The sequence below is a fragment of the Kribbella sp. NPDC049227 genome (assembly GCF_043197265.1).
Taxonomy (GTDB): Bacteria; Actinomycetota; Actinomycetes; order Propionibacteriales; family Kribbellaceae; genus Kribbella.
Genome location: NZ_JBICST010000002.1, coordinates 618,269 through 674,589, shown reverse-complemented (window position 1 = coordinate 674,589; position 56,321 = coordinate 618,269). Strand labels below are relative to the sequence as shown.

Genomic DNA, 56,321 nt, shown 5'->3' with positions numbered 1-56,321 from the left:
GGTACGCACGGCCGACCAGACACGCGTCGGCGCCCAGAGCGATCGCCGCCACGATGTCAGCGCCCGACATGATGCCGGTGTCGAGGTAGACCTCGGCGTCACTGCCCACCGCCTTCCGGACGTCCGGGAGGATGCGCAGCGGCGTCGGAGCCCGGTCGAGCTGGCGGCCGCCGTGGTTGGACAGCACGATCGCGTCCGCACCGGCATCGACCACCCGGCGGGCGTCGTCGACGGTCTGGATGCCCTTGACGATCAGAGGACCGTCCCAGATCGAGCGCAGCCAGTTGAGGTCGTCGATGGTCATCGTGGGGTCGAACAGCTTGTCCAGTAGCTCGGCGACCGTGCCGTCCCAGGTGGACAGCGACGCGAACGTCAGCGGCCGCGTGGTCAGCAGGTTGGCCCACCACGCCGGGTGCAGCGACGCGTCCAGCACAGTCTTGGCCGTCAGCTGCGGCGGGATGGTGAAGCCGTTGCGTACGTCGCGCAGCCGCGCACCGGCGACCGGTACGTCGACCGTCAGCATCAAGGCCTCGTAGCCCGCGGCGGCCGACCGCTTCACCAGGTCCTCACCGGCGTCGCGGTCCTTCCACACGTACAGCTGGAACCACTTCCGCGCGGCCGGCGCCGCCGCGGCGACGTCCTCGATCGAGGTGGTCCCCATCGTCGACAGCGCGTACGGGATGCCGATCTCCTCGGCGACCTTCACGACCGCGCTCTCGCCCTCGTGGTTCATCATCCGGGTGAACCCGGTCGGCGCGAACGCGAACGGCAGCTCGGACCGCCCGCCCAGGATCGATGTCCCGAGGTCGATGTCGGACACGTCGCGCAGGATCGACGGCTGCAACTCCATCTCCGCGAACAGCCGGCGCGCGCGGCGCAGGCTGATCTCCGCCTCGGCCGCGCCGTCGGTGTAGTCGAACACCGACCGCGGCGTCCGCCGCTTGGCGATCGCCCGCAGGTCCGCGATGGTGAGCGCCTTCTCCAGCCGGCGGTCGGTCGCGTTCACCGTGATCGGCTTCGGCCGCAGCAGCGGCTTCAGCTCGGACCATTTGGGCAGCTGTCGATCGGTCATCAGAACTCCGGAACGGCCGGTTCGGCGGACGACCAGGCGCACCTGATCGTGTGGTCGGACCACAGCATAGCGTGTGGTCCGACCACACAGGTAGAGTCGCCCACAACCGAGGCGGGGGTTGTCGCGTGAAGAACTACGAACTGGTCCTGCACCGGGTCGAGGCCGATCTGGCCGCGGGGCGGTTGCGGATCGGCGGGCGGCTGCCCGGTGAGCGGACGCTGGCCGAGCAACTCGGCATCAGCCGGCCGTCGGTGCGCGAGGCCGTCCGGGTGCTCGAGGCGATGGGCGTGGTGCGGACGGCGACCGGGTCCGGTCCGGAGGCCGGCGCGGTGATCGTCGCGGAGCCGGTGTCACCGCTGACCGCCGTACTGCGGTTGCACCTGGCAACCAATCACCTGCCGATGAGCGACGTCGTGCAGACCCGGATCCTGTTGGAGTCGTGGTCCGCCCGGGAGGCCGCCGGGCGTGCACCGGGGCTGGACGCAGCCGAGTTGAAGGTCGCCGATGACCTGCTGGACCGGATGGACGCCGACGGGTTGTCCCCGGAGGAGTTCCATCTGCTCGATGCGGAGTTCCATGTGGCGTTGTCCGGGTTGGCGGGCAACGTGCTGATCGCCGCGGTGATGGCGTCGTTGCGATCCGCGATTCATGGGTACGTGCTGGCCGCCGTACCCAATCTGCCGGATTGGGAGGCGATGGCCGTCACCCTGCGAGGCGAGCATCGCGCGATCGTGGCGGCGATTCGTGCGGGCGAGCCGGAAGGCGCGGCCGAGTTGGTGACCGCGCATATCCGGGGCTTCTACCAGGCGGCTCAGTTGCAGGCTCCCTAGCAGCGTTGCCGGGCTGTCAGAGCGGTACGACGCAGGCCAAGGATGACAGCTGCGCCGACCACAAGGTGGAGTGAGGCGAGGCCGAGCTTCGCGCCGGCATCGATGCCGTTCAGGAGCGGACTTGCGAGCGACAGGACGCAGGCGATCACTGCGACGACGGTCCAGACGTTCCGGGCGTTGAAGGTACTGCGTTCCAGGATCGCGAGCAGTCCCCAGCCCGCGAAGGCCATCGCGGCCGAGGCGAAGAAGACCTGAGCTGCGCCGATGTGCATCGTCGTGCCCTGCTGAGCCTCCAGGGTGATGCCTGCGAGCGGAGCCAGGATCGCCCACAGGATCAGGGCGGCCGCAGCGGTCACGCCGACGACGGCGAGGCGGCTCCGGCCCGGGACCCGGGTCGGCCGGGTGACGCCGACTGACTCAGGTTGGACGAGCGGGGGTGCGGTGTGGGCGGTCGAGTCCGGGGTGGTGGGGTTGGGTGCCATCGTGGTGCCTCCGTGGTTGGTGGTGGGTTCACGGTGGCTGAGGGCGAGGTGTCGCGGCATCGGCCGCGGGGCTCGGGTGGGGTGGTCCGAAGTCGGGAAGGGATCGACTTTGGTCGGTGGTGAGGAACCGGAGCCCGCCCCTAGGGTCAACGGCATGGAGGTTTGTGCGCCGGTGAGGCGGAGTCGTTGGGCGTTCTTGGTCGGCGTGGCCATCGTCGGTGTCCTGTCGGCCGCCAGCATCTACGGCCGGGTGGCCAGCACCGGCGACACACAATGGCTACCGCTCGACATCATCGTCGGGATCGTCTCGACCGGACTCCTCCTCGTGCTGCCCCGCCGGCCCGTTTCCACCGCGCTCGGCCTGGCCGTCCTCGCAGCCCTCTCCCCCGCCGCCACTCCCCCGTCGACCGTCGGCACGCTCACCGTTGCCCAACGGTTCCCGCTGCGTACGGCGGCCCTGGTCGCGCTGGCCGGCACCGCCGGCCACCTCGTCCAGGGACTCTGGCGCTCCTTCGACAACCTCAGCTATCTGTGGTTCGTCATCCTCGACTTCGCCGTCCACGCGGCACTCCTCGGCTGGGGGCAGTGGACGCAGGCCCGTCAGCAACTCCTGGACTCCCTGCGCGAGCGCGCCGAGCGCGCCGAGGCCGAGCAGGGCCGCCGGGTCGCCGAGGCGCGCACTCTGGAGCGGACCCAGATGGCCCGCGAGATGCACGACGTTCTCGCCCACCGGTTGTCGCTGCTGGCGACGTACGCGGGCGCCCTCGAGTATCGGCCGGACTCGTCGCCGGAGAAGCTCGCCAAGGCCGCCGGGGTCATCCGCTCCGGCGTCCACCAGGCGCTCGACGAGCTGCGGGAGGTGATCAGCGTGCTGCGCGACACCGAGATCGACGAGATGCCCGGTGGGCGGCCGCAGCCGACGTTCGGCGATCTCCCCGCGCTGGTGGCCGAGTCCCGCGAGGCGGGTACGACGGTCTCGTACGACGATCGTGTCGCCAACGCGGCGACGTTGCCTCCGGCAACCGGACGGACGGCGTACCGGGTCGTGCAGGAAGGGCTCACGAACGCACGCAAGCACGCGGCCGGGCATCCGGTCCGGCTGACCGTGGCCGGCGGGCCGGGCGACGGCCTGCGGATCGAGCTGGTCAACCCGGCATCGAACGGAACGCCGCTCACCCCGGGCAGCGGGACCGGCCTGGTCGGCCTGACCGAACGCGTCCACCTGGCCGGCGGCACGCTCGATCACGGAAAGGCGCCCGGCGGCGGGTTCCGGCTCGAAGCCTCGCTACCGTGGCCTGCATGACCGGGAACGAGAACGCAACCATCCGCGTGCTGGTGGTGGACGACGACGCGCTCGTCCGGGCCAGCCTGGAGATGATGCTCGACGGGACGAACGGGATCGCGGTGGTCGGCCAGGCGGCCGACGGCGACGAGGTCCCGGCCGCGGTCGACGCGCACTTCCCGGACATCGTGCTGATGGATCTGCGGATGCCCCGGGTGGATGGCATCGTCGCGACCCGCCGGCTCCGGGCCCGGACCAATCCCCCGGAGGTCGTCGTCCTGACGACGTTCGACACCGACGAGAACGTGCTGCACGCGCTCCGCGCCGGCGCGAGCGGGTTCCTGTTGAAGGACACCCCGCCGGCGCAGATCGTCGACGCCGTACGACGGGTGGCCGCGGGCGACCCGATCCTGTCGCCGGCGATCACCCGGCGGCTGATGGACCGGGCCGCCACGCAGGCGGACGCGCACACGACGGCACAGCAGGCGCTCGAGCGGCTGTCACCACGGGAGTACGACGTGATGCTCGCGGTCGCGCAGGGGAAGGCGAACGCGCAGATCGCCACCGAGCTGTACATGAGCCTGGCGACGGTGAAGGCGCACATCTCGCACATCCTGACCAAGCTGGAGCTCGGCAACCGGACCCAGATCGCCCTCCTCGCCCATGACGCCGGACTCGCCTGACGCAGTGGGTGGCCTGACGCAGTGGCCGGCCTGACGCAGTGGCTTGGCCTGACGCATGCTCTAGCGTGAGCGCATGATCAGGGTGCTGCTGGCGGATGACCAAGCGTTGGTGCGGGCCGGGTTCCGGTCGTTGCTGAACGCCGAGGACGACATCACGGTGATCGGTGAGGTGTCCGACGGGGCCGAGGCGTTCGCGGTGGCGCAGGCGGAGAAGCCCGACGTCGTGCTGATGGACATCCGCATGCCCGGCACCGACGGGCTGGAGGCGACCCGGCTGATCGGTGCCGACGAGGCGCTGGCCGACGTCCATGTGGTGATCCTGACGACGTTCGACCTGGACGAGTACGTGTTCGAGGCGCTGCGGGTCGGGGCCAGCGGTTTCCTGGTGAAGGACACGGAGCCGGTCGAACTGCTGCAGGCGGTGCGGGTGGTGGCGCGCGGCGATGCGCTCCTCTCCCCCGGCGTGACCCGGCGACTGGTCGCCGAGTTCGCGACGCGCAGCCGGCAGCCCCACGCCAGCAAGGAGCTCGACGTCCTGACCGAACGCGAGAAGGAGATCGTCGCCCTGGTCGGCGAGGGCCTGTCGAACGACGAGATCGCCGAACGCCTCGTGCTCAGCCCCGCCACCGCGAAGACCCACGTCAGCCGCGCCATGATCAAACTCGGCGTCCGCGACCGCGCCCAGCTCGTCGTCGTCGCCTACCAGACCGGCCTTGTCCGCCCGGGGTGGCTCGGCTGACCCCTGGAGTACTCCGGCTGCGGTAGGAGCGGTCACTCCCTCCGGCCGACGCGGCGCCAGGCACTCGACCGGCAGTCTCGTTGCTATGAACGAGACAGCTGCTCCGCTGGTCGAGGTGACCGGGTTGACGAAGAGGTACGGCGACACCCTGGCGGTCGACGGTGTCGATCTGACGGTGCTGCCCGGGGAGGTCTACGGGTTCCTCGGGCCGAACGGCGCCGGGAAGACGACGACGTTGCGGATCCTGACCGGGCTGATCGCGCCGACGAGCGGCAGTGTCCGCGTGCTCGGTGGCGCACCCGGGCAGGCCGACGTACTCGGGCGAACCGGGTCGATGATCGAGTCGCCGGCGTTCTATCCGTACCTCTCCGGTCTGGACAACCTGCGGCTGCTGGCCGAGTACGCCGCGGTGCCGCGGGGGCGGATCGACGAGGTGCTGGACCTGGTCGATCTCACCGATCGGGCCAAGGACCGGTTCTCGACGTACTCCCTGGGGATGAAGCAACGGCTCGGGGTCGCGGCCGCGCTGCTGAAGGACCCGGAGCTGGTGATCCTGGACGAGCCGACCAACGGGCTCGACCCGGCCGGGATGCGGGACATGCGCCGGCTGATCCGGGAGCTCGGTTCGGACGGACGGACGGTGCTGCTGTCCAGCCATCTGCTCGGCGAGGTGCAGCAGATCTGCGACCGGGTCGGGATCATCAACTCCGGCCGGATGGTTGCCGAGCACAACGTCGAGGATCTGCGCGGCGAGCAGGAACTGGTGGTCCGGGCCGCACCGCGGGAGACCGCGCAGTCGGTCCTCACCGACTTCCTCGGCACCGGCACGGTCCACCTGTACGACGACACGCTGCGGGTCAAGGTGGCCCCGGACCGGGCCGCCGACGTGAACCGGGTCCTGGTCGAGGCCGGGATCGCGGTGTCGGAGTTGCACAGCACGGAACGGGCTCTGGAGGACATCTTCTTCGAGCTCACCAGCAGCGAGGAGAAGGCTGATGTCGGGTAGTTACCGCGCGGAGTTGCTGAAGCTCCGCAAGCGATCGGCGGTGTGGGTGCTGTTCGGCGCCGGTCTGGTGCTGAGCCTGATCTTCGGCTATCTGCTGCCGTACCTCGGCTACGCCACCGGCGACGACAATCCGGGGACCGACGGCGTACCGAGGGCGCAGGTCCTCGAGGGCATGCTGCCGAGTCACGTGCTGGACAACACAATCGGCGGCTATCCGATCTTCGCCGGTGCGCTCGCCCTGGTGCTCGGCGCGATCGTGATCGGCGGCGAGTACACCTGGGGCACGCTGAAGACGATCCTCACCCAGCGACCCGGTCGCGCCTCCGTACTGACCGCACAGTTCCTCGCCCTCGGCACCATGATCGTGGTCTGGGTGCTCGGCATCTTCGTCGCCTCCGCGCTGTGCAGTGTCGGGATCGCGGCGGCCGAGAACGGCTCGACGAGCTGGCCGGGACCGCTCGACCTGCTGCGCGGTCTCGCCGGCGGCTGGTTGGTGCTGATGATGTGGTGTCTGGCCGGTGCGGTCCTGGCGGTCGCCTTCCGCAACGTCGCGCTGCCGATCGGGCTGGGCGTCGTGTGGATCCTGGGGATCGAGACCCTGCTGGCCGGCGTCGTGAGCAGCCTGCTGCCGGACCTCGACGTGGTGTCCAACGCGTTGCCGGGCACCAACGCCGGCTCGCTGGTGTTCGCCGTCACCGGCATCACCGCGGCCGACGCACCTCCTGGGGTGCGGGATGCGGTCAGCGGCGGCCGTGCCCTCCTGACCCTGCTCGTCTACTGCGCGGTCTTCGCCGGGCTGGCCGCCTGGACGACCCGGCGGCGGGACGTCACCTGATCCCGGCGTGGACCAGCGCGAGCTCGCAGAACATCGCGTTCGCCCAGGAGAACCACTCGCGGGTGAAGTTGGCCGGATCCTCGACGTGGAACGACTCGTGCATCTGGCCGGTACCGCCCGTGGTGTCTCGGAGGAGCTCCAGCAACCGCTGGCGCTCCTCCGCCGACGTGCTCGTCAATCCCTGCACAGCAAGGGCGATCGGCCACACCTGGTCCGGCGGCGTGTGCGGGCTTCCGATACCGGCGGCGTGCGTTCCGCTGTAGTAGAAGGGATTCTCGGCGCTCAACAGGAGCCGGCGCGTGGCGACGTACGTCGGATCGTCCGCCGCTGCGTACCCGCTCAGTGGCATCGACAGCAGGCTCGGCATGTTGGCGTCGTCCATCAGCAGGGTCGCACCGGCGCCGTCCACCTCGTACGCGTAGATCCGGCCGTGTTCCGGGTGGTCGACCATGCCGTGCCGCGCGATGCCGTCGTCGATGTCGGCCTTGAGCTCCTTGGCCCGCGCGGCGAGTGACTCGTCCGCGAACACCTCGGCCGCCATCTCCTGCAGGTAGCCGAGCACCACGGACGCGAACATGTTGCCGGGCACGTTGAACCCGAGCTCGGTGGCATCGTCACTCGGCCGGAAAGCACTCCATGACATCCCCGTCGGCCGGGTCAGCCGGCCGCGCCCCTCGCGGGCCAGGGTGTCCGACGGCAGCATGTCCGGTTCGTCCCGCTGGAACCGGTACGGCGACCTCGCCTCGTGGTCCTGCTCCACGGTCCACAGGTCGATGATCGCGTCGGCCGCGGCCCGCAGGCGCTCGTCGATCACATCCGCCCGTCCGGTGATCCGCCACATCCGGTACGCCAGGTCGAGCGGGAAACACAGCGAGTCGATCTCGTACTTGCGTTCCCACACCCACGGCGACATCTCGGTCTCGTCGTCGGTGTGGCCCTCGCCGTTGGGCTCGCGGTTGAACGCGTTCGCGTACGGGTCCAGGACGACGTACTCGAGCTGGCGGTGCAGGACGCCGATCAGCACGTCCTGCAGGGCGGGATCGTCCTTGCACAGCAGCAGATACGGCCGGAGCTGGGCGGCGGAGTCGCGCAGCCACATCGCCGGGATGTCGCCGGTGAGCACGAACGTCGTGCCGTCCGGCAGCCGTTCGGCCACCGCGGGCAGGTTCTCGGCCATCGACCGCCGGAACATCTCCGCGATCACCTCGTCGCCGGTCGCCCGGCGAACCGCCTCGGTGGCGCGGGACAGAACCTCGGGATCGATCATCGACACATCACCTTTCACCAACGAGTTCACGGTCGGGCAGCAGCACCGAGGGATTGGGCGAGAACGTCTGGTCGAGCACCAGGCTGGCCGCGCCGATCGCGCCGACGTCGACGCCGAGCGCCGTACCGGCGACCTCGAACGGGTGCACCGAGCGGACCAGGAAGCGTTCCTCGAGGGCGACTCGGACCGCGTCGCCGAGCAGTGGCGCGAGCTGCTCCCAGTGCGGGCCGCCGAACACCACGCGTTCGAGGTCGAGCAGGTTCGCGATGTCCTCGACCACCTTGGCGATCCGCTGGGCCAGCACCGCGACGATCTCGCGCGCGAGCCCCGGACCGTCCTCGGCCTCCGAGCAGAGCCGGGCGAACGCCGCGTCGACCGCGCCGCGATCGTCCAGGTCGATGCCCTGGGCAAGTACTCCGGCCTGCATCGCCTGCTGGACCAGGTAGCGCGGCTGGCTGGTCTCGCCGACGCAGCCGCGGCGTCCGCAGTAGCAGACCGGGCCGTCCGGGTCGACGATCACGTGACCGATCTCGCCGACGTTGCTGGACGATCCGCGGACCACCTCGTCGCCGATCACCAGCCCGGCGCCGACGCCGGTGCCGAGGTAGAAGAAGACGAAGCTGCCGCCTCCGCCGGCCCACTTCTCGGCCGACGCCGCCGCCGTCACGTCCTTGTCCAGGAGCACCGGCAGGCCGATCCGCTCGCGCAGTTCGTCTCGTAGCGGGACCAGATGCCAGGCGGACAGGTTGGGCGGGTCGACGACGACGCCGCGTTCGACGTCGATCGGTCCGGGTGCGGCGATCCCGACACCGGTCACGCGATCGCGCGGTGCACCGGCCTCGGTGATCACGTCCTCGATCGTGGCCGCGATCCCGTCGATCAGGACCTCCGGGTCGTCGGCGTGCGGCGTACCCACACTGCGACGGGCGATCACTTCGCCGGTGAGGTCGAGTACGACGACGGTCACGACCGCGGGGTCGAGGTGAACGCCGACGGCGTACTGGCCGGCGGGTTCGAGCTCGAGCAGTGTGCGCGGCTTGCCCAGGCCGGTGCTCTTCTGCCGACCGGCTTCACGAAGCAGTCCCGCTTCGAGCAGTCGGCGAGTGATGTTGGAGATCGCCTGGCCGGACAGACCCGTGACCTCGGCAAGCTCCACCCGGCTCAACCGGGCACTGCGGCGGATCGTGTCGAGGACCACCGCATCGTTGAACCCGCCGACGCGATCGAGGTTCGTGCCCCGGCGAACGCTCACAACTCCCCCATCAGCCGGACACCGGGTCCGCACCCCACGGACGTGACCAGTCGTAGTGGATGGTCCCGCTCCCCGTCCGCCACGCGGTGGGTGTGGTGTTCACAAGCCAGTCCATCGGCTCGATCCCGGACGCGTCTCCGCCACTGAGCGCCAACCGTATACCGTCACTCAACGCGCGGTCCGTCTGCTCCGTCCGGGCCGCCGGATCGACCGACACGAACAGCGCGGTCCCCGATCGGGCGACCAGATCCAGGAACCGCTGGTTCAGTTCCCACGGCGTCTCCGGCGTACACGGGACGCAGTCCGCGTCGACGGTGAAGAACCGGTTGTGCTGCGGCAGCCGGAACGCGAGTGTGTTCACGCCCATCTTCCGCGTCCGCTCCCAGTCCCGGCCGGACGTGTCGTCACCGATGCGCTGCACGTCGACCAGCCCCGCCGCGAGATGCCCGACGGTGTTGCATCCGATCAGTACGACGTCCTCGGCCGCGGATCGGATCTCGCGGTAGAACGCCAGCACGATCTCGGCCGTCGTCCGCTCCGGATCGTGGAGCTGCCAACCGCTGTCCGTCAGCCGCGACCCCATCGCCGGCCCGAACCGGCCGAAGACGTCGTACGTGCTGAAGTCGTGCTTGACCAGCTCGAAACCCCAGCCCTTGAACCGCTGCAGATCCGCGCGGACAAGGTCCAGGACCTCGGGGTACGACGGGTCGAGCGCGCGGCCGTTGCCGGGTCCCGGGCGACTCCACGGACCGGCCTCGCGGACCAGGAGCGGGCGAAACCACAGGCCCGGCCGGGCTCCGAGCTCCTTGATCGCGGCCGCGGTACCGGCCATGTCGTCGAACACACCGGGCTTGCCGAGGTCCCACGGGCCGCCGGACGCGATGCCGCCCGGGTACCAGCCGTCGTCGACCACGCTGAACGGCTTGACCGGGTGACCGTCGGCCAGCTCGACGATCGTGGCGGCGTCCTTGAGCACCGCCTTCTCGTCGAAGTTCTGGCCGTACGCGTAGTACCAGTTGTTGGCCCCGACTACCGGCGCGGGCTCAGGTCGTGCCGGTAGCCGGGAGCTCATGGTGGCGACCGCCGCTTCCACGGTCTGCCAGGGGGTGCCGGCGTCGTCGAAACCCCGGACGATCGCGGCGGTCAGGGTCCGGCCGTTCAGCTGGGTCGGGCCGCCACCGTTGCGAAGGTCTAGCCACAGAGTGAACCCATCCGCGTCGACCGTCCACGCACAGAACGCATTCGGCTGGACCTCCACGCCGGCGCCCGTCGTGCTGCCGGTCCGCGGATCGTGGGTGAGGAAGTACCACGGGAGCAGCCGCTCGGGTTGGAGATGCCGCCATTGCAGGTCGCCGTACGAGCGCTCCCAGGCGTCGCCGAGCACGAGAGCTTCGGCGGGCAAGTCTCCGGCCCAGCGGAGGGCGACTCGCGAGACGGAGGCGGCGGTCACGTCGACGGCGCCGTCGGACCAGTCCACATCGACTCCGGCGGCCGACCAGGTCGTGCCGTTCCGGACCGCCGTGGTCAGGGCGTCCGCAGAACCGACCTGGACGAAGACCGCGCTCGGTTCTCTCACCCAACCCCCTCGAACGAATTTCCCCACAGACTTTAGATAGTCGCCTGATTAATCGTCAAGACGGGCGATCGCGTCCACGAGACGGTCCACATCGGACTGGTCTGTGTACGGCGCGAGGCCCACGCGGACTCCACCAGTCGGGCCCAGACCGAGGTGGCGGGCGGGTTCGTAGGCGTAGAACGAGCCGGCCGGAGCGTTGACACCGGCCTCCGCCAGTCGCGCGGCCACCGCCGACGGCTCCCAGCCTTCCACGGTGAACAGCAGCGTCGGCGTACGGCGGGATGCGTGGCCGTGGAGCGTGATCCCGGCGATGGCGGCCAGCCGGGATTCGAGGTCCTCCCGGAGGTTGTCCTCGTGCTCCTCGACCAGCCGCAGCGAGTCGAGCAGACGCTCACGACGGGTGCTTCCAGTCCCACCGAGTCCGGCGATGAAGTCGACCGCCGCGGTGGTCCCGGCCAGCAGCTCGTACGGCAGCGTGCCGAACTCGAAGCGCTCCGGTACGACGTCCGCCGACGGCAGCAACTTGTCCGGCCGCAACGTCTCGAGCAACTCGGGCGCTGCCGTCAGCACACCGAGATGCGGCCCGAAGAACTTGTACGGCGAGCAGGCGTAGAAGTCGGCGTACGTCGCGTCGACCGGGGCGTGTGCGGTGAGGTGGACACCGTCGACGTAGATCAGCGCCCCCGCCTGGTGGACCTGATCGGCGATGTGGGCGACATCGGGTCGGGTGCCGAGCAGGTTGGACGCGCCGGTGACGGCGACCAGGCGGGTGCGGTCGGTCAGCAGCGGCGCGATGTCGTCCAGTTCGGAAGTCTCGGTGTCGAAGCCCAGCCAGCGGACGGTCGCGCCGGCGGCCTCGGCGGCCTGGACCCACGGGCGGACGTTCGCGTCGTGGTCGAGGCGCGAAACGATCACCTCGTCGCCGGGTCCCCACGACTTGGCGAGGGTGCGGGAGAAGTCGTAGGTCAACTGGGTCATGCTGCGGCCGTAGACGATGCCGCGCGGATCCGTGCCCAGCAGGTCGGCCATCGCCGCGCGGGCGGCGACGACGATCTCGTCGGCCCGTCGCTCGGCCGCGGTGAGGTGACCACGATTCGCCATCGCCGAGACCATCGTGGCCGCGACGGCGTCCGCGACCACGCGCGGCGTCTGCGAGCCGCCCGGACCGTCGAAGTGTGCGGCGCCCTCGTCGAGCGCGGGGAACTGCTTGCGGACCGAGACCACGTCGAAGGCACCCATGGCCGTCATCCTCCCCCGCCGGAGCACGCCTCAGCCATCGGTTGTCCATTTCCCACGATCATTGCCCGATGCCGGGCAGATATGTACGAACTGTCCGTCAGATAGTGCAGGATGTCAGGAGTGAGCACCCAAACGACTACTGACCAGGTCCCGCTGCAGGCCTGGCTCCCGACGATGCTCGCCCTGGCGGCCATCTGGGGTTGCAGCTTCCTGTTCATCTCCGTCGGCGTGCGCGAACTGCATCCGCTCTACCTCGCGCTCGGGCGGGTGATCGCCGGCGCCGCGGTGCTGCTCGTGATCCTGGCGATCAAGCGCGAACCGCTCCCCCGCGACCCGAAGCTGTGGGCGCATTCGTTCGTCGTCGGCGCGGCCGGCTCGGCGATCCCGTGGACCCTGTTCGGGTTCGGCGAGGAGCGGATTCCGTCTCTGCTGGCAGGGATCTGGAACGGCATCACGCCGCTGATCGTGCTGCCGATGGCGGTGCTCGTCTTCCGGACCGAGACGTTCTCGACGCAGCGGGTCGCCGGACTGGTGATCGGGTTCGGCGGGATGCTCGTCGTCCTCGGCGCGTGGCATGTCGACGGTGGTGCGGACCTCCTCGGGCAGGTGTTCTGCATGCTCGCGGCGGTCAGCTACGGCATCGTGATCCCGTACCAGAAGCGCTTCGTCGCGAGCACCAGTCTGTCCGGGACCGCGTTGTCGGCCAGCATGTTCCTGTGCGCCACGGTCCAGTTGGCGATCCTGGCTCCGATCCTGACGCGAGAAGCGCCGCCGGCGCCCTCGTCACTGTCGATCGAGGTGCTCGGCAGCGTGCTCGCGCTCGGCGCGCTGGGCAGCGGATTGGCGTTCGTCCTCAGCATGCGCAACATCCGGCTGATCGGCGCCAGCCGCGCGTCGATGGTGACGTACTTGATGCCGGTGTTCTCGATCATTGTCGGCGTCCTCGTGTTGCACGAGCACATCGTCTGGTACCAGCCGGTCGGCGGCCTCGTCGTACTGCTCGGCGTCGCGGTCTCGCAGGGACTGTTGGCGTCGCTGCGGCGCAAGCCGGCGGTTGTGGCGCCGGCGACGACGGGTTAGTGGCGGCGGAGGTTCGGCACCGCCGCGATCACGACGGCGGCGAGGGCCAGCACGGTCCCGGCGACGACCGCGGACGTGACCGCCTTGTCGGCGGCCGGGAGGAACAGGTCGATGAACAGGCTCGCGATCAGCTGACCGGCGATGGTGCCGAGGCCGAGCACGAACACGCCGACCACACGGACCACGGCAGCCGCGGCGCTGATGAAGATCACTCCGCAGGTGCCGCCCAGGTACAGCCACGGCTCGCTCGGCAGGTGGTGCGGCAAGCCCTCGAACCCGAGATCGACGAGGAACACCAGCAGCAACGCGGCGAACCCGACCAGGAAGTTGACCACGCCGGCCGCGATCGCGCCGTACGCATCCGGTGAAGCGGTCCGCGCGACGCGTCCGTTGATCGCCTGCTGGACCGCGGCGCCGAACCCGGCCAGTGCGGGCAGGATCGCCAGCAGCAGGCCGTCGGGGTGACCGAGTTGGTCCGAGACCGCCAGTACTACGGCGACCAGCGCGACCAGCGCGCCGACAACACGGACGGTGGTGAACGGCTGGGGGCCGGCGGGACCGAAGCCGAGCCGGTCGACGACGAGGCTGCTGATCGCTTGGCCTGCGACGCCGGCCACGGTGAAGACCGCGACGCCGATCACCGACACGGTGATCGACTGGGTGGCGACGAGGAAGGCACCCGAGAGGCCGCCGAGGCATTGCCACCAGCGCAGGCCGCCGTACCCGCGCATCGGCGTACGGATCGCTCGCCAGACGTTGCCGAGCGAGTGACGGATCTGCGGCACGAGTGCGGCCCCGGCGAGCAGGACGGCGAGTCCGGTGACGAACGAGATCAGGGCGGCCGCGATGCCGTCGGCGAGGACGTCGCCGAGCTCACCGTTCAGCCGGGACTGGACCGCCACCAGCATGCCGATGCCGAAGGCGGCGGTCAGCCCGATCAGGTGATGCTGTCGGGTCGAGCGAGGCGCCGGGGCGATCGTTGTCACCCCTCTATCATGACCGTCGCGCCTCTTGCACCTGACAGCAGGTCCGGGTGGTGGGCCTTTACGTCCGGCGGATGAGCGCCAGGTACATGGCGTCCGTGCCGTGCAGGTGCGGCCACAGCTGGACGTCGGGGCCGTCACCGAGGTCGGGTACGCCGGGGAACAGCGGGCGGGCGTCCTCGAGTTTGGCGTCGTCGCGCTTGGCGAGTACGGCGTCCACTACCGCTCGGGTCTCGTCGGGATGCGGGGAGCAGGTGACGTACGCGACCACGCCGCCCGGGCGGACCGAGGTGAGGGCTGAGTCGAGCAGATCCTCTTGGAGTGGACGCAGTTCGGCGACGTCTTCCGGCGTACGGCGCCAGCGGGCCTCGGGCCGGCGGCGGAGCGCGCCGAGGCCGCTGCACGGGACGTCGGCGAGCACGCGGTCGAATGAACCGACCGGCCAGGTCGGCTTGGTGCCGTCACCGATGAGGACCTTGTGCTCCCCCGGGATCGCGCGCAGGTTCGAGCGGACGAGTTCGGCGCGGTGCTTGAGGGGCTCCACTGCCGTCAGTTGACCGTCGCGCTGATTCACCAGGGCTGCCAGCAACGCGGACTTCCCGCCGGGTCCTGCACACAGATCCAGCCAGCTCGCGTCGTCGCCCTCGATCTCGGCCGTCGCCAACGCGACCGCAACCAGTTGGGACCCTTCGTCCTGAACGCCCGCTCGCCCGGTCGCGACGGCGTCGATCCGGCCGGGATCACCCCCGCCCTCGAGCACAGCCGCGTACGGCGACCACCGCCCTGCAGTAGCACCCGCCGCCACCAACTCGTCGAGATCGGACACCCCGGGCCGAGCCACCAGCGTCACCCGAGGCGGCTCGTTGTCGGCGTCCAGCAACTGCTCCAACCCGCCGCTCCCCGCGTCCGGCTGGACCTCGCCGAGGGCCTGGGCGAAGGCCTCGATGACCCAGCGTGGATGGGCTTTGGCGATCGCCAGGTGGCCGAAGCGGTCCTCCTCGACCGGTGGAGCGACAGTGTCGATCCATTGGGTGAGGGTGCGTTGGCTGACCTTACGGAGGACCGCATTGACCAGGCCGCTGCGTTTCTGGCCGATCTCGGCTCGGGTGAGGGTGACCATCTCGGAGACCGCGGCGTACGAGTCGACGCGCATACGGAGGAGTTGGTGGGTGCCAAGACGGAGGAGGTCGAGCAGCTCGGGGTCGAGATCGGCAAGAGGACGCGACACGCTGCGGGCGAGGAAGGCGTCGTACGTGCCTTGCCAGCGCAGTGTGCCGTGCACGAGCTCGGTGCAGAACGCCGCGTCACGACCGCTGAGTCGCTGCTCGCGGAGTGCCTTGTTGAGCGCGAGGTTCGCGTAGCCACCTTCGGCCGTGACCTGACGGATGACCTGATACGCAACCCCGCGCACCCGGTCCGGCCGACGCTGCGGCCCCCGATTGCGAGGCGACCGGTCACTCACCGGACGGTCCCAGACGGTCCTCGTCGGTCAGTCGGACACCACGGGCCCAGTCGGCCGCGGCCATCGGCTTCTTGCCCTGGGGCTGCACCGTCACCAGCTCGACCGCCTTGCTCCCGGTGCCGACCGTGACGCTCGACTTGGTCGCGCGCAATTCCCCCGGCTTCAGTTCCTCGTCGGTGAGGCGGACCGCGAGCACCTTCAACCGCTCGCCACGGAACATCGTCCACGCGCCCGGCGCCGGGTTGCACCCACGCACCAGCCGATCCACGCGCTGCGCCGGCGCGGCCAGATCCAGCTCCGCGTCCTCGACGGTGATCTTCGGCGCGAGCGTCACGCCGTCGGCCGGCTGCTCCCGCGCCTCCAGTACTCCGGCGTCGATCCCGTCCAGCGTGTCGACCAGGAGCTTCGCGCCCGACTCGGCCAGCCGGGTGAGCAGGTCGCCCGAGGTGTCGTGCGGACCGATCGGCTCGGTCAGTACGCCGTACACCGGACCGGCGTCGAGCGCCTTCACGATGCGGAACGTGCTGGCGCCGGTCACGTCGTCCCCGGCGATGATCGAGTGCTGCACCGGCGCGGCCCCACGCCACGCGGGCAGCACCGAGAAGTGCAGGTTGATCCAGCCGCGCGGCGGGATGTCCAGCGCCGCCTGCGGCAGCAGACCGCCGTACGCAACCACCGGGCAGCAGTCCGGCGCGATCTCGGTCAGCCGGGCCAGGAAGTCCGGGTCCCGCGGCTTGACCGGCTTGAGGATCTCGATGCCCCCGAGCTCCTCGGCGTACTGCGCGACCGGGGAGGCGACCAGCTTGCGGCCGCGGCCGGCGGGCGCATCCGGACGGGTCACGACGCCGACGAGTTCGTGGCGGCTGGCAACGATCGCCTTCAGCGCGGCGACAGCAGGTTCCGGCGTACCGGCGAAGACGAGTCTCACAAACCGAATCCGTTCGTCGGGTGGGGCGAGATTCTGACCTGCGGCGGGCCGCCGAGTCCGGACCATTCGGCCTCGCGGATCGCCTTCATCGCCTGCTTGCGCGTGACGGTGTCGAGCCGGTCGACGAACAGGATGCCGTCCAGGTGGTCGGTTTCGTGCTGGATCGCCCGGGCGAGCATGTCGGAGCCCTCGATCACGACCGGGTCGCCGTACATGTTGAAGCCCTTGGCGATCACGGACAGGGCGCGGCGGCAGTCGAAGGTCAGCCCGGGGATCGACAGGCAGCCCTCGGGGCCGAACTGCTCGTCCGCGGACAGTGTCAGCTCCGGGTTGACCAGGTGCCCGAGTTCGCCCTCGACGTGGTAGGTGAACACCCGCAGGCCGACACCGATCTGCGGCGCGGCCAGGCCGGAGCCGGGCGCGTCCTGCATGGTGTCGGTGAGGTTCGCCACCAGGCGGCGCAGCTCGGCGTCAAAGTCGACGACCGGCTCGGCCTTGGTGGTCAGGACGGGATCGCCGAACAGGCGGATGGGTTGGACCGACACAGACTCTCCACAGCGTTCCACGGACCGGGACCGGCCAAGTCTAGTTGGCGCCGGGAGTGGATTCAGGTGGCAGGGGCCTCTCCACATTGTTGCCCCAAGCACGTACTGTGGTCTCAGGCGTACCCTCAGTCACTGTCGTCACACGCCCAACGGGAGACCCAATGCCCACAGCAGCACGGGGGGCAACTCTGATCCTCCTGGGTGCACTGCTTGCACAGGCACCCCTCACCGCAGCCGCCTACCAACCGCGCGACCCGGAGACCTCCGGACCGCCTCGCACCGTGGTCCCTTCCGCGGAGCCCACGGTGACCCCGACCACCGCCCCGACTACGGCCCCGACTTCCACGCCGCCCAGCGAGCCGGTCGCCGAGCCCGAGGCGGCGCGGTCGTGGAGTGACGTGGTGAAGCAGGTGACGGAGACGTCGCCGAACGATCTGCAGTTGAAGGCGGCGGATACGTCGGCGCAGGCGTCGTCGATCATGCGTTGCTTCACGTTGGAGGAGGAGAACTACTGCCTCGGGCTGGGGTTTGTCGACCGGGTGCCGACTGGGGCTCAGTTGCAGGAGGTGATGAGCCCGCCGGCCGTTCGGGCTGATGGTGAGGTCGGGGTCGAGCAGGACATTCCTACCGGGGATCTGACGCCGGCCGCCTTCGTGGCGGAACGCGCGGCGATGCCGAAGAGCGTCCGGGTCACCACCGAACTGGACGAAATGCAAGCCGCCTGGGACGGACGCGCGAAAGCGCGAGACCTGCGCCTCCTGGCTGAGACCCGTTCGCCGTCGGCGAGCGGGGAGGAAGAGGAGCGGGCAGACGCGACGCCGACTCCTACCCCAACGGTGACGCCTACGCGGACTGCGCCCACTCAGGGCACTCCGGCGCCCGTGACTCCGTCTGTGGTGCCGGTTGTGGCTCCGGGGGCGGCGTACATCATGAAGGGGTTTCAGACTTCGCAGGAGAAGGGGTACTGGTGTGGGCCGGCGACGTTCCAGTCGATCGACTGGGCCGACGACAACCAGAAGGACACCCAGGCGTCCTGGGCCAAGGACCTCGGTGCGACCTCGTCAGGTACGGCGATCTCAGCGATGGTCAAGCAGACCAACCTGAAGACGGCCTGGCCGAAGTCCGCCGGCACCTACATCGTGCAGAACGTGTCCGGCTGGAACTCGAAGACGTTCATGACCGTGCACGAGAAGCATCTGGGCGTCTACAAGGCACCCGTCATCGAGCATGTCCAACTGCTCAAGCGGTACTTCCCCTACCTGGCCTTCAACCACAGCGGCCACTACCAGGTCGGCCGCGGCTACGACCGGGCCAAGAACACGATCGCGATCTTCGAGGTGTTCAACGAACGCCGGTTCAACAGCCGCGGCAACGTGACCGACGGCCCGAAGAACATCCCGGCGTCCGCGCTGTTCAACGCCACCCTGGCCAACTCCTTCAAGAACATCGGACTCTGACCGGATGCGTCGTACCACCGTTGCCGTAGGCACCGTTCTCGTCCTCCTGCTGGCCGGCTGCTCGTCCTCCTCGAAGGACGGGTCGAGCCCTTCACCGTCCAGCACACCCAGCCGGACCCCGACCGGAACGCCGGGCCCGCCGACCGACTCCGGTACGGCGGTCCCGGCCTGGACGAAGGTGATGCGACAACCGGTGGACGGCCTGCACCTGGTCACCCAACAGCGCAAGTACGTCGTCACCCGGGCCAGCGACGAGGCCGGGATCACCACCGTGACCGACCGGAGCAGTCAGAAGGTCGTGATCCGGCACACCCCGGCCGCCGGCTTCGTCGCGCAGTCGCCGGTGGTGATCGACGACCACTGGGCCCTGATCGAGGACATCCGGTCCGACGGTCCGGCGCCGGAGATCAAGGTGTTCCGCTACGACCTGACCACCGGCCGCTCGGCCGAACTGTCCCAGCTCCCCAAGGTCTCCGAGCCCGAGATCGGCGCGTACGACGGCACGTTCGCCTACAGTTCGACCGATGCACGCAACCGGTCGTGCCTGATCGTCGCCGACCTCGCCACGCTGAAGGGACGGACCGTCACCTGTGTCGCCGACCCCGGGTTCGTCGCGGATCCGGTGGTGTCGGTGGACTCGGTGACGTTCAGCGAGATCACCGCACCCGAGACCACCCGCCGCTGCAAGCGTGTCCTGACCGCACCGCTGACCGGCGGCCCGGCCCAACCGGTGGTGGCGGCAACCAAGTGCATCCAGTGGAGCGGCGCATCGGTGCGCGGGGCAACGGTGTGGTCGGAGGTCGGCGCCACCGACCCGGACCAGTACCAGAGCAAGGCGTACGTCCGCGAGACCGCCGACTCCCCCGCCCGTCCGCTCGGCACCGTCGTCACCGACACGATCATTGCCTGCGGCAATTGGATCCTCTGGGAGACCCGCACCGTCACGGGTGGCGAGGACGTCTATCAGATCAACCGCTGGCGCCCCGGTCTCGGCAGTCCCCAGCGCATGTACGCCGGCAAGCCCGGGACCGCGCTCACACCGATGACCTGCCAGGACAACACGGTGTACGTCGAAGCCGCCGACTTGTCCGGCAGCCCGACGTACACCGAGGCGATCTCAGCTGCCGTCGCCTAGCGCCGCGAGTGGCGGATTCGCAGCTTCCCGAACCCCATGGACCCGGAGATCCGGATCGTCGGTCCTGCTGCACCGGTCTGCCGCGGCGGTTGGTACTGCGAGTCCTTCCATCCGGTGCGCAGCCCTTCGAGGTCGACGATCGCATCGCGCGGCACGGTGATCTTGGCCCCGCCGGTGCCGAGTTGCAGCTCGATGTCCACGACCCGATGCCTGATGATCGCCCGGGACAGGTCCAGCTGCAGGCGCCCGAACGCGGAGTGGACCTTCAGCGTCCTGGGCACCAGCCACTCGCCGCGCCGCCGGATGCGCCCGGAGGCAGCGGCGATCGTCGACGTGGTGCCGGCATCCGGCGCGGGAAGCCCGGACAGAGCCGCATCGATGTCGTGCTGGGTCGTAGCGGTGAGCACCTGGTGGAGGCGCTGATCCATGTCCTCGTGCGAGATGAGCCCACTGGTGTAGGCCTCCTGAACACGCTCGACGGCCGTGTCGCGGTCGTCGGACCTGATCAACGATGAGCGGTCGTCCGGAACAGAGGTCACCGTTTCACTGTAGTGCGATCCCCCGGGCACGGAGCTGATCGCGGAGGTCGGCGGCGCCGGTGAACAGCTCCGCGTCGAGGCCGACCGCGCGAGCGCCGTCGACGTTGTACTGCGTGTCGTCGGTGTAGAACGTGCGCGCCGCGTCCAGGTGGAAGCGCTCGAGCAGGATCCGGTAGATCTTCGCGTCCGGCTTCACCGTCTGCTCGACCCCCGACACGATCTCGCCGTCGAAGCGGGTGAGGATCGGGAACGCCTCCTGCGCGACCTCCCACTTCTCCGCCGAGAAGTTGGTCAGCGCGTACGTCGGGATGCCCAGCGCACGGATCTCGGTGATGACCGCGGCTGTGTCCTCGAAGACACCCTTCACCATCGTCAGCCAGCCGGTGTCGTACGCCTCGATCAGGTCGGCGTGCTGCGGGTGCAGACTCTTCAGCTCCGCGACCGCCTCGGACCATGGCCGGCCCGCGTCCTGCTGGTGGTTCCACGCCGGGGTGGTGACCTCGGTCAGGAAACGGGTCCGCTCGTGCTCGTCGGGGATCAGGTCGGCGTACAGGTAGTCCGGGCTCCAGTCCAGCAACACCCCGCCGATGTCGAACACCACTGCGTCGATCGTCCGCTCAGTCATGCCCGCAACCCTACGAGACCGGGGCTGAAGGGCGCGGCGGCCTTCACGGTGCGGAGGACGGGAACGGTCTCGAGGGCGGTGATGTGGTCGATCGCGCCGAGGCGGTCCGTCAGGTAGGTGTGGAGGGCTGCCGGGTTCTGGCAGAGAACCTGGGTGACCAGGTTCGTGCGGCCGGTGGTCGCGGCGATGAAGGCGAGTTCGTCGTGTTCGGCCAGGGCGCGGGCGACGGCGTCCAGGTGGGCGGGCGGGACCGAGAGCCAGAGCATCGCGCTGGTGGTGGCACCGAGCGCTGCCGGGTCGACGTCCACGTCGAAGAACAGCGCGCCGGTGTGCTGCAGTTCGTCGAGCCGCCGCGCGACGGTCGCGGCCGACCAGCCCGTGCGTACGGCGAGGTCCGCGAGGGTGGCGCGGCCGTCCTCACCGAGCGCGGTGAGGAGCTTCGCATCACCGGCATCGAGCGGGCGGATCTGACCGATCGGCGCAACCACCCGACGCAAGGTGGTCTCCTGCTCCGGCGTCAGGCTCTTCGCGCGACCCCGCCAGGCCGTCGGGCCACCGACGTACAGATGCAGGAGGTGCTGCGCCGACACGGACGTGATGCCGGCGGTCCTCGGGATGTCGTGCAGGAGCAACGCGTTCCCGTCGCTGGGCGTGGTGTGGACAATCGCCATGATCTCGGTGCCACCCGATGCCAGCTTGATCCAACTCGTGTCTGGCCGCCGCGCGAGCGCACTCGCCAGATCCTGCGCAGCCTGGGGTGTCGCCGTCAGCCGGACGAACCACTGGGAACGCCCCGCCTGCTGCGGATCCGGCAGACCGGCCACTCGCAGCCCAGCCTCGGCCCGCAGCCGGTTGTACCGCCGTGCGACCGTCTGCGTCGATACCTCCAGGACCTCCCCGATCCGGCTGTACGGCGCCCGTCCGTCGATCTGCAGCGCATGGATCACAGCGCGATCGATCTCATCCAGCATGTGAAGATCATGTCGAACAACGCGCTCAGATGGAAGATATCCGCAGATATCGACCAGAACTTGGAACTCCCGAGCCACTGCCGTCGACAGTTGGCGCATGCAGAAACGATGGATCGGGCTGATCGCCCTACTGGTAGCCGAGGCAATGAATCTGCTCGACGCGACGATCGTCCAGGTCGCAGCGCCGGTGATCCACACCGACCTCGGCGGCAGAGCGTCCGACATCCCCTGGTTCAGCGCGGCCTACACCCTGCCGTTCGCTGCACTGTTGATCTCCGGCGGCCGCCTCGGCGACAGCTTCGGCCGGCGAAGGATGTTCCGGATCGGCGTCGCGGGCTTCGTGATGGCGTCGAGCGCGTGCGCCTTGGCGGCACATCCCGGCGTACTGATCGGAGCACGGGTCGTGCAGGGCGTCGCGGCCGCGTTGATCATCCCGCAGACAATCGGATTGATCAGATCCAGCTTCGAGGGACCTGAGTTGCCGAAGGCTCTCGGCACCATCGGCCCGGTGATGGGCCTGGCCGGCATCTCCGGTCCGCTGCTCGGCGGCTTCATCACCGAGGCCACGTCGTGGCGGGCCGTGTTCCTCGTCAACGTCCCGCTGGGCCTCGCCGTCCTCGGGCTCGCCCATCTACTCCCCGAGTCCAAGTCTCCGCATCGACCGGCCATCGACCTCGTCGGCACCGTCTTGCTCACCGCGGGTACGGCGCTGGTCGTCTACCCGATCCTGCAGTCGCAGAACTGGTACCTGCTCCCTGCCGGCGTCGCCCTGCTCGGCCTGTGCCTACTACAACAGCGCTACAGCCGCGGCCGCCTGATCGAGCTGAGTCTGTTCACCCACCGAGGCTTCGGCGCCGCCCTCGTCACCTCGACGTTGTTCTTCGCGGTGATGAGCGGCCTCACCCTGGTCGTCGTACTGCATCAGCAACTGACGCTCCATCACGGCGTCATGCGTTCGAGCCTCGCGTTGCTGCCGTGGTCGGCGGCGACGGGCATCACCGCCTGGATCGCCGGTCAGTGGCTGATCGGCCGCTTCGGTTCACGGCTCATGTACGTCGGTCTCGGCGTCCTGCTGATCGGCATCGTGATCGCCAACTACTCGCTGCTCCCCGGGCTCGCCCTCGGCGGTGCCGGTGTCGGATTGTTTACAACCGCATTCTTCACCGAAGCGCTCCAGCGGGTTCAGCCGCACGAGACCGGATCGGCGGCCGGACTGCTGAACGCGGTCCAGCAGTTCGGTGGGACGCTCGGCGTCGCCGGGCTGGGCACAGTGTTCCTGCACCACCCGGCGACACCGCACCGAGCCTTCTGGATCGCGACCGCGGTCATCGCCGCGACCGTGGTCACGGCTCACCTCATGCGGTCGCCGCGTTCGCGGCAGCCCGCGCATGCAGCGCCGGCGCCAGCGAGTACTGCCCGATGAAGATCACCACGCCCAGTACGGCGCAGCCCAGCCAGGTGACGGTCGGACCGAAGTGCTCGAGGGCGTTGGTCCCGGTCAGAGGGCCGACCACCGTGCCGACTCCGAAGGCCATCCCGGCCAGTCCCATGTAGCGGCCCCGCAGGTCGATCGGAGCGAGGTCGGCGAACACGGCACCGATGACTGCCGCGAACCCGATCTCGCCGATCGTCCAGACCACGACCGACAGCCCGTAACCCCACCAGGTGTGGACGACGGCACCGATCCCGAACCCGAGACCGACCACGAGCATCGACGCCGCGAGCAGCTTCGGCCGATCGATCCGCACCAGCCACTTGCCGAGGAACGGCTGGATCAGCACGATCACCACGCCGTTCAGCGCGATCACCAACCCGTACGTCGAGGACGGCAGACCGTCGCCCGCCATCGCCAGCGGGAGCGTCGAATAGCCCTGCATGTAGATGGTCGCGTAGCCGATCTGGAGCAGGATCATCAGCAGGAACACTGTGTCTCGCAGCACCACCGGGAGCAGCGGCCGGTGCCGTACACCGGCCTCCGGCGTCGGCCGGCTCTCCGGCACCATCGCCCAGATCACCAGACCCGCGATCACCGACGTACCGGCGTTCAGCCAGAACAGCAGGCCGTAGCCGACCGAGGCCAGCACGCCCGCGCTCACGGTGGACACCGAGAAGCCGAGGTTGATCGCCCAGAACAGCAGGCCGTACGCCCGGACGCGTTCGCCCGGCTCGAGCAGGTCGGCCACGGTCGCCTGGACGGCCGGACGGAACAGGTCGCCGAGCAGGCCGACCAGGAAGGCGGTCACCCAGATCATCGCCATCGACCGGGCCGAGCCGAGCAGGATCAGGGCGGCGCCGGTGCCGAAGAAGCAGATCAGCATGGTCACGCGGCGCCCGACCCGGTCCGCCAGCCAGCCACCGCTGAGCTGGGCGGCTACGCTACCGGTGCCGACCGCGGCCGCGACGGCACCCGCCGTACCGGCCGACAGGTGGCGGTCGTGGGTCAGGTAGAGGACCAGGAACGGCTGCACGAAGCTGCCGAGCCGGTTGACGAGCTGGCAGACCCAGAGCGCCCAGAAAGCCCTCGGCAGGGCGGCGGGCGCAGGGGACTCGACGGCGACAGCACTCATGGTGACAACTCTCCCGGCGAGCTCGGGCGGTGTCGAACATTAGGCACAGGACTAATCGAGGGGTAGCCTGCCCAGGTGATCACGATCAGCCTGAACGCCGGCGACGTCGGCCGGATCCGGTTCGCGCTCTCACCGGTGTGGGAGGCAGTGACCAGTGTTCGGGCGCTGAGCAACAACACCGCGCGCAGTGTGCACGGGCCGTGGCTGCAGAAGGTGCGGCCGATCATCGAGGGCCCGGATCTGACGTTGCTGAGGGCACTCATTCCGCCGGTCGGCTACATCCCCGACTTCATGACGCCGGCGCCACCCCGGCGGTCGACGAGCCTGGAGTCGGGCCTGGCCGCGATCGCCGCCACCCCGCACCATCTGGTGGTCAACGAGATCGGCCAGGTACAGGCAGACAATCCGCATCCTCTGTTGCCGGACCTGATCGCCCATCCGGCCAAGGCACTGGAGCTGATCACCTCGTCGCTGGAGACGTACTGGCGGCGTGCGATCGAGCCCGACTGGCGGCGGATGCGCGCGCTGCTGCAGGAGGATCTGGCCTTCCGGCTGGACGAGTTGGCCAGTGGCGGGCTGGAGCGATTGTTCCGGAGCCTGCATCCGTCCGTGCGCTTCACCGGCGATCGGATCGTGATCGAGCGGCCGTTCTGCTGCCACGGCGAACCGATGACCGGTCAGGGTGTGCTGCTGGTGCCCTGCGTGTTCAACTGGCCGGCCGCGCTGGCGGTGACCGCGGCGCCGCACGTCCCGACGATCACCTACCCGCCGCGCGGTCTCGGGCGACTCTGGGAGGACCGGCAGGAGACGGCCGACTCGCCGCTCGCCGACCTGGTCGGGCGGACCCGGGCCGCGATCGTGAGTCACCTGGATCTGCCGATGTCGACGACGCATCTGGCCCATCAACTCGGGGTGTCCGCGCCGACGTTGAGCGTGCACCTCGGCATCCTGCGGAACGCCGGTGTGGTCGATTCGCGCCGCGACGGCCGGACCGTCCTCTACTACCGCACCTCCCTCGGCAGCCAACTCCTGACCGCCGCCACTCCCCTGGCGTCCACTGCCTAACCAAAGCTGGGCGGGTCCACCTGGATTCGGACGGAGCCTGGGTTCTTCTTCGTCGTGCGCGCGGACTGGGCTTCCTTGAGCGCGCGCGCAAGGGCGGTGCCTGCCGCTCGCGGCGTGCGGACCACCGCTCGGACAGTCTCGTCGTCGACGTCGACGGGGCCCAGGACCTCGAGGCCGGCCGTGGATGGGAGCAGCGGGCGCAGCCGCGTGATGAGGTCGGCCACTGCCTCGGCTGGGCCGGTGAGTTCGGCGAGCTTGGCAGCGGGCGCGAGGCGCGCGGCCCGGCGTTCCTCGATCTCGCGGGTGGCGAAGCCTTCCGGGCTCCAACGGACGACTGCCTGCAGTGGGAGCGCTGACGGCTCACCCACCAGGATGACTGTGCCGCCGTCGCGGGCGGGCCGGACCAGCGCCGCCGCGTTGAACCACCGCCGCACCGCTTCCTCGGGCGCGCGGAGATCCGGGCGGCCGAGCATGAGCCACGTGTCGAGCAGCAGCGCCGCGCTGTAGCCCCCCTCCGCGACCGGCTCCGCGCCCGGCGTACTGACGATGAGCGCCGGTTTGTCCGGCACGACGTCCAGCATGTTGTCGCCCCCCGACGTACGAACCACCAATCCGGGAAATGCTCGCCCCAACTCCTCCGCCGTACGACGGGCTCCCACCACGGCGGCGCGCATGCGGGTGTCACCACACTCCGGGCAACGGTGATCTGCCGCGGGCCGTCCGCAGATGCTGCAACTCGCCGGCCCGGCTCCCCCGGTACGGCGCAAGGTCCCGCCGCACGTCGAACACCGCGACGGCGCCCGGCACGTCTGGCACACCAGGCTCGGGAGATACCCAGCCCGCGGCACCTGCACCAGCACCGGCCCGGACCGCAGCCCCTCCCGGGCGATCTCGAAGGCCCGATGCGGCAGCCGCGCCGCGCGAGCCGCCGGGTCGCGGGCCAGATCCGTGTCCGACTCCCCCGCGATGTGCACCGCCGGAGCCGCCGCCCGGATCACACTCCGGTCCGCGATCAGCTCGTGCGCGAAGCCCGACTCGATCAACGCCGCCGAGTCCACCGACCGCGCGAACCCACCGACCAACGCCGCACATTTCTGCCGGAACGCCCGCAGCAGCAACACCTCACGAGCATGCGGGTACGGCGCCCGCGGCTCGGCGTACGAGTCGTCGCCGTCGTCCCACAACGCGACCAGCCCCAGGTCCGCCACCGGTGCGAACGCGGCCGCCCGCGTCCCGATCACCACCCGCGCGCACCCCCGCAACGCCGCGAGGAAGGCGCGGTAGCGAGCGGTCGGCCCGAGATCCGCCGACAGAGTGACGAACCCTGCCTCCCCGAGCACCGCCGTACACGCCGCCGCCAACCGCTCGAGATCACGCGCATCCGGCGCCAGCAGCAACGCACCGCGCCCCGACGCCGCACACACAGCCGCGGCCTGGGCGAACGCGAGCGGCCAATCAGCCCCAGGTACGGCGGTCCAGATCGCGCGCGGCGACTCCGATCGCGTGATCGCGTCCAGGAACCCAGCCGGGTACGGCGACCATTCGGAGCGCGAGGTGGACACCGGTGGCGGCGCGGGCTGATTGCACCGCAGCGCCTCGCCCTCGACCTTCGCGTGGCGGGGCGGCACCGCCAACCGCGTCACGTCCGCGAACACTCCGGCGTACCGATCGGCGACCGCGCGGCAGAGGTCGGCGATCTCCGGGGTCAGCACCTGCTCGGGCGACACGACCTTCCGGATCCGGACGAGCTTGCCCTCATGGTCGGACGACTCGAGCCGCTCCAGCACGAAGCCGTCCAGGTCCTTGCCGGCGAAGCGCACCTTCACCCGGGCACCGGGCTGCGCCGCCGCGGCCAAATCCTCCGGAACGAGATAGTCGAACGGCCGGTCCAGATGCGGCAACGACACATCGACCGCGATCCGGGCCACCGGCAACGTCTCGGTGATGCCGGCCGGCTCCTTGGTGCGGGACTTGCGAACGGTGTCCCGCAGCAGTGTCAGCTGCTCCGGCGAGTCCCCGTTCGATGTCACCGGGAAACTCTAGTCCGGTGGGACGACAGTGCGGGTGAGCACTGCCGTCCCCCTGTGGACAACTACTTGTTGATCGCGGCCTTCAGCGCCTCGACCCGGTCGGTCCGCTCCCAGGTGAAGTCCTCGCCGGTGCGGCCGAAGTGGCCGTTACGGGCGGTCTGGGCGTAGATCGGCCGGAGCAGGTCCAGGTCGCGGATGATCGCGGCCGGACGCAGGTCGAACACCTCGCGGACCGCGTCGGCGATCTTGTCCACCGGCACGGACTCGGTGCCGAAGGTGTCGACGTAGAAACCGACCGGCGCGGCCTTGCCGATCGCGTACGCGACCTGGCACTCGACCCGGTCGGCCAGACCGGCGGCGACGATGTTCTTCGCCACCCAGCGCATCGCGTACGCCGCGGAGCGGTCCACCTTCGACGGGTCCTTGCCGGAGAACGCGCCACCACCGTGCCGCGCCATGCCGCCGTAGGTGTCGATGATGATCTTGCGGCCGGTCAGCCCGGCGTCGCCCATCGGGCCACCGACCTCGAACCGGCCGGTCGGGTTCACCAGCAGGTTGTAGCCGGCCGAGTCGATGTCGAACTGCTCGAGCACCGGGTCGACCACGTGCTTCTTGATGTCCGGGGTCAGCATCGAGTCCAGGCTGATGTCGGCCGCGTGCTGGCTGGACACCACCACGGTGTCGATCCGGACCGCCTTGTCACCGTCGTACTCGACCGTGACCTGGGTCTTGCCGTCCGGCCGCAGGTACGCCAGCGTGCCGTCCTTGCGGGCCTCGGACAGCCGCTCGGACAGCCGGTGCGCGATGGTGATCGGCAGCGGCATCAACTCGGGCGTCTCGTTCGACGCGTAGCCGAACATCAGGCCCTGGTCGCCTGCCCCCTGCAGGTCCAGTTCGTCGCTCGACGCGTCCGAGCGCTTCTCGTACGCCGTGTCCACGCCCTGCGCGATGTCCGGCGACTGGCTGCCGATGGCGACCTGCACCCCACAGGACGCGCCGTCGAAGCCCTTCAGCGACGAGTCGTAGCCGATCTCGAGGATGCGTGCCCGCACGATCCCCGGAATGTCGACGTACGCCGTCGTGGTGACCTCACCCGCGACGACGACCAGCCCGGTGGTGATCAAGGTCTCCACCGCGACCCGGCTGCGCGGGTCCTCGGCCAGCAGGGCATCGAGAATGGAGTCGCTGATCTGGTCAGCGATCTTGTCCGGGTGACCTTCGGTCACGGACTCGGACGTGAAAAGGCGCCTCGCCACAGTTCTCCCTCGGATTCCTCTTGTGCCACGCGGCTGTCTGCGGCAGCCGTGCGATCCCCCCAATGCACCGACGGTTGGCGATGCATCTTGGGAAGTATGCCAGCAGTTTCCGCCCGCGTCCCGATGACGCTCCGAATTCATCCACTATACGGGATTCGCGGCCATATCGTGGACAGAGGGTCGGGTTTCAGGCGTGCGGACCAACCGCGACGTCGCCCACGGTGAGCGACGGCGTGCAGGCCAGGATCGCAGCCGACCGGTCCACCTCGGCTTCGAGCTGCCGGCGTCGGGTGCGGTTGAGGGAGGTGAGCACCTCGACGGTGACGTGCACCGTCCGGCCGGACTTCTTGTGGTGCCAGACGCCCGCGACGATGCCGTCGATCAGCACGAGCGGGTAGTTGCCGGCCTGGCCGCGGGCGAGCGCCCGGGTGAAGGCCTTGCCCGGGAACAACAGCTCTCTGGGGTAGCTGCCGACGCCGTACGCATCGAAGTACGGCAGCAGCCTGACACCTCGCGGCGGTTCGTCGTCGAAGTCACCGTCGCCGGGTGCGTGCCAGGCGGGCTGCCCGTCGAGCTGCACCTGCGGGAGGCCGGCGAAGTACGGCTTGACGAAGGTTGGCGTGGTGTTGAGCCAGCGGGCGAACTGCTGCGGCGTCGCCGGACCGTAGGAGTGCAGGTAGCGGAGGAGAAGCTCGGTGAGCGCCGCGTCGCCGTCCATCGGCTCGAAGGGCTGGAAGCGGTGCGGGTTCGAGTACGTCGTCTTGCGGCCGCGGTTGGGTCCGTAGCAGAGGACACCGGCGTTGGCCGCGACCGAGATCGCCTGCCGCCACCGCGGCCAGTAGCCCTGGAACCCCGGCATCACCAGGTCACCCGCCCAGGACCCAGTACGGCGTACGACCTCGTCGGAGAGTTCGTCGACGGTCAGGTCGTCGTGAGCGAGCGCTTCACCGATGGCGGCGATCACTTCCGCGGTCTGCTCCGGAGTCATCCGCATGAACGGCGGCGCGAGCCCGGCCGGCAGAGCGGACAGCGCCCCGGTCCACATCGGCAGATCGTCGAGCGGCAGGAGATGCACGGTCCCGCGTGGCCCGAACGTCTTCACGAGTCCGTCAGCCTGCTGCACCGTCTCCCGGGTGGCATCCGCGAGCCGGAGAGCCACGGACATCTCCCCCGCCGACAACACCTGGGCATGCGCCCCACACATCGCCCGTACGACGTCGACCGGAGTGGCACCCGGGTCGGTCAGGTGGTGTCGTTTCATCCGCCGGGCGACGACGGCCTGCCAACTGATCTCCATACCTGCGACCGTAGAGGGAAAAGCGGACAGATCCTGACCGCTCCGTCCTACGACCCGCCGGTCAGACGAAAGAGCTGGCGGGAGCCGCCTTCCGGTCCGTCCGGTGCGCGCTCGGCCCGGGAGAAGCCGAGGCGCTCGTAGAAGACCCGCGCACCGCTGTTGATCGCGCCCGGATGGTCCACGCCGAACGTGGTGACCTCGACAGCCTCGCCGGCACCCAGGCCGCTGCCACCGGTCAGCCGATCCAGGGCGGCGTCCATCAGCCGGCGGCCGACGCCTTGGCCGCGCACGCCATCGGACACGACGAGCCAGTGCACCGCGAACGTCGGGGACGAGCCGCCGAACAGGATGGCACCGGCCGGCTCCCGTTCCGGCGCGAACGCCACCAGGGCGCGCTCGTCGGCGATGTGCTCCTCAACAGCGCGATGGAAGCCAGGGTTGTCGACCATCGGACCGAACCAGTGCTCGACCTCACCAGCGAGCCGCAGAATGGCCGGCAACTCGGCCACCGTCGCCGCCTGCACCACCACTCCGCCCGCGGTCATCCCCAGTGAGCCGCGACCAGGTTCCAAATCACGCCGGCCAGCGCGTCCTTGCTGCCGGACGGGACCGGGAGGGCGCCGCCGTCGCGGTCGAGGATGACGGCGTCGTTCATGTCGCTGCCGAAGACCTTGCCGCCGGAGACGTCGTTGACGACCAGCAGGTCGCAGCCCTTGCGCTCGAGCTTGGCGCGGCCGAGCTCCAGGACCGAGTGCTCCGGGTCACCGGTCTCGGCACCGAAGCCGACGATCACCTGGTTCGCCCGGCGGCGGTCGTGCGAGACCGTCTGCAGGATGTCCACGTTCTGCACCAGGTTGACCGAGGGGACCGCACCGTCCTCGGTCTTCTTGATCTTGTGCTCGGCGACCTCGGCCGGACGGAAGTCGGCCGGGGCGGCCGCCATCACGATCGCGTCCGCGTCCGCGGCGCGACCGGTGATCTCGTCGTACAGATCGCCGGTGCTGACGACCGGGACGACCTGGACGCCGGCCGGATCGGGCAGCTCGGAGTTCGCCGCGACCAGCGTGACCTTGGCCCCGCGGGCGGCGGCGATCCGGGCCAGGGCGTAGCCCTGCTTGCCGGACGAGGAGTTGCCGAGGTACCGGACCGGGTCGAGGTGTTCGCGGGTCCCGCCGGCGCTGACCAGGACGTGCTTGCCGGTGAGGTCGGCGACCTCATGACCGGCGGCACGCGCGGCCTCGTCGGCGAGCATCAACTGGCTGATCGCGAAGATCTCCGACGGCTCGGGCAGTCGGCCGCGGCCGGTGTCCGTGCCGGTGAGCCGGCCGACGGCCGGGTCGAGGACGGTGATGCCACGGGACCGCAGGGTGGCGACGTTCGCCTGAGTGGCCGGGTGCTCCCACATCTCGGTGTGCATCGCGGCCGCGAACAGGATCGGGCAGCGCGCGGTCAGCAGGGTGTTGGTGAGCAGATCGTCGGCCAGGCCGTGCGCGGCCTTGGCGATCAGGTTGGCGGTCGCCGGAGCGACCACGACGAGCTCGGCGGCCTTGCCGATCCGGACGTGCGGAACCTCGTGCACGTTGTCGAACGGATCGGCCGTCACCGGCTGACCGGACAGTGCGGCCCAGGTCGCCGCACCGACGAACTCCAGCGCGCCCGCGGTCGGGACCACCCGCACGCTGTGCCCGGACTCGGTCAGCCGTCGCAGCAGGTCACAGACCTTGTACGCAGCGATACCGCCGCCGACTCCGAGCACCACATTCGGCCGGCCCACGCCGGCTGACCCGGTCGCCATCGCCCGAGAACTACTCGGACTTCTCCGCGGCGGCGGCTTCCGCCTCGGCCTCGGGGTCGATGTCGGTGCAGGTCAGCACACCCTCGTTGATCTCGCGCATCGCGATCGAGAGCGGCTTCTCCTGCACGTGGGTCTCGACCAGCGGACCGACGTACTCGAGCAGGCCTTCGCCGAGCTGCGAGTAGTAGGCGTTGATCTGCCGCGCCCGCTTGGCCGAGTAGAGCACCAGCTTGTACTTGGAGTCGGTGCGGGTGAGCAGGTCGTCGATCGGCGGGGACGTGATGCCGATGGCGACGGGCTGGTTGCCAGACAAGGTCAGCTCTTTCCAGAGATGGAGGGTGATCGAATCAACTTTACCAACTGATCAGCGGCTTCCCGAACCGACGCGTTCACGATCGTCGCGTCGAACTCCTTCTCGGCGGCCAGCTCGACGGTCGCGGTCTCGAGCCGGCGCTCCCGCTCCTCCGGAGTCTCGGTGCCGCGGAAGACCAGGCGCCGGACCAGTTCGTCCCAGCTCGGCGGGGCCAGGAAGACGAACTGCGCCTCCGGCATCGACTCGCGGACCTGGCGGGCACCCTGCAGGTCGATCTCGAGCAGGGCCGGCCGGCCCTCGGCCAGCTTGTCGAGCACCGGCTGCTTCGGGGTGCCGTAGCGGGCCGCCTTGTGCACCACCGCCCACTCCAGCAACTCACCGTCGGCGATCATCCGGTCGAACTCGGCGTCGGACACGAACAGGTAGTGCACACCGTGCACCTCGTTCGGCCGGGGCTTGCGGGTCGTGGCCGAAACGGAGATCCAGATGTCCGGGTAGCGCTCCCGGACGTCCGCGGCCACCGTGCCCTTCCCGACCGCCGTCGGCCCGGCCAGTACGGTCAGCACAGCTCCCCCGGTCGTCGACTTGCCGGTCCGGCCGGAGCCGGCCGGGTTGTCTGTCTGGTTCCTCGGGTGCGTGGTCATCGTCACACCAGTGTCCAACGAGCCGGGGAGAACTTCGGTTCGGCTCACTCGGCGAATTCGCGCTCGAGTGCGGCGATCTGGTTCGAGCCGAGGCCGCGCACCCGCCGCGTCTCCGAGATCCCCGCCCGCTCCATGATCTGCTGGGCGCGGACCTTGCCCACGCCGGGGATGCACTGCAGCAGCGCGCTCACCCGCATCTTGCCGATCACGTCGTTCGTCTGCCCCTCGTGGAGCACCTCCGTCGGAGACGCTCCCGAATGCCGGATCCGGTTCTTGATCTCGGCTCGTTCACGCCGCGCCGCCGCGGCCTTGTCCAGAGCCGCCGCTCGCTGCTCCGGGGTCAAAGAAGGAAGTGGCACCGTTTCACCTGTCCCGTTGTGTGGCTTCGCAAGGGAACCTAACACGGCTTCGGGCGCCTCCTGCGCTCCATCGGGCCATGTTCGGGCCCGCTGCGGGCGGAGTCACCGGCCGGGCGGCGCATTGGATCGATCAGACGGTCAGTTCAGGGCCGGGACGTCGACCTTGCAGGAGTCCTTCGCGTGCGTGCTGATCGCCTTGTACGCCGTCATCACGGTGCCGGTCTCCTTGCTCAGGCGAGCCAGTTCGACCCGGTCCGAGCCGGCCTTCTGGGCCTTCTCGGCGAAGCCGACCACGACACCCCAGTCGTCCTTCACGTCCGCGGGGGCGGAATCGCGCAGCTTCTTGGCGTCCTCGAGGATCTTCACGTAGTCGGCCGGCTTCTGTGGATCGACGTTCACCGCGTTGGCGGCGTACCCGGCGAGGTCGACGCAGTAGGCCTGCTCCTCGGTGCAGGCGGTCAGCGTGGCGGTGCCGGCGATGACGGTGGCGGCCAGGGCGAGGGTGCGCTTCATGCCTGCCGAGGCTACCGGCGGTGATCAAATGATCAGAAACGAATACTTTCCGCAGCCGCCCGGCCGGACGACGCGACAGGACGGCGCGGACAGGACAGCGCGGAGGACAGGACAGCGCGGAACAGGACGGCGTGGACGGCCGCCGTCCTGGCCGGATCAGCCGTCGATGGTGACCTTGCAGGTGTCCTTGGCCTGCTTGCTGATCGCCTCCATCGCGGGGGTGATCTTCTCGCCGTCGCTCTTGGCCAGCTCGGTCAGCTTGCCCATGTCGCCGTTCGCGTCCTGGGCCTTCTCGGCGTAGTCGAGCACGATCTTCCAGTCGTCCTTCAGATCGTCCGGCGCCGACTTGGACACCTTCTTCGCCTCGTCGAGCATCTTGCCGACCGCCTCGGAGTCCTTGATGTCGAGGTTCTTGGCCGCCTCGGCGTAGTTCTGGAGCTCGCTGCAGTAGTCGCCACCCGAGCACGCCGTCAGCGCGCCGACGCCCATGGTCATTACCGCCGCGAGGGCCGCCACCTTACGCAATTGCATTCCTTACTCTGCTGCGAGGAGACCGTCACTCCCCGTCAGCGGATACCTTTCCGGACGGCGGGGTCAAAGGCCTCACCAGGATCGCGACGGCGTTCGCGGTCACGATCACCGCGATGGCGATCCAGTCGATCGGGCCGAGGTGCTGATCGAGCACGACCAGGCCGACCAGGGCGGCCAGCACCGGGTTCACGCTCATGAAGACGCCGAAGAACTGAGCCGGCACCCGGCGCAGCGTCAGCAGGTCCACCAGGAACGGGACGGCCGACGACAGCACCCCGGCGACCAGCGCGTACGACACCGCCGCAACCGTCGGTGGGTGCTGCCAGAGCACGAACACACCGATCGGGACGTACACCAGAGCGGACACTCCCGCCGCCGCGGCCGATCCGGTCGCGCCTGGCAGCTCGCGCCCGACGACTCCGTTCAGCAGGATGTAGCAGGCCCAGCAGACAGCAGCGAGCAGTCCGAGCCCGATGCCGAGGTAGTCCGACGTCGCCTGCGGCCGGGTCAGCAGCAGGACCGCGGGTGCGGCAGTCAGCGCACACAGCAGATCGACCATCCGGCGCGATCCGATCAACGCGACCGCCAACGGCCCCAGGAACTCCAGCGTCACGGCCAGCCCGAGGCCGATCCGGTCGATCGCCGTGTAGAGCGACAGGTTCATCACCGCGAACACGGCGGCCAGCGCCAGCACCGCCCGCCACTGCCGCTTGGTGATCGTCCGCAGCTTCGGCCGCCCGACCGCGAGCAGCACCGCCCCGGCCATCCACTGCCGGACAGCCACCACGCTGACTGGTCCGATGACCGGAAACGCGAGCGCGGCGACCGACGCACCCACCTGAGTCGACAGCCCGCTCCCGAGCATCATCGCTACCCCACCCAGCCGACCTCTCTCCATGCTCAGAGGTTCCGTGCCGCCGCGCCTTCGGCAAAATGCATCGGCGCAGCCATCTATACGCTGGGGTTATGGATCTCGAGCTCCGGCACCTGCGCTGCCTGGTCGCCGTGGTGGACACCGGGACGTTCACCGACGCGGCGATCGAGCTGGGCGTCTCGCAGGCCGCGGTGTCGCGGAATCTGCTCGCGCTGGAGGGACGGTTGGGTGTCCGCCTGCTGCATCGGACGAGCCGATCGGTGACACCGACGACAGCAGGAGTGCAGGTGCTCGCACGAGCTCGCCAGATCCTTAACGACGTCGACGAGTTGGTGGCTGAGGCGACGACCGGGCACACGCGCTTGCGGATCGGGCATGCCTGGTCGGCGATGGGACGTCATACGGCCGAGTTCCAGCGGCGATGGGCCGCCGAGCATCCAGAGATCGAACTCCAGCTGATCCGGACCAACACGTCGACCGGCGGACTTGCTGAAGGACTGTGCGATCTCGCGGTCGTCCGCACCCACATCGACCTGCGCCGGTTCGCGCACACCACAGTCGCCCAGGAACGCCGGTATTGCGCCCTGCCCGCCGACGACCCGCTCGCGCGCAAACGCACGGTCACCCTCGCGCAGCTCCGCGACCGCGTCCTGGTGATCGACCGGCGCACCGGCAGTACGACGGTCGACCTCTGGCCCGAGGAAGCACGCCCACGGATCGAGTACACGCACGACGTCGACGACTGGCTGTCCGACATCGCGTCCGGCCGTTGTGTCGGTGTCACTCCGCACGCGACGACAACGCAGTACCGCCGCGACGGCGTTGTCTACCGCCCGCTCCGCGATGCCCCGCCGGTGGACGTGCACCTGATCTGGCACCGTCAGGACCCGCACCCCGCGACCCAGGCGGCGGTCGAGCTGCTGGCCGGCCTGTATCAGGAGTCGAGGAGCCCGACCAACTGACGGCGGCCGTTCCCGCGGCCCCACAAGACCTCCCGGACCTGGTCGATCCCGCCCACCGGCCAGCGCTCGGCGATCCGCTTCACCTCCGGATCCTCGATCCCCGCTGCGAGGGCGCCCGGGAAATCACCCCAGACCACCTTGAACGGCCGGCCGCACATCCGCTCGACTCCGAGCTCGATGGGCGGCGTGATCTCCAGCCGGTTGTGCAGTTCACCCAGCACCCGGTACGCCGCCATCAGCGCGGCCTCCCGCTCCTGCCACGTCTCGGCCCGCAGCACCTCGCGCAGCTGCGGTCCGACCGACGGCCCGCACGCCAGCCGGCTGAACGCCGTACCGAACCACTTCCGGTACGGCGCGTACTCGCGCTCCATCAGGAAACACAGCTGCATCAGGTCGTGGACGAGTTGCGCACCCATCACCGCCGACCCGAGCTCGTCCCCGACGTACCCGGACCGACCGACCAGATTCATTTCCGGATGCACCCGCCACCAGGCCGCGATCAGCAAATAGCGCCAGACGTCCGTCGGATAGTAATTCAAGCGGTCCCGCACGGCCTGCAGTCCGATGTCGTCGTGAAAGACACCACCGGCCGTCTGCATCCGCAGGAAATGCTCCGGGAACGTCAGCCAGTCCCGAACCGCGAGGTCCTGATCCGGATCGAATCCCAACTGCTTCTGGTAGTACGACCGCAGCGTGTGGACCTCGACGAAACAGGGCCGCCCCTCGAACTCGTCCGGCACGTCCGGCTCCAGCGTGACGCCCTCTCGGACGAACAGCAGCGCCCGTGGCTCCCAGTTGTGGTCGGTCGACATCTCGTCGTCGAACCCGAGCACCTCCGAACCGCGTCCCATCAGCCCCGCACTGTGCGGCACGTCGACCACCGGCCGCACCTTCTCCAGATAAAACCGCCGACTCATCTCCAGCCCAGAAACGAACATGCCGAAAAGATCGCACGCCGGCGCCAGGGAATTCAAGAAAAAACACCAAATGGCGCGAAACTCGTCGCGCCATTTGGTAAATCAAATTCTACCGGAGCAGACCGGCCTTTGTCAGTACCCCAGCACCGTCCGGAAGGCATCGTTGGCCCGGTTCGCGGCATCCTGCAAACCGGAGGCCGACGGGCCGGCACCGAGGATCTCGCGGGAGCTGGCCGGTACGACGTTGCGCACCGCCGATCCGAAGACGGCCGCCAAGCCCTCGGCCGTGCCGCCCTGGGCGCCGAGCCCGGGCGCCAGCAGCGGACCGTTGATGTCGAGGACCTCCTCGGTCGGCTTGATGGTCGCGCCAACGACCGCACCGAACGACCCCAGCCCGTCAGCGCCGGCGTTCAGCGACCGCAGCCCGTCCAGTACGGCGCCCGCCACCGTCGGACCGTCCGCGGTCCGGGCCGACTGGAACTGCGGTCCCTCCGGGTTCGACGTCAACACGAGCACGAACAGACCGGCGCCGGACTCCCGGGCCACGTCGATGGCCGGCTGCAGCGACCCGAACCCGAGGTACGGGCTGACCGTCAATGCGTCGCACGCGAGCGGCGCCTTCTCCGCCAGGTACGCCGCCGCGTACCCGTCCATGGTCGAGCCGATGTCACCGCGCTTGGCGTCGATGATCACCAGCGCACCGGCTTCCCGCAGCCGGATCGTCGCTTCCTCGAGTACGGCGATCCCCTCCGACCCGAACCGCTCGAAGAACGCCGACTGCGGCTTGAACACCGCGACCCGGTCCGCCAGCGCGTCCACGACGCCGTACGTGAACGACGCGAGGCCGTGCGGGTCGTCGGGCAGGTCCCAGGCGGCCAGCAGATGCGCGTGCGGGTCGATGCCCACGCACAGCGGACCGCGGGTGTCCATGGCGGCCCGGAGCCGGGCGCCGAAGGGTTGGTTGCTCATCTCACTCCCCGATTGATCTGGCGGACAAGGCCGGGGCCGCGGTAGATCAGCCCGGTGTAGATCTGGACGAGACTGGCGCCGGCGTCGAACAGCCGGGCCGCGTCGGCGGAGTCGAGAATGCCGCCGACACCGATGATCGGCAGGGCTCCCCCGGTCTCCGCATGGATGTGGGCGACCGTCTTGGCCGCGATCTCGGTCAGCGGCCGCCCGGACAGGCCGCCCGTCTCGGACGCCAGTGGGTGCGACTCCACCCCGGGCCGGCCGATCGTGGTGTTGGTGGCGATGATCCCGGCGATGCCGGCCTCGGTGCAGACCTGCAGCAGTTCGTCGATCGCAGACGAGGTCAGGTCGGGCGCGATCTTCACCAGGATCGGCTTCCCGTCCAGACCGCCGACGCTCAACGACGACGCCTCGGCCCGCAGCGCCGTCAGCAGCTCGCGGAGGTGCCCGGCATCCTGCAGGGAGCGCAGCCCCGGCGTGTTCGGCGACGACACGTTGACCGCGAAGTAGTCGCCGTACCGGTAGAGCCGCCGCAGCGACGTCACGTAGTCCTCGACCGCGTCCTCGAGCGGGGTCACCTTCGACTTCCCGATCGAGACGCCGAGCGGATAGCCGAGCGGTCCGTACGCCGCCAGCCGGGCAGCGAGCGCCTCGGAGCCCAGGTTGTTGAACCCCATCCGGTTGATCACGGCCTCGTGCTCCACCAGCCGGAACAGCCGCGGCTTCTCGTTCCCCGGCTGCGGGTGCGCGGTGACGGTGCCGACCTCGACGAACGCGAACCCGAGCGCCCGCCAGGCCGGCAGCGCGACCCCGTTCTTGTCCATGCCCGCCGCCAGGCCGACGGCCCCCGGGAAGCGCACGCCGAAGACCGTCCGCTCCGGGCCGGTCTGGAAACGCGACATCAAGCGGACGGCACCCGGAACGCGGCCCAGCCGTCGCAGGGCGTTGAGCGTCTGCTCGTGCGCGACCTCGGCGTCGCCCTTCCCCAGCCGGTACAGGACCGGCCGGACGACGCGCCTATACACCGCGGATCCTCGGCACCCAGTCCTGCAGCGACCGTACGCCGATGTCACCGGACTGCTGCGCCTCGATCCCCTGCACCGCGGCCGCCAGCCCCTGCACCGTGGTGATGCACGGGATGTTCCGGGCCACCGCGGCACTGCGGATCTCGTAGCCGTCCAGCCGGGGCGAACCGCCCTGGGTGATCCCGATCGGGGTGTTGACGATCAGGTCGAGTTCGCCGTCGTGGACCATCTGGACGATGGTCGGCTCGCCGTTCGGGCCCGGACCCTGGCTGTTCTTGCGGACCGTGATCGCCTCGACCCCGTTGCGGCGCAGTACGTCGGCCGTCCCGTCGGTGGCATAGATCTCGAAGCCGAGATCGGCCAGCCGCTTCACCGGGAAGATCATGTGCCGCTTGTCCCGGTTCGCCACCGACACGAACACCTTGCCGCTACCGGGCAGGGGCTGCGACGCGCCTGCCTGCGACTTGGCGAACGCCGTACCGAACGTGTCGTCGATCCCCATCACCTCACCGGTCGAGCGCATCTCCGGCCCGAGCACGGTGTCCACCGACCGGCCGTCGACGGTCCGGAACCGGTTGAACGGCATCACGGCTTCCTTCACCGCGATCGGCGTGGACGTCGGCAGCGTCCCGCCGTCGCCCTCGACCGGCAGCATGCCCTCGTCGCGCAGCGACGCGATCGTGGCACCGAGCATCACCCGGGCCGCCGCCTTGGCCAGCGGCGTCGCGGTCGCCTTCGACACGAACGGCACCGTCCGGGACGCCCGCGGGTTCGCCTCCAGCACGTACAGCACGTCACCGGCGAGCGCGTACTGCACGTTCAACAGACCCCGTACGCCGACACCGCGCGCGATCGCCTCGGTCGACTGGCGGATCTTCTCGATGTCCGCGTTCCCGAGCGTGATCGGCGGCAGCGCGCAGGACGAGTCACCGGAGTGCACCCCGGCCTCCTCGATGTGCTCCATCACGCCACCGAGGAACAACTCCTCGCCGTCGAACAGCCCGTCCACGTCGATCTCGACCGCGTCGTCGAGGAACCGGTCGATCAGCACCGGATGCTCCCACGATCCTGTCCCACCGCTCAGCCGTCCCAGCGCCGCGGTCAGTTCGGCCTCGCTGTAGACGATCTCCATCCCGCGGCCGCCCAGCACGTACGACGGCCGCACCAGCACCGGGAACCCGATCTCCTCGGCGACCTCACGCGCCTCGTCGGCCGACATTGCCGTACCGTGCTTCGGCGCCGGCAGCGCCGCGTCCGCGAGCACCTTCCCGAACGCGCCCCGCTCCTCGGCCAGGTGGATCGCCTCCGGCGACGTACCCACGATCGGTACGCCGGCGTCCGCGAGCCGCTGGGCCAGACCCAGTGGCGTCTGCCCGCCGAGCTGCACGATCACCCCGGCGACCGGTCCGGCCTGCATCTCGGCGTACACGATCTCGAGCACGTCCTCGCAGGTGAGCGGCTCGAAGTAGAGCCGGTCCGAGGTGTCGTAGTCGGTCGAGACGGTCTCCGGGTTGCAGTTCACCATCACCGTGCAGTAGCCCGCGTCGCGCAGCGCCATCGACGCGTGCACACAGGAGTAGTCGAACTCGATCCCCTGCCCGATCCGGTTCGGCCCCGACCCGAGGATCAGCACAGCCGGCTCGGTCCGCGGCGCGACCTCGGTCTCCTCGTCGTACGACGAGTAGTGGTACGGCGTCTCGGCCTTGAACTCGGCCGCACAGGTGTCGACCGTCTTGTAGACCGGCCGGATCCCGAGCGCCTGCCGGACCCCGCGGACGACGTCCTCGGTCAGCCCGCGGATCTCGGCCAGCTGCAGGTCCGAGAACCCGTGCCGCTTCGCCAGTCGCAGCACCTCCGGCGTGAGCCGCGGCGCGGCCGCGGTCTGCAGGGCGATCTCGTGGATCAGGTAGAGCTGGTCCACGAACCAGGGGTCGATCATCGTCGCGTCGAAGATCTGCTCCGGCGTCGCCCCGGCCCGGATCGCGTCCATGATGGTCCGCAGCCGGCCGTCGTGCGGCGTCTTGATGGCCTCCAGCAACGGTTCGAGGTCGGTCGCGGGCGAGCCGGCCCAGGAGAACCGGGCCTCCGGCTTCTCCAGCGAGCGCAGCGCCTTCTGCAGTGCCTCGGTGTAGTTGCGGCCGATCGCCATCGCCTCGCCGACGCTCTTCATGTGCGTGGTCAGCGTGGCGTCCGCGGCCGGGAACTTCTCGAACGCGAACCGCGGCACCTTCACCACCACGTAGTCCAGCGTCGGCTCGAAGCTGGCCGGCGTCTGCCGGGTGATGTCGTTCGGGATCTCGTCCAGGGTGTAGCCGATCGCCACCTTGGCGGCGATCTTGGCGATCGGGAAGCCGGTCGCCTTGGAGGCCAGCGCGGACGAGCGGGACACCCGCGGGTTCATCTCGATCACGATCAGCCGGCCGTCGGCCGGATTCACCGCGAACTGGATGTTGCAGCCGCCGGTGTCGACGCCGACCTCGCGGATGATGCCGATGGCAAGATCCCGCATCACCTGGTACTCGCGGTCGGTCAGCGTCATCGCCGGCGCGACCGTGACCGAGTCGCCGGTGTGCACGCCCATCGGGTCGACGTTCTCGATCGAGCAGATGATCACGACGTTGTCGGCCTTGTCGCGCATCACCTCCAGCTCGTACTCCTTCCAGCCCAGGATCGACTCCTCGATCAGCACCTCGGTGGTCGGGCTGGCCTGCAACCCGGCGCCCGCGATCCGGCGCAGGTCCGCCTCGTCGTACGCCATCCCGGAGCCGACGCCGCCCATCGTGAACGACGGCCGCACCACCAGCGGGTAGCCGAGCTCGGCCGCCGCACCGAACACGTCGTCCAGCGTGTGGCAGATCCGCGACCGCGCGACCTCCGCGCCGAGCTTCTCGACGATGTGCTTGAACGACTCGCGGTTCTCGCCGCGCTGGATCGCGTCGACCGACGCGCCGATCAGCTCGACGCCGTACTTGTCCAGGACGCCGTTGTCGTGCAGGGCGATCGCCGCGTTCAGCGCGGTCTGGCCGCCGAGCGTCGCGAGCAGCGCGTTCGGACGCTCCTTCTCGATCACCTTCTCGACGTACTCCGGGGTGATCGGCTCGACGTAGGTGGCGTCGGCGAACTCCGGGTCCGTCATGATCGTGGCCGGGTTGGAGTTGACCAGGACGACCCGGAACCCCTCCTCGCGCAGCACCCGGCAGGCCTGGGTGCCGGAGTAGTCGAACTCGCAGGCCTGACCGATCACGATCGGGCCCGAGCCGATCACCAGGACCGACTCGATGTCTGTACGCCGCGGCATCAGGCCCGCCCCTCTGAATTCTCTGAATGAACAGCCATCAGCTCGACAAATCGATCGAACAGGTACGCCGAGTCGTGCGGACCGGCCGCCGCCTCCGGGTGGTACTGCACCGAGAACGCCAGCACCCGGCCGTCCTTCCCGGTGAGCTTCAGCCCTTCGACCACGTTGTCGTTCAGGGACACATGCGACACCTCGGCCGTTCCGTACGGCGTCTCGACCGTCTCCCCGATCGGCGCGTCGACGGCGAAGCCGTGGTTCTGCGCGGTGATCTCGACCTTGCCGGTCGCCCGGTCCAGCACCGGCTGGTTGATCCCGCGGTGCCCGTACTTGAGCTTGAACGTGCCCAGCCCGAGCGCCCGGCCGAACACCTGGTTGCCGAAACAGATCCCGAAGTACGGCTTGCCCCGCTGCAGCAGGGCCTTGAGCAGGTCCGTCGGGTGCTCGGTGGTCTCCGGGTCGCCCGGGCCGTTGCTCATGAAGACGCCGTCCGGGTTCACCGCCAGCACGTCGGCCAGCGTCGCGGTGGCCGGCAGGACGTGCACCTCGATGCCGCGCTGGGCCATCCGCTTCGGCGTCATCGACTTGATCCCGAGGTCGAGCGCGACCACGGTGAACCGCTTCTCGCCCTCGGCCGGGATCACGTAGGGCTCGAACGTGGTGACCTCGGAGGCAAGGTCGGCACCGACCATCGGTGGCTGCTGGAGGACCTTCGCCATCAGCGCGTCCGGGTCGAGGATCTCGGTGGAGATCCCGGCCCGCATCGCGCCGCGCTCGCGCAGGTGCCGGGTCAGCGCCCGGGTATCGATGCCGGAGATCCCGACGATGCCCTGGCCCTTGAGCTGGTCGTCCAGCGAGCGCGTGGCCCGCCAGTTCGACGGCACCCTGGCCGGGTCGCGCACGACGTACCCGGCGACCCAGATCCGCTGCGACTCGTCGTCTTCGTCGTTCACCCCGGTGTTGCCGATGTGCGGTGCGGTCTGGGTGACGATCTGGCGGTGGTACGACGGGTCGGTCAGCGTCTCCTGGTAGCCGGTCATCCCGGTGGTGAACACCGCCTCGCCGAACGTCTCGCCGGTCGCCCCGTACGACGTACCGGTGAATGACCGGCCGTCCTCCAGGACCAGCAGTGCTGGATTGTGGGCAGGCTGGCTCATCTTTGCTCGACTCCGATCAGGGTCGCGATGGTTTCGGTCAGCGGGGCGGTGTCAGCCTTGCGGCGGGGACGGAAGCCGGTGTCGAGCTCGCGACCGTCGTGGTTCCAGGTGACCACCACCAGGCCGGACTTCTCCGCGGTCACCTTGCCGGCGATGCCACGGTCGGTCCGGACGGCGGTCAGGTGGTCCGCGGGGATGAACACATCCGCCGCGCCCTGCCGGTGGAAGATCAGGCCGGCCTCACTGACGGCCAGGTCCGCGGTACTGCGGACGCCCAGTTCGTGCACGGCGATCCGGTCCATCCAGTCGCCGGCCGAGGTGGTGGCGACGTAGATGCCCTCCACGCCCTTGGTCTTGTCGTTCTCGGGCACCGCGGGCAGCGGTGCCAGCTCGGCCTGCCGGGCCTGGCGGTTCCGCCAGCCCCGGAGCATGCCGTAGTACGCCAGCGCGAGCACCAGCAGCGTGCCGAGGATGCCCAGGAAGGCCTTCACCGGGCCGGCTTTCCGTCCAGGACGGTCGGCGTACCGCGCAGGAACGTGGCCACCACCCGGCCCGGAAGGGTCATCCCCTCGAACGGCGTGTTCCGCGACAGCGACGCCGACTCCGCCGGTACGACGGTCCGCTCGACCGCCGGATCGATCAGTACGACGTTCGCCGGGGCACCGGCCTCGAGCGGACGGCCGTGGTCACCGATCTGGCCGATCTCGGCCGGGCGGTAGCTCATCCGGTCGGCCACCTCGGCCCAGGTCAGCAGCTTGGTGTCGACCATCGCGTGCTGGACCACACTGATCGCGGTCTCCAGACCGATCATGCCGGGCGACGCCGCGCTCCATTCACAGTCCTTGTCCTCGACCGGGTGCGGCGCGTGGTCGGTGGCGACGATGTCGATCGTCCCGTCGGCCAGGCCCTCGCGGACCGCCTCGACGTCCTGCTTGGTCCGCAGCGGCGGGTTCACCTTGTAGACCGGGTTGTAGGAGGCGGCCAGGTCCTCGGTCAGCAGCAAGTGGTGCGGGGTGACCTCGGCCGTGACGTCGAGGCCGCGCCGCTTCGCCGCCCGGACGATCTCCACCGAACCCTTGGTGGACAGGTGGCAGATGTGCAGCTTCGAACCGACGTGCGCGTTCAGCAGGATGTCGCGGGCGATGATCGCCTCCTCCGCGACACTCGGCCAGCCGGTCAGGCCGAGGACGCCGGAGAGCGCTCCCTCGTTCATCTGCGCGCCCTGGGTGAGCCGCGGCTCCTGCGCATGCTGGGCGATCACGCCGCCGAACGCCTTCACGTACTCCAGCGCCCGGCGCATCAGCGCGGCGTCCCAGACACAGTCGCCGTCGTCGGAGAACACCCGCACGCGCGCCGCCGAGTCCGCCATCGCGCCGAGTTCCGCGAGCTGCGCCCCCTGCCGGCCGACCGTGACCGCGCCGATCGGGAACACATCGGCGTACCCGCCCTCGCGGCCGAGGCGCCAGACCTGCTCGACGACGCCTGCTGTGTCGGCGACCGGGTCGGTGTTCGCCATCGCGAACACCGCGGTGAACCCGCCCAGCGCGGCGGCGCGGGTGCCGGTGAGGACGGTTTCGGCGTCCTCGCGGCCGGGCTCGCGCAGGTGCGTGTGCAGGTCGACCAGCCCGGGCAGCGCGATCATGCCGTTGGCGTCGATCGTCTCGGCACCCTCCGGCGCGTCCAGGTTGGTGCCGACAGCAACGATCTCGCCGTTGTCGATCAGCAGGTCCGCCACCTCACCGCCCAGGATGTTGGCTCCGGTGATCAGGTACGCGGTCATGCGGTCTGCTCCTCAGTGGTGGTCTCGTTGCTGCCGGACAGCAGCAGATACAGGACGGCCATCCGGATGGCCACTCCGTTGGTGACCTGCTCGACGATGACCGAGCGGGTCGAGTCCGCGACGTCGGCGCTGATCTCCATGCCGCGGTTCATCGGGCCGGGGTGCAGCACGATCGCCTCGTCCGGCAACTGCGCCATCCGGTGCACGTCGAGCCCGTAGCGGCGGGTGTACTCCCGGGCGCTCGGGAAGAACGCGTCGTTCATCCGCTCCCGCTGGACCCGCAGCATCATCACCGCGTCACTCTTCGGCAGCGCCGCATCCAGGTCGTACGACGTGACACACGGCCAGCTCGTCATGTCGACGGGCAGCAGTGTCGGTGGCGCGACCACGGTGACGTCGGCGCCGAGCGTGGACAGCAGCAGCACGTTGGACCGGGCGACGCGGGAGTGCAGTACGTCGCCGACGATCGTGATCCGGCGACCCTCCAGCGAGCCGAGGTGACGGCGCATCGTGAACGCGTCGAGCAGCGCCTGGGTCGGGTGCTCATGGGTGCCGTCGCCCGCGTTGACCACCGAGCCGGTCATCCAGCCCGAGGTGGCGAGCAGGTGCGGCGCGCCGGACGAGCCGTGCCGGCAGACCACCCCGTCGGCGCCCATCGCCTGCAGGGTGAGCGCGGTGTCCTTCAGGCTCTCGCCCTTGCTCACGCTGGAGCCCTTGGCGGAGAAGTTGATCACGTCGGCGGACAGCCGCTTGGCCGCCGCCTCGAACGAGATCCGGGTCCGGGTGGAGTCCTCGAAGAACAGGTTCACCACGGTCCGGCCGCGCAGCGCGGGCAGCTTCTTGATCGGGCGGTCGGCCAGCGACCGCATCTCCTCGGCGGTGTCCAGGATCAGGTTCGCCTCGTCCCGGCTCAGATCCCCCGCACTCAGCAGATGCCGCATCATGCCTTCGCCCCCGTTCCGGTCTTGTCCGCGATCAGTACCGCGTCGGCTCCGTCGTACTCGGTGAGGTGGACGGTGACGCGCTCGACCAGGGAGGTCGGCAGGTTCTTGCCCACGTAGTCGGCGCGGATCGGCAGTTCGCGGTGGCCGCGGTCGACCAGGACCGCGAGCTGGACCGCGCGCGGCCGGCCGATGTCGCCGATCGCGTCCAGCGCGGCCCGGATGGTGCGGCCGGAGAACAGCACGTCGTCGACCAGCACCACCACCTTGCCGTCGATGCCGCCGGGCGGGATGTCGGTGTGCTCCAGGCCACGGGGTGGTTTGAGCCGGATGTCGTCGCGGTACATGGTCACATCGAGTGACCCTGTCGGTACGCTCTGCCCCTCGACCGCCGCGATCCGGTCGGAGACACGCCGGGCCAGACCGACGCCTCGGGTGGGGATGCCGAGTAGGACGACCGGGTCGGCACCGCGGTTGCGCTCGAGGATCTCGTGCGCGATCCGGGTCAATGCCCGGGAAATGTCGGAAGCGTCCAGGACCGTGCGGGGCGCCGGTTTCGGCGCGGCCGCGACGTCTGGGGACTCTGCGCTGTGGGCAGGGCTCATCGCTACCGTTCCTCCTTTCCCGCCTCTCTGGACGGGTCTTTAAAGGACGTTCGGACCGCTTGACATGGTATCGGATGTGACACGCCGTCTTGACGCTGGCCTCTGGCCCGGAATATTGTTACTCTGTGTAATCGAGGGGGGTTTCACCGACCGGCCCGTTCCGGCGGGCCGGACTAGACGAAACTAGTCGGAGGGAAGAACCAGCGTGCCTAGCGAATACGCGAAGACACTGGGTGGCAAGCTACGTGCCATCCGCCAGCAGCAAGGACTGTCGCTGCATGGCGTGGAAGAGAAGTCCAAGGGTCGCTGGAAGGCGGTCGTCGTCGGCTCGTACGAGCGCGGCGATCGGGCCGTCACGGTCCAGAAGCTCGCGGAGCTCGCCGATTTCTACGGCGTGCCGATCCGTGAACTGCTGCCTGGTTCCGCCAGCGCGGCCGCTGCGGCTGCCGCTCCGCCCCGGTTGATCCTCGACCTGGAGGCTCTGCAACACCTCGACGCGAGTGAGGCCGGTCCGCTGACGCGGTACGCGGCCACGATCCAGGCTCAGCGCGGGGACTACAACGGCAAGGTGCTGTCGATCCGTCAGGACGACATGCGCACGCTCGCCGTGATCTACGACGAGTCGCCGACGACTCTGACCGAGCGCTTCATCTCCTGGGGAGTACTGAACCCGGAGGCGAAGGGCGACGTCGAGGAGACCGAGGCAGCCGGCGCCTGAAGCGAGGCGTGAGAGACGGTCGGGGCTCGTAGCAGCTGGCCCGCGGCCGCCCGCCCGCTCCCTTCCGGGGCCGGGCTTGACCAGAACAAGCAGGAACGCAGTACCGAATACGCAGTACCGAAAGATGCGGGACCAGTGGCGGGTACCACCTCACCCGCCGCACCAGGCCGGGGCCGTTCCCCCCGCGCCACACCACGGGGACGACAAGCCGGCCCGGGACCGTACCGAGACGGTCACCGGGCCCGATTTCCCGGGAGGGCTCGCCCCCCTCGTTCCTCAGACGCCCAGGGTGGGCTTCAACTGCAGCAGTCGGGCCAGCAGGCCGTTCACGAACGCCGGCGACTCGTCCGTCGACAGGTCGCGCGCCATCGCGACCGCTTCGCTGACCGCGACCACATCCGGCACCTGGTCGTCGAACAGCAGCTCGTAGGTCCCGATCCGCAGGATGTTGCGGTCGACCGCGGGCATCCGGTCCAGGGACCAGCCCACCGAGTGCGTCTGCAGCAGGTCGTCGATCACGTCGATGTGCTTCGCGACACCCTCGACCAGCGCCACGGTGAACTCGTTCACCGGCGGGTCGTTGTCCGCCACCCGGTCGGCCAGGGTGCCGCCGACCGGCAGTCCCCTGACCTCGGACTCGAACAGCACGTCGAGTGCGCGTTTACGGGCCTTGCTACGGGCAGACATGTTCTGTTGTCAGCTCTCTCGAACGTCAGGAGGTGACGCGGCCGAGGTAGTCCCCGGTGCGGGTGTCGACCTTGACCTTCTCGCCCGTGGTCAGGAACAGCGGGACCTGGATGTCGTAGCCGGTCTCCAGCTTGGCCGGCTTGGTGCCACCGCTGGAGCGGTCGCCCTGCAGACCCGGCTCGGTGTACTCGACCGTGAGCTCGACCGAGGCCGGGAGCTCGACGTACAGCGGCAGGTCCTCGTGCACCGCCACGATCGCGTCCTGGTTCTCCAGCAGGAAGTGGGAGGCGTCGCCGACCACCTCGGGCTGGATCTGCAGCTGGTCGTAGGTGGACTTGTCCATGAAGACGTACGCCGAGCCGTCGTTGTACAGGTAGGTCATGTCGCGCTTGTCGACCGTGGCCACCTCGACCTTGACGTCGGCGTTGAAGGTCTTGTCGACCACCTTGCCGGACAGCACGTTCTTCAGCTTCGTCCGGACCACGGCGCCGCCCTTGCCCGGCTTGTGGTGCTGGAACCAGACCACGGACCACAGCTGCCCGTCCAGGTCGAGCACCATGCCGTTCTTGAGGTCGTTCGTCGTTGCCACGCGGGTATGCCCTTCGAAATCGATCAGCGGTCAGAGTGCGTCCGGGGACTCAGCGCCGTCGCGAGCAGGTGCTCGGCGGAGTGCATCGGTGCGCTGGAGGGGAGGCCTCGATGTGGTTCCATCGTGGCCTTCCCTCCAGCGCGCCGAGGTGCCCGCCGAGTGCCGCGCAGTAGGCGCTGAGTTCCCGGACGCGCTCTAGCACCGGATTGTAGCGGTCACACCCCGCATCCTCCGATTCGTGGCGGCCGACGGCCCTTTGTGGCCCGTAGGCTTGACCTCGGGACACCGGGACAGGAGGTCAGCCGTGGAGTTCGCGATCTTCGTCGTGATCATGATCATCGTCAGCCTGGTCGCCAAGGCCAAGCAGCAGAGCAAGGGAAGCGGTACGCCGAACGCTCGCGTCCAGGCGGTGATCAACCGGATCCAGGCCGAGGTGCAGAAGAACGGCGGCCCGCCGCTCGAGCTCGGGCCGAAGTACGCCCAGTACGCGCAGCCCGCGCAGCCGCCCCAGTACCAGCCGCAGTACCAGCCGCCGGCTCCGTACCCGCAGATCCAGTTCCAGCCGCAACAGCAGCGTCAGAAGGCTCCCCGGCAGGATGTGGACACCCGAGTGCGGGAGCTGATGATGGCGGGCCACGAGGTGGGCGCGGTCCGGCTGCTCTCCGACGAGTTGGACATGGGTCTGCTCGAAGCCCAGGAGTACGCCCGCGCCCTGGTCGCTCCGGCCGGCGCCCAGCCCACGGGACCTCAGAGCAAACCAGCCCAGAGCAATTCAGTCCAGAACAAGCCGGCACCCGAGACCGCGGCCCCCGAGCCTGAGGCCGACGAGGACACCCGGTACGTCGGCTCGGCCGCGTTCGCCGAGTCGATCTTCGACCTGGATCGCGACGAGGAGACCTGGGCCAGCGGCTGGGTCGACAAGCCCGAGCCCGACGACCGTTCGGACATCGACGAGCTCTGGGAGACGGTCCGGAACGCGGCGCGGCCCGGGACTACCCCGGCCAGTTGACGGTGACGCTGCTGTGCCGCCGGTCGATGTGGAAGCCGGCGGGCAGTTCAGCTCCGGCCGCGTCGACCCGGTAGCGCGGCCCGGGACCGTGCCGAAGCCGCCGGTTCCAGATCCGCACCTGGTCGATCAGCCGGTCGATCAGGTCGTCCGCGTCCGGGCCGTGGCCGTTCACCCCGAGTTCCATGTGCGACTCCGGCCGCCGCTTGGCCGGACACGCCGTCAGATACGCCACGCTGTCGCCGGTTGCCACCGCCGCCGCTCCCCAGTGCGGCGACGGCGTGACCACGCCTTCCTCCTGGAGCGATCGCTGCGCGGACAGAACGCAGTACCCGGGCAGTGTGCTGGCCAGCCAGAGCTGGAGGTCCGCCAGTTGCTCCTCGCGGTTGACCACGACGCCTGACCAGACCTGTTCGCGCGGCTGGTCCAGGACCCCGTCGAACGGGTGCTCCTCCGGCACCTGGTCCTCGTCGAAACTCACACTCACCGCGTCACCCCGGATCGAGATCAGCCGCTCGTAGTTCGCCCCCGCCCCCTGCATGGAAACGAAACCGCAGGGCGTCGTCGACCGGCTCTCCAGATGCTCGTCCACCCGGTCGAACGCGATCGACCGCGTCTGCCCCCGCAGCCGCAGCGGTACGACGATCCGGCCGCCGGCGCCGAGCTGATCGCTCCAGGCCGGCGCGATGTCCCACGCCGTCACCGTCACCACGATCCGGTCGTACGGCGCGTCCTCCGGCACACCGAACTCCCCGTCGGCCTCGACCACACGGACATCGCCGTACCCGGCGTCGTCGAGCACGACCCGGGCCCGGTCGGTGACCTCGGGGTCGATGTCGACCGTCGTCACGGCGCCCTTCGGCCCGGCCAGTTCGCGCAGCAGCGCGGCGTTGTAGCCACCGGAACCGATCTCCAGCACGCGATCGCCGGGCCGGACCTCGGCCTGCTCCAGCATCAGCGCGACGATGCTCGGCTGCGACACCGAGCTGATCACCACCCCGGCCGCGTTGCGCTTCATCAGTACGACGTCGTCGGCGTACGCGATGTCGAGACTGCTCTGGGGGACGAACAGATGCCGCGGCACGCTGGCGAAGGCCGCCGCCACCCGCTCGTCCCGAATGGTGCCTTCGGCAACCAGATGCCGGGTCAGCGCGGCACGCAGCGCATCGGCCTGGGCCGCGTCGCTGCGCTGATCTGTCATGCATCCAGCGTAGTCGCGCACCTGCTCGGGCAGCGGGGTTGCCCGATCGGCTGTCCGGCGGCTCGGTGCGCACTCCGGAGCCGGGCTCCATGCTGGAGATGTGCCCGGTTCAGCGCTGCAGACGGCGCGGCCCCCGCCGTCAGGCGAGGGCCGCGAACAGCCGGCGCCCTAGATCAGGCCCTCACGCAGGGCGTAGGCGACGGCGTGCGAGCGATTCTTCAGTTGCAGGCGGCTGGTGACGTCGTGCAGGACGTTCTTCACCGTCCGCTCGGAGTAGGACAGCTCCCGGGCGATCTCCTGGGTGTCCTTGCCGTCGGCCACCAGGCGCAGTACCTGCGTCTCGCGGTCCGACAGCCCGGTGTGCGACAGTCCGCGCGGTGCGAGCACGTGCCGTTGCATCCGCGACACCTGACCGAGCAACCGGCCGAGCAGATCGGGTGGCAGGCTGCCGTCACCCGCGGCAGCGGACTGCACCAGGTGCACGACCCGGTCGGCCGTCGCCTCGGTCCGCCGCAGTACGCCGGACACCCCCAACTCGACCGCGGTCATCAGCGCGTCGTCGTCGATCACGCTGCCGATCAGCACGGTCCGGCGGCACCCCCGCTGAGTGGCCGACCGGAGCACCTGGACCGCGGCTGCGTCCAGCGAGTCGACGGCGATCAAGGCAACCGCTGGCGGGGCGGTGCGGTGGCCGGTCGACTGGCTCTGCAGCGCGGCCAGGTCGGTCTCGTTGACCAACGCGATCTCCGGCCGCTGCCTGAGCGCGTACACGAGCCCGAACTGCGACAGCGGATCCAGCGCTTTCACCCAGACCGGAATACGTTGTTGCGTCGTCATTCTTGTCACTCCCCCAGAGCGTTGATGAACGGAACGGATCGAGTCCGAGGTCACGCGAATCCCCCACATCGTCGATTCCGATCGTGACCCCTGGCCTTCAGCCAGCCTTAAGAACTGGTGACGGCCACCACACGACCCGATCCCTAGCGTGAGGCATCCACATCTCACCGGCATCTCAGCCTGATCTCTTGGCCGCATCACCGCCCCCGGCCGGCCCCATAGTTCCTAGGTCGTGTCTGGTAATCCCGCGCCGTAGCGAGCAGGTGCTCGGTGCGGTGCATCGGCGTGCGGGAGCGAAGGTCTCGATGCGGCGCATCGTGGCCTTTGCTCACGTGCGGCGAGGCGCCGTGCCGAGTGCCGCGCAGTAGGCGGGGGATTACCAGACACGACCTAGATGCCCCAAAGGGCACTTTGGTTCGGATCAGGTGGTGAGTGAGGTGATCGCGCGCAGCGCGAGGCGGTACGAATCGGCGCCGAATCCGGCGATCGTGCCGGTGGCCACGCCCGCGACGACGCTGGTGTGGCGGAACTCCTCGCGGGTGGCGGGGTTCGTCAGGTGGATCTCGATCAGGGGGGCCGTGCGCTGGGAGCAGGCGTCGCGCAGCGCGTAGGAGTAGTGGGTGAAGGCCGCCGGGTTGAGCACCACCGGGATCTTGCCGTCGGCCGCCTCGTGCAGCCAGTGGACCAGCTCGGCCTCGTCGTCGGTCTGCCGCACCTCGACGTCCAGCCCGAGCTCGGCGCCGGTCTTCTCGCAGTCGGCCACCAGGTCGGCGAACGTCGTCGCGCCGTACACATCGGGCTCGCGCGACCCGAGCCGCCCGAGGTTCGGCCCGTTCAGTACCAGCACCCGCCGCCCACTCACATCAGTCACGGCACCACCCTAGTGGTCAGCCTCCCGAAGGCCGCGTCGGCTTCGGCGACCGCCGCCGGGTAGCGATCCGCCGCAGAGCTGCCGCCGTCGATGGCCGACCAGTTGCGCCGGGCCAGCACCCGCTGGACCGCCACGACCTGGGCAGCCGTCAGCTCAGCCGTCGCGTCTCCCCCGAGCGCCTCCGCCAGCGCCCGCTCGTCCTCGTCCATGAACTCGTGCATCCGCGTCGACAGCGCCGGCGTCGTGAACACGAGCCGGTGATACGCGAGCACCTGAGGTACGTCGTTCAGCCCGGTGACCGGATCGCGGAGCTCCAGCCCGGCCAGGAAGTGCCGATACAACGCCTCGATCGGCGACCCCGCGGCGGCCGCCACAACGCGAGCGGCCTCGTGCTGGTGATCGGCGATCCGGTGCAGCACCAGGTCCTGCTTGGTCGCGAAGTACTTGAAGAGCGTCGGCTTGGAGACATCGACCGCCGCCGCGATGTCCGCGACCGAGACCTCGTCGAAGCCGTGCTCGAGGAACAACGCGATCGCCGCCTGCGACAACGCGTCGTACGTCTGCTGCTTCTTCCGCTCCCTGAGTCCGGTCACAGGCTCATGTTAACCTGGACAAAAGATTGACCGGGTTAAGTTTTTCAAGGAGGGCGATGCGGGATCTCGACGACGAGCGCGCGTACGCCGGCCGTTGCCGGGAGGCATTGCGCCGGATGGTGGCCGGCGCCCGGGAGAACGTGGTGATCGGCGAGGACACCTGGGGCGACCGGTACACGGCCGAGCGCCTCGGCTTCTACCTCAAGACGCTCGCCCGGGACCTCGGCGAGGAGGGCGACAACCCGCCCTTCTTCGGCCTGATCCGGTACGGCGCCGACGGCGGCGAGCACTCGGGCCAGACGTACTACCTCGGTCGCCGGCACATCTCCGACGCGATCGGCCGCCCGCCGATGGTGATCGACTGGCGGGCCCCGGTGTCGACCGCCTTCTATCAGGCCTCCGGCACCGACCCGCGCGGGATCGAGACCCGCCGCCGCTTCGGCTGGTCCGCGAACGCCCTGACCAGCTTCGAGGACGAGCACCTCGCCGCCGGTGACGCGTCGGGGGGTAGCGATCTGGTCCGGCAGGAGATCGAGCGAGCGCGGGTCGGGCCGATGCGGGACATCGTCGCGACCATCCAGCCCGAGCAGGACGAGGTGGTCCGGACCGACCTGGAGGTCTCGGTCTGCGTCCAAGGCGCGCCCGGAACCGGGAAGACCGCGGTCGGTCTGCACAGAGCGGCGTACCTGCTCTACGCGCACCGGAGTCGGCTGCAGCGCAGTGGTGTGCTGGTGCTCGGCCCGAACCGCGCCTTCCTGCACTACATCTCGGCCGTGCTGCCGACGCTCGGTGAGGTCGACGTCGAGCAGACCACGATCGAGGACCTGCTGAGTGTCCGGACCTCGAGCACCGACGAGTCCGCCGCAGCCGCGGTGAAGCACGACGCGCGGATGGCCGTCGTCCTGCGGAACGCCGTCTACGCGCGGATCGGGCGGCCGGAGGACGCCGTGGTCGTGCCGGACGGGTCCTACAAGTGGCGAGTAAATCGGCACGACTTCGAGGAGATCGTGGCCGACGCTCGCGCGGACCCCACGACGTACCTGACCGGGCGCGAGCGCGTGATCGCACGGATCGTCGCCTCGCTGCAGCGCCAGGCCGAGGCCCGCGGCCAGAACTGCAACGGCGTGTGGTTGCGGCGGATGGCACGCGCCGCCACCCCCGCGGTCGAAGCCGTCTGGCCGAACGCCAAGGCGGACGAGATCCTCGCCGAACTCCTCAGCGACCGCGAGCCCCTCGCGGACGCGGCGCGGGACCTTCTCAGCCCTGACGAGCAAGCCGCCATCGCCTGGCCCCGCCCGCGGAAGGCGAAGAGCGCGCGCTGGACGCCGGCCGATGCGGTCCTGCTCGACGAGGTCAGTACGTTGCTGCAGCGCGGGCCGACGTACGGCCATGTGATTGTCGACGAGGCGCAGGACCTCTCCCCCATGCAGTGCCGCGCGATCGCCCGCCGCAGCGAACACGGCTCCATCACCGTGCTCGGCGACCTGGCGCAAGGTACGACGCCCTGGGCCGCGCGGACGTGGACCGATCAGCTGAGCCACCTGGGCAAGCCCGAGGCGGAGGTGATCGCGCTGACCACCGGCTACCGCGTCCCGGCGGCCGTGGTCGAGCTTGCGAACCGCCTGCTCGTGTCGCTGCGCGTCGACACACCACAGACGGTGTCGTTCCGGACCGACGGGCGGCTCACGATCACGCGGGCCGGCGATCTCCGCGCGGCCGCGGTCGACGCCGTACGGGCTGCTCTCAAGGAGGAGGGGTCGATCGGGGTGATCGCCGCGGACGCGGAGCTCGACTCGCTCGCGGATGCGCTCCGGCTGGATGGCATCGAGACGACCCCGCCGGACGGTGACGGCCGGGTCGCGATGGTTCCGGCGAGCCTGGCCAAGGGACTCGAGTACGACCACGTCATCGCGGTCGAGCCGGCCGAGGTCATCGAGGCCGAGCCGCGCGGCCTGAACCGGCTCTACGTCATCCTGACCAGAGCGGTGTCGAGATTGGACGTGCTGCACTGCCGCGACCTTCCGTCGCAGCTGGAGGGAACCGAGGCCTGACAGCCGGACTCTCCCGGGTATGAGCACACCGACCCTGGGGGTGGCGATGGGGAGCAGTCCGGGACAGACGGCCACGCTGGACCGGGACCTGTGGGAACGCCTGCGCGACGCCGACGAACCGGCGCTCGCCGAGCTGTTCCACCGGCACAGCGACGCGATCTACAACTTCGCGTTCCGCCGTACGGCGTCCTGGTCCGCGGCCGAGGATGTCGTCCAGGCGACCTTCACCGCGGTCTGGCGGCGCGCCCGCGCGGGCCGCATCGACCCTCTGACCCTCGACTCGGCGCGGCCGCTGCTGCTGGTGATGGCCGGGCACGAATGCAGCAACGTACTGCGCTCGTCGCGACGGCAGACCGCGCTGCGCGGCCGGATCGAGCTGCTCGAGCACGACAGTACGCCGGACCACTCGGCCGTCACGGCCGCGAAGGTCGACGACGAACGCGCGATGAGCGACATCCGCCGCCTGCTCGACAAGCTGCCCGCGAAACAACGCGAGGTGGTCGAGCTGGTCATCTGGTCGGAGTGCTCGATGGCCGAGGCGGCACGCGTCCTCGGCGTACCGGAAGGAACCGTGAAGTCCCGGCTGGCCCGAGCGCGTGGCAGCCTCGCCGGCCTCCTGGACCTGAGCACGGACCTGAGCAGCAAGGAAGGCTGACATGATCACCAAACTCCCGGCCGACCGGCCGCTCCCGCACCGTCAGGAAATCCTCGAACGCGTCCTCGCCGACAGCCACGCCCCGGCCCGGCAGCGCCCCGGCTGGCTCGTCCCCGTCAGCGCCGCCGCCTCCATCGCCCTCGTCGCCGGCGGCGTACTGATCGCGACGAACGGCAACGACAAGTCCCAACCCGGACCGGCTGCCAGCACCGCACCGAGCGTGCCCAGCA

57 protein-coding genes (2 of these 57 running past the window's edge) are annotated in these 56,321 nt (G+C 69.6%); 17 read left to right on the top strand and 40 right to left on the bottom strand.

Going from position 1 to position 56,321, the window contains the following annotated elements; all coding sequences use genetic code 11:
- Positions 1 to 1,072: the 5' portion of an alpha-hydroxy-acid oxidizing protein gene (locus ACGFH6_RS10060; RefSeq protein WP_393382180.1), read on the bottom strand. It extends 170 nt beyond the left edge of the window; only the first 1,072 of its 1,242 coding nucleotides appear in the window; it begins with the start codon at positions 1,070 to 1,072; its stop codon lies beyond the left edge, outside the window.
- A gap of 125 nt (positions 1,073 to 1,197) precedes the next feature.
- Here ACGFH6_RS10060 and ACGFH6_RS10055 point away from each other — a divergent pair, with 125 nt between their 5' ends.
- A complete protein-coding gene (locus ACGFH6_RS10055) occupies positions 1,198 to 1,902 on the top strand; it encodes a FadR/GntR family transcriptional regulator (RefSeq protein WP_393382178.1) in 705 nt (234 codons plus the stop codon).
- Here the strand turns inward: ACGFH6_RS10055 and ACGFH6_RS10050 are convergent.
- Positions 1,899 to 2,384, bottom strand: coding sequence for a DUF6069 family protein (locus ACGFH6_RS10050; protein ID WP_393382176.1), 486 nt, complete (start codon positions 2,382 to 2,384; stop codon positions 1,899 to 1,901). The two genes, ACGFH6_RS10055 and ACGFH6_RS10050, sit on opposite strands and share 4 nt — an antisense overlap.
- A gap of 172 nt (positions 2,385 to 2,556) precedes the next feature.
- Between ACGFH6_RS10050 and ACGFH6_RS10045 the strand changes: the two genes are divergently transcribed.
- The 5 genes from ACGFH6_RS10045 (at position 2,557) to ACGFH6_RS10025 (ending at position 6,929) form a co-directional block, all read left to right on the top strand.
- Positions 2,557 to 3,687 (top strand): sensor histidine kinase, encoded by a 1,131-nt coding sequence (locus ACGFH6_RS10045; RefSeq protein ID WP_393382173.1) that lies wholly within the window; start codon positions 2,557 to 2,559, stop codon positions 3,685 to 3,687.
- The gene (locus ACGFH6_RS10040; RefSeq protein WP_360443711.1) at positions 3,684 to 4,349 is read left to right on the top strand and encodes a response regulator transcription factor; all 666 of its coding nucleotides are present in this window, start codon (positions 3,684 to 3,686) and stop codon (positions 4,347 to 4,349) included. Before ACGFH6_RS10045 ends, ACGFH6_RS10040 begins: the two co-directional genes overlap by 4 nt.
- Before the next feature lie 73 nt (positions 4,350 to 4,422).
- A complete protein-coding gene (locus ACGFH6_RS10035) occupies positions 4,423 to 5,088 on the top strand; it encodes a response regulator transcription factor (protein ID WP_131514913.1) in 666 nt (221 codons plus the stop codon).
- Positions 5,089 to 5,173: 85 nt separating this feature from the next.
- Positions 5,174 to 6,094, top strand: a complete 921-nt coding sequence (locus tag ACGFH6_RS10030; protein ID WP_393382171.1) for an ABC transporter ATP-binding protein — start codon at positions 5,174 to 5,176, stop codon at positions 6,092 to 6,094.
- Positions 6,084 to 6,929: an ABC transporter permease subunit gene (locus tag ACGFH6_RS10025; protein ID WP_393382170.1), complete on the top strand. Its 846-nt coding sequence runs from the start codon at positions 6,084 to 6,086 to the stop codon at positions 6,927 to 6,929. Before ACGFH6_RS10030 ends, ACGFH6_RS10025 begins: the two co-directional genes overlap by 11 nt.
- Here ACGFH6_RS10025 and ACGFH6_RS10020 read toward each other — a convergent pair.
- Genes ACGFH6_RS10020 through ACGFH6_RS10005 form a run of 4 tightly spaced genes read right to left on the bottom strand, consistent with a single transcriptional unit; the run spans position 6,922 to position 12,263 of the window.
- Entirely contained in the window at positions 6,922 to 8,196 is a 1,275-nt protein-coding gene (locus ACGFH6_RS10020; protein ID WP_393382168.1) for a glycoside hydrolase family 125 protein, read from the bottom strand. The two genes, ACGFH6_RS10025 and ACGFH6_RS10020, sit on opposite strands and share 8 nt — an antisense overlap.
- 7 nt (positions 8,197 to 8,203) lie before the next feature.
- Positions 8,204 to 9,448, bottom strand: a complete 1,245-nt coding sequence (locus tag ACGFH6_RS10015) for an ROK family protein (RefSeq protein WP_393382167.1) — start codon at positions 9,446 to 9,448, stop codon at positions 8,204 to 8,206.
- Between the two features lie 10 nt (positions 9,449 to 9,458).
- Positions 9,459 to 11,024: a hypothetical protein gene (locus ACGFH6_RS10010; RefSeq protein WP_393382166.1), complete on the bottom strand. Its 1,566-nt coding sequence runs from the start codon at positions 11,022 to 11,024 to the stop codon at positions 9,459 to 9,461.
- Positions 11,025 to 11,072: 48 nt separating this feature from the next.
- Positions 11,073 to 12,263 carry a cysteine desulfurase-like protein gene (locus ACGFH6_RS10005; protein WP_393382163.1) on the bottom strand — a complete coding sequence of 397 codons (1,191 nt, stop codon included), beginning with the start codon at positions 12,261 to 12,263 and terminating at the stop codon, positions 11,073 to 11,075.
- A gap of 120 nt (positions 12,264 to 12,383) precedes the next feature.
- Here ACGFH6_RS10005 and ACGFH6_RS10000 point away from each other — a divergent pair, with 120 nt between their 5' ends.
- Positions 12,384 to 13,343, top strand: a complete 960-nt coding sequence (locus ACGFH6_RS10000; protein ID WP_393382161.1) for a DMT family transporter — start codon at positions 12,384 to 12,386, stop codon at positions 13,341 to 13,343.
- Here the strand turns inward: ACGFH6_RS10000 and ACGFH6_RS09995 are convergent.
- From ACGFH6_RS09995 to def, 4 genes are read right to left on the bottom strand one after another with little or no spacing between them, the layout of a single operon-like run.
- On the bottom strand, positions 13,340 to 14,329 hold the full coding sequence (locus ACGFH6_RS09995) for a DMT family transporter (protein ID WP_393382159.1): 990 nt from the start codon (positions 14,327 to 14,329) through the stop codon (positions 13,340 to 13,342). The two genes, ACGFH6_RS10000 and ACGFH6_RS09995, sit on opposite strands and share 4 nt — an antisense overlap.
- A gap of 58 nt (positions 14,330 to 14,387) precedes the next feature.
- A complete protein-coding gene (locus ACGFH6_RS09990; protein ID WP_393382158.1) occupies positions 14,388 to 15,788 on the bottom strand; it encodes an RsmB/NOP family class I SAM-dependent RNA methyltransferase in 1,401 nt (466 codons plus the stop codon).
- Positions 15,781 to 16,716: a methionyl-tRNA formyltransferase gene (gene fmt, locus ACGFH6_RS09985; RefSeq protein WP_393382156.1), complete on the bottom strand. Its 936-nt coding sequence runs from the start codon at positions 16,714 to 16,716 to the stop codon at positions 15,781 to 15,783. The genes ACGFH6_RS09990 and fmt overlap by 8 nt, the downstream gene beginning before the upstream one ends.
- A complete protein-coding gene (def, locus tag ACGFH6_RS09980) occupies positions 16,713 to 17,261 on the bottom strand; it encodes a peptide deformylase (protein WP_393382154.1) in 549 nt (182 codons plus the stop codon). Before def ends, fmt begins: the two co-directional genes overlap by 4 nt.
- A gap of 305 nt (positions 17,262 to 17,566) precedes the next feature.
- Here def and ACGFH6_RS09975 point away from each other — a divergent pair, with 305 nt between their 5' ends.
- Positions 17,567 to 18,718 (top strand): hypothetical protein, encoded by a 1,152-nt coding sequence (locus ACGFH6_RS09975; RefSeq protein WP_393382153.1) that lies wholly within the window; start codon positions 17,567 to 17,569, stop codon positions 18,716 to 18,718.
- A gap of 4 nt (positions 18,719 to 18,722) precedes the next feature.
- Entirely contained in the window at positions 18,723 to 19,853 is a 1,131-nt protein-coding gene (locus ACGFH6_RS09970; RefSeq protein ID WP_393382151.1) for a hypothetical protein, read from the top strand.
- On the opposite strand, the gene ACGFH6_RS09965 is transcribed toward ACGFH6_RS09970, so the two are convergent.
- The 3 genes from ACGFH6_RS09965 to ACGFH6_RS09955 are packed head-to-tail and all read right to left on the bottom strand — an operon-like array spanning position 19,850 to position 21,988.
- Positions 19,850 to 20,392: a DUF1707 domain-containing protein gene (locus ACGFH6_RS09965; protein ID WP_393382149.1), complete on the bottom strand. Its 543-nt coding sequence runs from the start codon at positions 20,390 to 20,392 to the stop codon at positions 19,850 to 19,852. The two genes, ACGFH6_RS09970 and ACGFH6_RS09965, sit on opposite strands and share 4 nt — an antisense overlap.
- 4 nt (positions 20,393 to 20,396) lie before the next feature.
- Entirely contained in the window at positions 20,397 to 21,017 is a 621-nt protein-coding gene (locus ACGFH6_RS09960; RefSeq protein ID WP_393382147.1) for an HAD family hydrolase, read from the bottom strand.
- Positions 21,014 to 21,988: an Lrp/AsnC family transcriptional regulator gene (locus tag ACGFH6_RS09955; RefSeq protein ID WP_393382146.1), complete on the bottom strand. Its 975-nt coding sequence runs from the start codon at positions 21,986 to 21,988 to the stop codon at positions 21,014 to 21,016. Before ACGFH6_RS09955 ends, ACGFH6_RS09960 begins: the two co-directional genes overlap by 4 nt.
- A gap of 97 nt (positions 21,989 to 22,085) precedes the next feature.
- Between ACGFH6_RS09955 and ACGFH6_RS09950 the strand changes: the two genes are divergently transcribed.
- Positions 22,086 to 23,411, top strand: a complete 1,326-nt coding sequence (locus ACGFH6_RS09950) for an MFS transporter (RefSeq protein WP_393382144.1) — start codon at positions 22,086 to 22,088, stop codon at positions 23,409 to 23,411.
- Here the strand turns inward: ACGFH6_RS09950 and ACGFH6_RS09945 are convergent.
- Positions 23,344 to 24,555 carry an MDR family MFS transporter gene (locus ACGFH6_RS09945; RefSeq protein ID WP_393382142.1) on the bottom strand — a complete coding sequence of 404 codons (1,212 nt, stop codon included), beginning with the start codon at positions 24,553 to 24,555 and terminating at the stop codon, positions 23,344 to 23,346. The two genes, ACGFH6_RS09950 and ACGFH6_RS09945, sit on opposite strands and share 68 nt — an antisense overlap.
- A gap of 75 nt (positions 24,556 to 24,630) precedes the next feature.
- Here ACGFH6_RS09945 and ACGFH6_RS09940 point away from each other — a divergent pair, with 75 nt between their 5' ends.
- Positions 24,631 to 25,620, top strand: a complete 990-nt coding sequence (locus ACGFH6_RS09940) for a helix-turn-helix domain-containing protein (protein WP_393382141.1) — start codon at positions 24,631 to 24,633, stop codon at positions 25,618 to 25,620.
- Here the strand turns inward: ACGFH6_RS09940 and ACGFH6_RS09935 are convergent.
- From ACGFH6_RS09935 to ACGFH6_RS09885, 11 genes are all read right to left on the bottom strand, one after another.
- Positions 25,617 to 27,650 carry a primosomal protein N' gene (locus tag ACGFH6_RS09935; RefSeq protein ID WP_393382139.1) on the bottom strand — a complete coding sequence of 678 codons (2,034 nt, stop codon included), beginning with the start codon at positions 27,648 to 27,650 and terminating at the stop codon, positions 25,617 to 25,619. The two genes, ACGFH6_RS09940 and ACGFH6_RS09935, sit on opposite strands and share 4 nt — an antisense overlap.
- A gap of 62 nt (positions 27,651 to 27,712) precedes the next feature.
- Entirely contained in the window at positions 27,713 to 28,906 is a 1,194-nt protein-coding gene (metK, locus tag ACGFH6_RS09930; protein WP_393382137.1) for a methionine adenosyltransferase, read from the bottom strand.
- Positions 28,907 to 29,093: 187 nt separating this feature from the next.
- A complete protein-coding gene (locus ACGFH6_RS09925; protein ID WP_393382135.1) occupies positions 29,094 to 30,203 on the bottom strand; it encodes a winged helix DNA-binding domain-containing protein in 1,110 nt (369 codons plus the stop codon).
- Between the two features lie 47 nt (positions 30,204 to 30,250).
- Entirely contained in the window at positions 30,251 to 30,748 is a 498-nt protein-coding gene (locus ACGFH6_RS09920; protein ID WP_393382133.1) for a GNAT family N-acetyltransferase, read from the bottom strand.
- Entirely contained in the window at positions 30,745 to 31,998 is a 1,254-nt protein-coding gene (gene coaBC / locus ACGFH6_RS09915) for a bifunctional phosphopantothenoylcysteine decarboxylase/phosphopantothenate--cysteine ligase CoaBC (protein WP_393382132.1), read from the bottom strand. The genes ACGFH6_RS09920 and coaBC overlap by 4 nt, the downstream gene beginning before the upstream one ends.
- 10 nt (positions 31,999 to 32,008) lie before the next feature.
- Positions 32,009 to 32,311, bottom strand: coding sequence for a DNA-directed RNA polymerase subunit omega (gene rpoZ / locus ACGFH6_RS09910; protein ID WP_130388473.1), 303 nt, complete (start codon positions 32,309 to 32,311; stop codon positions 32,009 to 32,011).
- 2 nt (positions 32,312 to 32,313) lie between these two features.
- On the bottom strand, positions 32,314 to 32,955 hold the full coding sequence (gmk, locus tag ACGFH6_RS09905; RefSeq protein ID WP_393382130.1) for a guanylate kinase: 642 nt from the start codon (positions 32,953 to 32,955) through the stop codon (positions 32,314 to 32,316).
- A 44-nt stretch (positions 32,956 to 32,999) separates the two neighbouring features.
- A complete protein-coding gene (gene mihF, locus ACGFH6_RS09900; RefSeq protein ID WP_132320042.1) occupies positions 33,000 to 33,314 on the bottom strand; it encodes an integration host factor, actinobacterial type in 315 nt (104 codons plus the stop codon).
- Positions 33,315 to 33,452: 138 nt separating this feature from the next.
- Positions 33,453 to 33,827 (bottom strand): hypothetical protein, encoded by a 375-nt coding sequence (locus tag ACGFH6_RS09895; protein ID WP_131353643.1) that lies wholly within the window; start codon positions 33,825 to 33,827, stop codon positions 33,453 to 33,455.
- A 156-nt stretch (positions 33,828 to 33,983) separates the two neighbouring features.
- The gene (locus ACGFH6_RS09890; RefSeq protein ID WP_393383023.1) at positions 33,984 to 34,343 is read right to left on the bottom strand and encodes a hypothetical protein; all 360 of its coding nucleotides are present in this window, start codon (positions 34,341 to 34,343) and stop codon (positions 33,984 to 33,986) included.
- 40 nt (positions 34,344 to 34,383) lie between these two features.
- A complete protein-coding gene (locus tag ACGFH6_RS09885) occupies positions 34,384 to 35,256 on the bottom strand; it encodes a DMT family transporter (RefSeq protein WP_393382128.1) in 873 nt (290 codons plus the stop codon).
- Positions 35,257 to 35,324: 68 nt separating this feature from the next.
- On the opposite strand from ACGFH6_RS09885, the gene ACGFH6_RS09880 reads away from it, so the two are divergent.
- A complete protein-coding gene (locus tag ACGFH6_RS09880) occupies positions 35,325 to 36,194 on the top strand; it encodes a LysR family transcriptional regulator (RefSeq protein WP_393382126.1) in 870 nt (289 codons plus the stop codon).
- On the opposite strand, the gene ACGFH6_RS09875 is transcribed toward ACGFH6_RS09880, so the two are convergent.
- The 9 genes from ACGFH6_RS09875 to pyrR all read right to left on the bottom strand — a co-directional run bounded on the left by ACGFH6_RS09875 (position 36,167) and on the right by pyrR (position 46,883).
- Positions 36,167 to 37,132 (bottom strand): DUF4037 domain-containing protein, encoded by a 966-nt coding sequence (locus ACGFH6_RS09875; protein WP_393382124.1) that lies wholly within the window; start codon positions 37,130 to 37,132, stop codon positions 36,167 to 36,169. The genes ACGFH6_RS09880 and ACGFH6_RS09875 overlap by 28 nt on opposite strands.
- A 111-nt stretch (positions 37,133 to 37,243) precedes the next feature.
- A complete protein-coding gene (gene pyrF / locus ACGFH6_RS09870) occupies positions 37,244 to 38,080 on the bottom strand; it encodes an orotidine-5'-phosphate decarboxylase (RefSeq protein WP_393382123.1) in 837 nt (278 codons plus the stop codon).
- On the bottom strand, positions 38,077 to 39,105 hold the full coding sequence (locus ACGFH6_RS09865; protein ID WP_393382121.1) for a quinone-dependent dihydroorotate dehydrogenase: 1,029 nt from the start codon (positions 39,103 to 39,105) through the stop codon (positions 38,077 to 38,079). The genes pyrF and ACGFH6_RS09865 overlap by 4 nt, the downstream gene beginning before the upstream one ends.
- Entirely contained in the window at positions 39,098 to 42,403 is a 3,306-nt protein-coding gene (gene carB / locus ACGFH6_RS09860) for a carbamoyl-phosphate synthase large subunit (RefSeq protein WP_393382119.1), read from the bottom strand. Before carB ends, ACGFH6_RS09865 begins: the two co-directional genes overlap by 8 nt.
- A complete protein-coding gene (gene carA / locus ACGFH6_RS09855) occupies positions 42,403 to 43,557 on the bottom strand; it encodes a glutamine-hydrolyzing carbamoyl-phosphate synthase small subunit (RefSeq protein ID WP_393382118.1) in 1,155 nt (384 codons plus the stop codon). The genes carB and carA overlap by 1 nt, the downstream gene beginning before the upstream one ends.
- Positions 43,554 to 44,048, bottom strand: a complete 495-nt coding sequence (locus tag ACGFH6_RS09850) for a hypothetical protein (protein WP_393382116.1) — start codon at positions 44,046 to 44,048, stop codon at positions 43,554 to 43,556. Before ACGFH6_RS09850 ends, carA begins: the two co-directional genes overlap by 4 nt.
- Positions 44,045 to 45,337 carry a dihydroorotase gene (locus ACGFH6_RS09845; protein ID WP_393382114.1) on the bottom strand — a complete coding sequence of 431 codons (1,293 nt, stop codon included), beginning with the start codon at positions 45,335 to 45,337 and terminating at the stop codon, positions 44,045 to 44,047. Before ACGFH6_RS09845 ends, ACGFH6_RS09850 begins: the two co-directional genes overlap by 4 nt.
- Complete coding sequence (locus tag ACGFH6_RS09840; RefSeq protein WP_393383022.1) at positions 45,334 to 46,278, bottom strand: aspartate carbamoyltransferase catalytic subunit; 945 nt, start codon at positions 46,276 to 46,278, stop codon at positions 45,334 to 45,336. Before ACGFH6_RS09840 ends, ACGFH6_RS09845 begins: the two co-directional genes overlap by 4 nt.
- Complete coding sequence (gene pyrR, locus ACGFH6_RS09835; protein WP_131514880.1) at positions 46,278 to 46,883, bottom strand: bifunctional pyr operon transcriptional regulator/uracil phosphoribosyltransferase PyrR; 606 nt, start codon at positions 46,881 to 46,883, stop codon at positions 46,278 to 46,280. The genes ACGFH6_RS09840 and pyrR overlap by 1 nt, the downstream gene beginning before the upstream one ends.
- A 205-nt stretch (positions 46,884 to 47,088) precedes the next feature.
- Here pyrR and ACGFH6_RS09830 point away from each other — a divergent pair, with 205 nt between their 5' ends.
- Positions 47,089 to 47,601, top strand: a complete 513-nt coding sequence (locus ACGFH6_RS09830) for a transcriptional regulator (protein ID WP_360530429.1) — start codon at positions 47,089 to 47,091, stop codon at positions 47,599 to 47,601.
- Between the two features lie 276 nt (positions 47,602 to 47,877).
- Here ACGFH6_RS09830 and nusB read toward each other — a convergent pair whose 3' ends face one another.
- Positions 47,878 to 48,288 carry a transcription antitermination factor NusB gene (nusB, locus tag ACGFH6_RS09825; protein WP_131514879.1) on the bottom strand — a complete coding sequence of 137 codons (411 nt, stop codon included), beginning with the start codon at positions 48,286 to 48,288 and terminating at the stop codon, positions 47,878 to 47,880.
- A 25-nt stretch (positions 48,289 to 48,313) separates the two neighbouring features.
- Positions 48,314 to 48,877 carry an elongation factor P gene (efp, locus tag ACGFH6_RS09820; RefSeq protein ID WP_360443825.1) on the bottom strand — a complete coding sequence of 188 codons (564 nt, stop codon included), beginning with the start codon at positions 48,875 to 48,877 and terminating at the stop codon, positions 48,314 to 48,316.
- A 304-nt stretch (positions 48,878 to 49,181) separates the two neighbouring features.
- On the opposite strand from efp, the gene ACGFH6_RS09815 reads away from it, so the two are divergent.
- Positions 49,182 to 49,886 (top strand): hypothetical protein, encoded by a 705-nt coding sequence (locus ACGFH6_RS09815; protein WP_393382112.1) that lies wholly within the window; start codon positions 49,182 to 49,184, stop codon positions 49,884 to 49,886.
- Here ACGFH6_RS09815 and fxlM read toward each other — a convergent pair.
- The 4 genes from fxlM to ACGFH6_RS09795 all read right to left on the bottom strand — a co-directional run bounded on the left by fxlM (position 49,870) and on the right by ACGFH6_RS09795 (position 53,385).
- Positions 49,870 to 51,084 (bottom strand): methyltransferase, FxLD system, encoded by a 1,215-nt coding sequence (gene fxlM, locus ACGFH6_RS09810; RefSeq protein ID WP_393382110.1) that lies wholly within the window; start codon positions 51,082 to 51,084, stop codon positions 49,870 to 49,872. The genes ACGFH6_RS09815 and fxlM overlap by 17 nt on opposite strands.
- 168 nt (positions 51,085 to 51,252) lie before the next feature.
- Positions 51,253 to 51,921: a LuxR C-terminal-related transcriptional regulator gene (locus tag ACGFH6_RS09805; protein ID WP_393382109.1), complete on the bottom strand. Its 669-nt coding sequence runs from the start codon at positions 51,919 to 51,921 to the stop codon at positions 51,253 to 51,255.
- A gap of 421 nt (positions 51,922 to 52,342) precedes the next feature.
- A complete protein-coding gene (aroQ, locus tag ACGFH6_RS09800) occupies positions 52,343 to 52,783 on the bottom strand; it encodes a type II 3-dehydroquinate dehydratase (protein ID WP_393383020.1) in 441 nt (146 codons plus the stop codon).
- A 5-nt stretch (positions 52,784 to 52,788) separates the two neighbouring features.
- Positions 52,789 to 53,385 carry a TetR/AcrR family transcriptional regulator gene (locus tag ACGFH6_RS09795; RefSeq protein WP_393382107.1) on the bottom strand — a complete coding sequence of 199 codons (597 nt, stop codon included), beginning with the start codon at positions 53,383 to 53,385 and terminating at the stop codon, positions 52,789 to 52,791.
- A gap of 56 nt (positions 53,386 to 53,441) precedes the next feature.
- Between ACGFH6_RS09795 and ACGFH6_RS09790 the strand changes: the two genes are divergently transcribed.
- The 3 genes in view from ACGFH6_RS09790 to ACGFH6_RS09780 are tightly spaced (at most 19 nt apart) and all read left to right on the top strand, a layout consistent with a single transcriptional unit that may run on beyond the window.
- Positions 53,442 to 55,436, top strand: a complete 1,995-nt coding sequence (locus ACGFH6_RS09790; protein WP_393382105.1) for a HelD family protein — start codon at positions 53,442 to 53,444, stop codon at positions 55,434 to 55,436.
- Between the two features lie 19 nt (positions 55,437 to 55,455).
- Positions 55,456 to 56,091: an RNA polymerase sigma factor gene (locus ACGFH6_RS09785; protein WP_393382103.1), complete on the top strand. Its 636-nt coding sequence runs from the start codon at positions 55,456 to 55,458 to the stop codon at positions 56,089 to 56,091.
- Between the two features lies 1 nt (position 56,092).
- Positions 56,093 to 56,321, top strand: partial view of a hypothetical protein gene (locus ACGFH6_RS09780; RefSeq protein ID WP_393382101.1) — the start only. 731 nt of this gene lie beyond the right edge of the window; only the first 229 of its 960 coding nucleotides appear in the window; its start codon is at positions 56,093 to 56,095; its stop codon lies beyond the right edge, outside the window.

Coding starts and splice junctions, on each gene's coding strand:
- ACGFH6_RS10050 (WP_393382176.1), bottom strand. CDS start 2,384: ATGGCACCCAACCCCACCACCCCGGACTCGACCGCCCACACCGCACCC.
- ACGFH6_RS10040 (WP_360443711.1), top strand. CDS start 3,684: ATGACCGGGAACGAGAACGCAACCATCCGCGTGCTGGTGGTGGACGAC.
- ACGFH6_RS10035 (WP_131514913.1), top strand. CDS start 4,423: ATGATCAGGGTGCTGCTGGCGGATGACCAAGCGTTGGTGCGGGCCGGG.
- ACGFH6_RS10030 (WP_393382171.1), top strand. CDS start 5,174: ATGAACGAGACAGCTGCTCCGCTGGTCGAGGTGACCGGGTTGACGAAG.
- ACGFH6_RS10025 (WP_393382170.1), top strand. CDS start 6,084: ATGTCGGGTAGTTACCGCGCGGAGTTGCTGAAGCTCCGCAAGCGATCG.
- ACGFH6_RS10020 (WP_393382168.1), bottom strand. CDS start 8,196: ATGATCGATCCCGAGGTTCTGTCCCGCGCCACCGAGGCGGTTCGCCGG.
- ACGFH6_RS10005 (WP_393382163.1), bottom strand. CDS start 12,263: ATGGGTGCCTTCGACGTGGTCTCGGTCCGCAAGCAGTTCCCCGCGCTC.
- ACGFH6_RS09970 (WP_393382151.1), top strand. CDS start 18,723: ATGCGTCGTACCACCGTTGCCGTAGGCACCGTTCTCGTCCTCCTGCTG.
- ACGFH6_RS09960 (WP_393382147.1), bottom strand. CDS start 21,017: ATGACTGAGCGGACGATCGACGCAGTGGTGTTCGACATCGGCGGGGTG.
- ACGFH6_RS09955 (WP_393382146.1), bottom strand. CDS start 21,988: ATGCTGGATGAGATCGATCGCGCTGTGATCCATGCGCTGCAGATCGAC.
- ACGFH6_RS09950 (WP_393382144.1), top strand. CDS start 22,086: ATGCAGAAACGATGGATCGGGCTGATCGCCCTACTGGTAGCCGAGGCA.
- ACGFH6_RS09945 (WP_393382142.1), bottom strand. CDS start 24,555: ATGAGTGCTGTCGCCGTCGAGTCCCCTGCGCCCGCCGCCCTGCCGAGG.
- ACGFH6_RS09925 (WP_393382135.1), bottom strand. CDS start 30,203: ATGGAGATCAGTTGGCAGGCCGTCGTCGCCCGGCGGATGAAACGACAC.
- ACGFH6_RS09920 (WP_393382133.1), bottom strand. CDS start 30,748: ATGACCGCGGGCGGAGTGGTGGTGCAGGCGGCGACGGTGGCCGAGTTG.
- coaBC (WP_393382132.1), bottom strand. CDS start 31,998: ATGGCGACCGGGTCAGCCGGCGTGGGCCGGCCGAATGTGGTGCTCGGA.
- gmk (WP_393382130.1), bottom strand. CDS start 32,955: ATGACCACGCACCCGAGGAACCAGACAGACAACCCGGCCGGCTCCGGC.
- ACGFH6_RS09895 (WP_131353643.1), bottom strand. CDS start 33,827: ATGAAGCGCACCCTCGCCCTGGCCGCCACCGTCATCGCCGGCACCGCC.
- ACGFH6_RS09885 (WP_393382128.1), bottom strand. CDS start 35,256: ATGGAGAGAGGTCGGCTGGGTGGGGTAGCGATGATGCTCGGGAGCGGG.
- ACGFH6_RS09880 (WP_393382126.1), top strand. CDS start 35,325: ATGGATCTCGAGCTCCGGCACCTGCGCTGCCTGGTCGCCGTGGTGGAC.
- ACGFH6_RS09875 (WP_393382124.1), bottom strand. CDS start 37,132: ATGTTCGTTTCTGGGCTGGAGATGAGTCGGCGGTTTTATCTGGAGAAG.
- pyrF (WP_393382123.1), bottom strand. CDS start 38,080: ATGAGCAACCAACCCTTCGGCGCCCGGCTCCGGGCCGCCATGGACACC.
- carB (WP_393382119.1), bottom strand. CDS start 42,403: ATGCCGCGGCGTACAGACATCGAGTCGGTCCTGGTGATCGGCTCGGGC.
- carA (WP_393382118.1), bottom strand. CDS start 43,557: ATGAGCCAGCCTGCCCACAATCCAGCACTGCTGGTCCTGGAGGACGGC.
- ACGFH6_RS09845 (WP_393382114.1), bottom strand. CDS start 45,337: ATGACCGCGTACCTGATCACCGGAGCCAACATCCTGGGCGGTGAGGTG.
- ACGFH6_RS09840 (WP_393383022.1), bottom strand. CDS start 46,278: ATGCGGCATCTGCTGAGTGCGGGGGATCTGAGCCGGGACGAGGCGAAC.
- pyrR (WP_131514880.1), bottom strand. CDS start 46,883: ATGAGCCCTGCCCACAGCGCAGAGTCCCCAGACGTCGCGGCCGCGCCG.
- nusB (WP_131514879.1), bottom strand. CDS start 48,288: ATGTCTGCCCGTAGCAAGGCCCGTAAACGCGCACTCGACGTGCTGTTC.
- fxlM (WP_393382110.1), bottom strand. CDS start 51,084: ATGACAGATCAGCGCAGCGACGCGGCCCAGGCCGATGCGCTGCGTGCC.
- ACGFH6_RS09805 (WP_393382109.1), bottom strand. CDS start 51,921: ATGACGACGCAACAACGTATTCCGGTCTGGGTGAAAGCGCTGGATCCG.
- ACGFH6_RS09790 (WP_393382105.1), top strand. CDS start 53,442: ATGCGGGATCTCGACGACGAGCGCGCGTACGCCGGCCGTTGCCGGGAG.
- ACGFH6_RS09785 (WP_393382103.1), top strand. CDS start 55,456: ATGAGCACACCGACCCTGGGGGTGGCGATGGGGAGCAGTCCGGGACAG.